This window comes from Streptomyces xylophagus, assembly GCF_000716435.1.
GTDB classification, from domain to species: domain Bacteria; phylum Actinomycetota; class Actinomycetes; order Streptomycetales; family Streptomycetaceae; genus Streptomyces; species Streptomyces xylophagus.
In genome coordinates, this window is record NZ_JNWO01000023.1 from 1 (window position 1) to 56123 (window position 56123).

The 56123-nt window shown below is 68.7% G+C and carries 59 protein-coding genes and 1 pseudogene (1 of these 60 running past the window's edge); 46 read left to right on the top strand and 14 right to left on the bottom strand.

What is annotated here, in order from left to right; translation table 11 throughout:
- The first annotated feature begins 780 nt into the window (after positions 1-780).
- On the top strand, positions 781-1269 hold the full coding sequence (locus tag OO70_RS55550; RefSeq protein ID WP_063749770.1) for a sigma-70 family RNA polymerase sigma factor: 489 nt from the start codon (positions 781-783) through the stop codon (positions 1267-1269).
- Entirely contained in the window at positions 1266-1946 is a 681-nt protein-coding gene (locus tag OO70_RS38640) for a hypothetical protein (protein ID WP_043682444.1), read from the top strand. The genes OO70_RS55550 and OO70_RS38640 overlap by 4 nt, the downstream gene beginning before the upstream one ends.
- A gap of 65 nt (positions 1947-2011) precedes the next feature.
- Here the strand turns inward: OO70_RS38640 and OO70_RS56925 are convergent, their stop codons facing one another.
- Positions 2012-2644 (bottom strand): DUF7848 domain-containing protein, encoded by a 633-nt coding sequence (locus OO70_RS56925; protein ID WP_043682448.1) that lies wholly within the window; start codon positions 2642-2644, stop codon positions 2012-2014.
- A gap of 117 nt (positions 2645-2761) precedes the next feature.
- On the opposite strand from OO70_RS56925, the gene OO70_RS38650 reads away from it, so the two are divergent.
- Together OO70_RS38650 and OO70_RS56930 are read left to right on the top strand one after the other, a co-directional pair.
- Entirely contained in the window at positions 2762-3706 is a 945-nt protein-coding gene (locus OO70_RS38650) for a helix-turn-helix domain-containing protein (protein WP_043682451.1), read from the top strand.
- Positions 3669-3782: a DUF397 domain-containing protein gene (locus OO70_RS56930; RefSeq protein ID WP_324604899.1), complete on the top strand. Its 114-nt coding sequence runs from the start codon at positions 3669-3671 to the stop codon at positions 3780-3782. Before OO70_RS38650 ends, OO70_RS56930 begins: the two co-directional genes overlap by 38 nt.
- 81 nt (positions 3783-3863) lie before the next feature.
- On the opposite strand, the gene OO70_RS38655 is transcribed toward OO70_RS56930, so the two are convergent.
- Positions 3864-4838, bottom strand: a complete 975-nt coding sequence (locus tag OO70_RS38655; RefSeq protein ID WP_043682453.1) for a quinone oxidoreductase family protein — start codon at positions 4836-4838, stop codon at positions 3864-3866.
- Positions 4839-4934: 96 nt separating this feature from the next.
- Here OO70_RS38655 and OO70_RS38660 point away from each other — a divergent pair, with 96 nt between their 5' ends.
- Positions 4935-5297 carry an ArsR/SmtB family transcription factor gene (locus tag OO70_RS38660; protein ID WP_043682456.1) on the top strand — a complete coding sequence of 121 codons (363 nt, stop codon included), beginning with the start codon at positions 4935-4937 and terminating at the stop codon, positions 5295-5297.
- 52 nt (positions 5298-5349) lie between these two features.
- Positions 5350-6006 (top strand): hypothetical protein, encoded by a 657-nt coding sequence (locus tag OO70_RS38665; protein ID WP_043682460.1) that lies wholly within the window; start codon positions 5350-5352, stop codon positions 6004-6006.
- On the opposite strand, the gene OO70_RS38670 is transcribed toward OO70_RS38665, so the two are convergent.
- Complete coding sequence (locus OO70_RS38670) at positions 5982-7415, bottom strand: purine-cytosine permease family protein (protein WP_043682463.1); 1434 nt, start codon at positions 7413-7415, stop codon at positions 5982-5984. The genes OO70_RS38665 and OO70_RS38670 overlap by 25 nt on opposite strands.
- A gap of 202 nt (positions 7416-7617) precedes the next feature.
- Here OO70_RS38670 and OO70_RS38675 point away from each other — a divergent pair, with 202 nt between their 5' ends.
- A complete protein-coding gene (locus tag OO70_RS38675) occupies positions 7618-8565 on the top strand; it encodes a DMT family transporter (protein ID WP_043682467.1) in 948 nt (315 codons plus the stop codon).
- Here OO70_RS38675 and OO70_RS38680 read toward each other — a convergent pair.
- Positions 8462-9346, bottom strand: a complete 885-nt coding sequence (locus OO70_RS38680) for a LysR family transcriptional regulator (protein ID WP_043682469.1) — start codon at positions 9344-9346, stop codon at positions 8462-8464. The genes OO70_RS38675 and OO70_RS38680 overlap by 104 nt on opposite strands.
- Positions 9346-9645 carry a PLD nuclease N-terminal domain-containing protein gene (locus OO70_RS38685; RefSeq protein ID WP_043682472.1) on the bottom strand — a complete coding sequence of 100 codons (300 nt, stop codon included), beginning with the start codon at positions 9643-9645 and terminating at the stop codon, positions 9346-9348. Before OO70_RS38685 ends, OO70_RS38680 begins: the two co-directional genes overlap by 1 nt.
- 76 nt (positions 9646-9721) lie before the next feature.
- Here OO70_RS38685 and OO70_RS38690 point away from each other — a divergent pair, with 76 nt between their 5' ends.
- Positions 9722-11176 (top strand): menaquinone biosynthesis decarboxylase, encoded by a 1455-nt coding sequence (locus tag OO70_RS38690; protein WP_043682475.1) that lies wholly within the window; start codon positions 9722-9724, stop codon positions 11174-11176.
- Positions 11173-12075 (top strand): menaquinone biosynthesis prenyltransferase MqnP, encoded by a 903-nt coding sequence (mqnP, locus tag OO70_RS38695; RefSeq protein ID WP_043682478.1) that lies wholly within the window; start codon positions 11173-11175, stop codon positions 12073-12075. The genes OO70_RS38690 and mqnP overlap by 4 nt, the downstream gene beginning before the upstream one ends.
- Positions 12076-12104: 29 nt before the next feature.
- Here the strand turns inward: mqnP and OO70_RS38700 are convergent, their stop codons facing one another.
- Positions 12105-12716: a rhomboid family intramembrane serine protease gene (locus OO70_RS38700; protein ID WP_043682480.1), complete on the bottom strand. Its 612-nt coding sequence runs from the start codon at positions 12714-12716 to the stop codon at positions 12105-12107.
- A 90-nt stretch (positions 12717-12806) separates the two neighbouring features.
- Here OO70_RS38700 and OO70_RS38705 point away from each other — a divergent pair, with 90 nt between their 5' ends.
- The 8 genes from OO70_RS38705 to OO70_RS38740 all read left to right on the top strand — a co-directional run bounded on the left by OO70_RS38705 (position 12807) and on the right by OO70_RS38740 (position 19343).
- Positions 12807-13493: a UbiX family flavin prenyltransferase gene (locus OO70_RS38705; RefSeq protein WP_078651726.1), complete on the top strand. Its 687-nt coding sequence runs from the start codon at positions 12807-12809 to the stop codon at positions 13491-13493.
- A 77-nt stretch (positions 13494-13570) separates the two neighbouring features.
- Positions 13571-14026, top strand: a complete 456-nt coding sequence (locus tag OO70_RS38710) for an Lrp/AsnC family transcriptional regulator (protein WP_043682487.1) — start codon at positions 13571-13573, stop codon at positions 14024-14026.
- A 48-nt stretch (positions 14027-14074) separates the two neighbouring features.
- Complete coding sequence (mqnE, locus tag OO70_RS38715; protein ID WP_043682846.1) at positions 14075-15238, top strand: aminofutalosine synthase MqnE; 1164 nt, start codon at positions 14075-14077, stop codon at positions 15236-15238.
- Positions 15239-15272: 34 nt separating this feature from the next.
- Complete coding sequence (locus OO70_RS38720) at positions 15273-15797, top strand: GNAT family N-acetyltransferase (RefSeq protein WP_043682490.1); 525 nt, start codon at positions 15273-15275, stop codon at positions 15795-15797.
- 120 nt (positions 15798-15917) lie between these two features.
- Positions 15918-16217, top strand: a complete 300-nt coding sequence (locus OO70_RS38725) for a DUF4229 domain-containing protein (protein ID WP_043682493.1) — start codon at positions 15918-15920, stop codon at positions 16215-16217.
- Positions 16218-16275: 58 nt separating this feature from the next.
- Positions 16276-16932, top strand: coding sequence for a TetR/AcrR family transcriptional regulator (locus OO70_RS38730; RefSeq protein ID WP_043682495.1), 657 nt, complete (start codon positions 16276-16278; stop codon positions 16930-16932).
- A gap of 463 nt (positions 16933-17395) precedes the next feature.
- Complete coding sequence (locus OO70_RS38735) at positions 17396-18148, top strand: C39 family peptidase (protein ID WP_043682498.1); 753 nt, start codon at positions 17396-17398, stop codon at positions 18146-18148.
- 127 nt (positions 18149-18275) lie between these two features.
- The gene (locus OO70_RS38740; protein ID WP_158711574.1) at positions 18276-19343 is read left to right on the top strand and encodes a hypothetical protein; all 1068 of its coding nucleotides are present in this window, start codon (positions 18276-18278) and stop codon (positions 19341-19343) included.
- Between the two features lie 37 nt (positions 19344-19380).
- Here OO70_RS38740 and OO70_RS38745 read toward each other — a convergent pair whose 3' ends face one another.
- Positions 19381-20235, bottom strand: coding sequence for a MaoC family dehydratase (locus tag OO70_RS38745; protein ID WP_043682502.1), 855 nt, complete (start codon positions 20233-20235; stop codon positions 19381-19383).
- Positions 20236-20586: 351 nt separating this feature from the next.
- On the opposite strand from OO70_RS38745, the gene OO70_RS38750 reads away from it, so the two are divergent.
- The 7 genes from OO70_RS38750 to OO70_RS56300 all read left to right on the top strand — a co-directional run bounded on the left by OO70_RS38750 (position 20587) and on the right by OO70_RS56300 (position 27763).
- Positions 20587-22500 carry an AMP-dependent synthetase/ligase gene (locus tag OO70_RS38750; protein WP_043682504.1) on the top strand — a complete coding sequence of 638 codons (1914 nt, stop codon included), beginning with the start codon at positions 20587-20589 and terminating at the stop codon, positions 22498-22500.
- Positions 22501-22667: 167 nt separating this feature from the next.
- Entirely contained in the window at positions 22668-24443 is a 1776-nt protein-coding gene (kstD, locus tag OO70_RS38755; RefSeq protein WP_051742021.1) for a 3-oxosteroid 1-dehydrogenase, read from the top strand.
- Positions 24444-24644: 201 nt separating this feature from the next.
- A complete protein-coding gene (locus OO70_RS56295; protein WP_234337037.1) occupies positions 24645-25139 on the top strand; it encodes an SAV_915 family protein in 495 nt (164 codons plus the stop codon).
- The gene (locus tag OO70_RS38765) at positions 25139-25441 is read left to right on the top strand and encodes a DUF6317 family protein (protein ID WP_043682507.1); all 303 of its coding nucleotides are present in this window, start codon (positions 25139-25141) and stop codon (positions 25439-25441) included. The genes OO70_RS56295 and OO70_RS38765 overlap by 1 nt, the downstream gene beginning before the upstream one ends.
- Entirely contained in the window at positions 25441-26715 is a 1275-nt protein-coding gene (locus OO70_RS38770) for a WXG100 family type VII secretion target (protein ID WP_043682510.1), read from the top strand. Before OO70_RS38765 ends, OO70_RS38770 begins: the two co-directional genes overlap by 1 nt.
- Positions 26696-27238: a hypothetical protein gene (locus OO70_RS38775; protein ID WP_043682512.1), complete on the top strand. Its 543-nt coding sequence runs from the start codon at positions 26696-26698 to the stop codon at positions 27236-27238. The genes OO70_RS38770 and OO70_RS38775 overlap by 20 nt, the downstream gene beginning before the upstream one ends.
- A 300-nt stretch (positions 27239-27538) precedes the next feature.
- Positions 27539-27763 (top strand): hypothetical protein, encoded by a 225-nt coding sequence (locus OO70_RS56300; protein ID WP_234337042.1) that lies wholly within the window; start codon positions 27539-27541, stop codon positions 27761-27763.
- Here the strand turns inward: OO70_RS56300 and OO70_RS56305 are convergent.
- A pseudogene (locus OO70_RS56305) lies at positions 27710-28197 on the bottom strand (class I SAM-dependent methyltransferase). The gene OO70_RS56300 and the pseudogene OO70_RS56305 sit on opposite strands and share 54 nt — an antisense overlap.
- A 126-nt stretch (positions 28198-28323) precedes the next feature.
- Positions 28324-28527: a cold-shock protein gene (locus tag OO70_RS38790; protein WP_003992177.1), complete on the bottom strand. Its 204-nt coding sequence runs from the start codon at positions 28525-28527 to the stop codon at positions 28324-28326.
- Positions 28528-28813: 286 nt separating this feature from the next.
- On the opposite strand from OO70_RS38790, the gene OO70_RS38795 reads away from it, so the two are divergent.
- The 5 genes from OO70_RS38795 to OO70_RS38815 all read left to right on the top strand — a co-directional run bounded on the left by OO70_RS38795 (position 28814) and on the right by OO70_RS38815 (position 33762).
- Positions 28814-29662: a menaquinone biosynthetic enzyme MqnA/MqnD family protein gene (locus tag OO70_RS38795; RefSeq protein ID WP_043682521.1), complete on the top strand. Its 849-nt coding sequence runs from the start codon at positions 28814-28816 to the stop codon at positions 29660-29662.
- Between the two features lie 59 nt (positions 29663-29721).
- Complete coding sequence (locus OO70_RS38800; RefSeq protein WP_043682857.1) at positions 29722-31482, top strand: serine/threonine-protein kinase; 1761 nt, start codon at positions 29722-29724, stop codon at positions 31480-31482.
- A 7-nt stretch (positions 31483-31489) separates the two neighbouring features.
- Positions 31490-32068, top strand: coding sequence for a hypothetical protein (locus OO70_RS38805; protein ID WP_043682523.1), 579 nt, complete (start codon positions 31490-31492; stop codon positions 32066-32068).
- A gap of 73 nt (positions 32069-32141) precedes the next feature.
- Complete coding sequence (gene mqnC, locus OO70_RS38810; RefSeq protein ID WP_043682526.1) at positions 32142-33341, top strand: cyclic dehypoxanthinyl futalosine synthase; 1200 nt, start codon at positions 32142-32144, stop codon at positions 33339-33341.
- Positions 33342-33348: 7 nt separating this feature from the next.
- A complete protein-coding gene (locus tag OO70_RS38815) occupies positions 33349-33762 on the top strand; it encodes an imidazolonepropionase-like domain-containing protein (RefSeq protein WP_043682528.1) in 414 nt (137 codons plus the stop codon).
- Between the two features lie 71 nt (positions 33763-33833).
- On the opposite strand, the gene OO70_RS38820 is transcribed toward OO70_RS38815, so the two are convergent.
- A complete protein-coding gene (locus tag OO70_RS38820) occupies positions 33834-34880 on the bottom strand; it encodes a chitinase (RefSeq protein WP_043682531.1) in 1047 nt (348 codons plus the stop codon).
- Between the two features lie 401 nt (positions 34881-35281).
- Between OO70_RS38820 and OO70_RS38825 the strand changes: the two genes are divergently transcribed.
- The 4 genes from OO70_RS38825 (at position 35282) to OO70_RS38840 (ending at position 40184) form a co-directional block, all read left to right on the top strand.
- A complete protein-coding gene (locus OO70_RS38825; protein WP_106971836.1) occupies positions 35282-35590 on the top strand; it encodes a hypothetical protein in 309 nt (102 codons plus the stop codon).
- Positions 35591-35609: 19 nt separating this feature from the next.
- Complete coding sequence (locus OO70_RS38830; protein ID WP_043682536.1) at positions 35610-38045, top strand: bifunctional polysaccharide deacetylase/glycosyltransferase family 2 protein; 2436 nt, start codon at positions 35610-35612, stop codon at positions 38043-38045.
- Entirely contained in the window at positions 38045-39409 is a 1365-nt protein-coding gene (locus OO70_RS38835; protein WP_043682539.1) for an acyltransferase family protein, read from the top strand. The genes OO70_RS38830 and OO70_RS38835 overlap by 1 nt, the downstream gene beginning before the upstream one ends.
- A gap of 70 nt (positions 39410-39479) precedes the next feature.
- On the top strand, positions 39480-40184 hold the full coding sequence (locus OO70_RS38840; RefSeq protein WP_043682542.1) for a demethylmenaquinone methyltransferase: 705 nt from the start codon (positions 39480-39482) through the stop codon (positions 40182-40184).
- 28 nt (positions 40185-40212) lie between these two features.
- On the opposite strand, the gene OO70_RS38845 is transcribed toward OO70_RS38840, so the two are convergent.
- Complete coding sequence (locus OO70_RS38845; protein WP_078651727.1) at positions 40213-40527, bottom strand: PASTA domain-containing protein; 315 nt, start codon at positions 40525-40527, stop codon at positions 40213-40215.
- A gap of 120 nt (positions 40528-40647) precedes the next feature.
- Positions 40648-41154, bottom strand: a complete 507-nt coding sequence (locus tag OO70_RS38850; protein ID WP_043682544.1) for a GNAT family N-acetyltransferase — start codon at positions 41152-41154, stop codon at positions 40648-40650.
- A gap of 97 nt (positions 41155-41251) precedes the next feature.
- On the opposite strand from OO70_RS38850, the gene OO70_RS38855 reads away from it, so the two are divergent.
- Positions 41252-42535: a geranylgeranyl reductase family protein gene (locus OO70_RS38855; protein WP_043682547.1), complete on the top strand. Its 1284-nt coding sequence runs from the start codon at positions 41252-41254 to the stop codon at positions 42533-42535.
- Positions 42536-42559: 24 nt separating this feature from the next.
- Here the strand turns inward: OO70_RS38855 and OO70_RS38860 are convergent, their stop codons facing one another.
- The gene (locus OO70_RS38860) at positions 42560-43027 is read right to left on the bottom strand and encodes a peptide deformylase (protein ID WP_043682550.1); all 468 of its coding nucleotides are present in this window, start codon (positions 43025-43027) and stop codon (positions 42560-42562) included.
- A gap of 186 nt (positions 43028-43213) precedes the next feature.
- Positions 43214-44023 carry a C40 family peptidase gene (locus tag OO70_RS38865; protein ID WP_043682553.1) on the bottom strand — a complete coding sequence of 270 codons (810 nt, stop codon included), beginning with the start codon at positions 44021-44023 and terminating at the stop codon, positions 43214-43216.
- Between the two features lie 745 nt (positions 44024-44768).
- Here OO70_RS38865 and OO70_RS38870 point away from each other — a divergent pair.
- The 12 genes in view from OO70_RS38870 to nuoL are tightly spaced (at most 14 nt apart) and all read left to right on the top strand, a layout consistent with a single transcriptional unit that may run on beyond the window.
- Positions 44769-45128, top strand: a complete 360-nt coding sequence (locus OO70_RS38870) for an NADH-quinone oxidoreductase subunit A (protein ID WP_043682555.1) — start codon at positions 44769-44771, stop codon at positions 45126-45128.
- Positions 45129-45142: 14 nt separating this feature from the next.
- Complete coding sequence (locus OO70_RS38875) at positions 45143-45697, top strand: NuoB/complex I 20 kDa subunit family protein (RefSeq protein ID WP_023547484.1); 555 nt, start codon at positions 45143-45145, stop codon at positions 45695-45697.
- A complete protein-coding gene (locus tag OO70_RS38880) occupies positions 45694-46434 on the top strand; it encodes an NADH-quinone oxidoreductase subunit C (RefSeq protein WP_043682559.1) in 741 nt (246 codons plus the stop codon). Before OO70_RS38875 ends, OO70_RS38880 begins: the two co-directional genes overlap by 4 nt.
- Positions 46431-47753, top strand: coding sequence for an NADH-quinone oxidoreductase subunit D (locus tag OO70_RS38885; protein WP_043682562.1), 1323 nt, complete (start codon positions 46431-46433; stop codon positions 47751-47753). Before OO70_RS38880 ends, OO70_RS38885 begins: the two co-directional genes overlap by 4 nt.
- Positions 47750-48598, top strand: coding sequence for an NADH-quinone oxidoreductase subunit NuoE (nuoE, locus tag OO70_RS38890; RefSeq protein WP_043682565.1), 849 nt, complete (start codon positions 47750-47752; stop codon positions 48596-48598). Before OO70_RS38885 ends, nuoE begins: the two co-directional genes overlap by 4 nt.
- Positions 48598-49944, top strand: a complete 1347-nt coding sequence (gene nuoF, locus OO70_RS38895; RefSeq protein WP_043682568.1) for an NADH-quinone oxidoreductase subunit NuoF — start codon at positions 48598-48600, stop codon at positions 49942-49944. The genes nuoE and nuoF overlap by 1 nt, the downstream gene beginning before the upstream one ends.
- On the top strand, positions 49941-52445 hold the full coding sequence (locus OO70_RS38900) for an NADH-quinone oxidoreductase subunit G (protein WP_043682570.1): 2505 nt from the start codon (positions 49941-49943) through the stop codon (positions 52443-52445). The genes nuoF and OO70_RS38900 overlap by 4 nt, the downstream gene beginning before the upstream one ends.
- Positions 52442-53812, top strand: coding sequence for an NADH-quinone oxidoreductase subunit NuoH (gene nuoH, locus OO70_RS38905; RefSeq protein ID WP_043682572.1), 1371 nt, complete (start codon positions 52442-52444; stop codon positions 53810-53812). The genes OO70_RS38900 and nuoH overlap by 4 nt, the downstream gene beginning before the upstream one ends.
- Positions 53805-54416 carry an NADH-quinone oxidoreductase subunit NuoI gene (gene nuoI, locus OO70_RS38910; RefSeq protein WP_043682575.1) on the top strand — a complete coding sequence of 204 codons (612 nt, stop codon included), beginning with the start codon at positions 53805-53807 and terminating at the stop codon, positions 54414-54416. Before nuoH ends, nuoI begins: the two co-directional genes overlap by 8 nt.
- Positions 54413-55258 carry an NADH-quinone oxidoreductase subunit J gene (locus tag OO70_RS38915; RefSeq protein ID WP_043682578.1) on the top strand — a complete coding sequence of 282 codons (846 nt, stop codon included), beginning with the start codon at positions 54413-54415 and terminating at the stop codon, positions 55256-55258. Before nuoI ends, OO70_RS38915 begins: the two co-directional genes overlap by 4 nt.
- The gene (nuoK, locus tag OO70_RS38920; RefSeq protein WP_016437642.1) at positions 55255-55554 is read left to right on the top strand and encodes an NADH-quinone oxidoreductase subunit NuoK; all 300 of its coding nucleotides are present in this window, start codon (positions 55255-55257) and stop codon (positions 55552-55554) included. Before OO70_RS38915 ends, nuoK begins: the two co-directional genes overlap by 4 nt.
- A 14-nt stretch (positions 55555-55568) precedes the next feature.
- On the top strand, positions 55569-56123 hold the 5' end (the start) of the coding sequence (gene nuoL, locus OO70_RS38925) for an NADH-quinone oxidoreductase subunit L (RefSeq protein ID WP_043682582.1). The gene runs 1341 nt beyond the window's last position; only the first 555 of its 1896 coding nucleotides appear in the window; it begins with the start codon at positions 55569-55571; the stop codon falls past the right edge of the window.

The following is a 56123-nucleotide window of genomic DNA, read 5'->3' on the forward strand; positions in this document are numbered from 1 at the left end:
CGTTGGGCCACTCGCTTCTTTGTCAGTGTCGGGTTTCCGTGTCCCGAGTAAAGGGCGCTCCCTGCGGTCGCGTCGGCTGCGCCGATTCCGCTGCGCTCCACCCTTGACTCGGGCCGCGGAAACCCGTTTCAGAAGCGAGCGAGCGGCCCGGAAGGACGGGTGGCCAGGTAGGAAGCCCGTTGCCTGAACTGCCTTGCGGGCCGGTGCGGTGGGGGCGCGTCAGCGCCTCGCCGGCACGCCGCGTCGGCTCAGCGGCCAACCGTGAGTGGGTGGGTGGGTGGGTGGGGGCAGCCGCATCGGGGGATGGGGGTTGCTGGAAGCCGGGTCCCGGACTAGCCACTCACATACCCCATGACAGGTTAGAAATTACCCCAGCCTGCAGACCCCCCGGCCACCCGATGCCGGTGTCCTCACCAGCCCACCGGCCGTTGGCCGCTGAGCCTGCCCGGCGTGCCGGCGAGACGCGATCGCGCCCCCACCACACCGGCCCGCGACGCAGCTCAGGCAAGGGGAGGCATGCCTGGGCCACCCGTTCCCCGGGGCCGCCCGCTCGCTTCTCAACCAGGCTGGAGTGCACCGAGTCAAGGGTGGAGCGAAGCGGAATCGGCGCAGCCGACGCGACCGCAGGGAGCGCCCTTTACTCGGGGCACGGAAGCACGACACTGGCAAAGAAGCGGGCGGCCCAACGTTCACGTATCGACGCGCGCCCACCCCACTGACCCCCGGCCGCCCGCGACACCCCCAGGTAAGCGAATCCCACCCCCGACGCGTATAGGGAGTGTGAAGGAGCTGGAGTTCGCGGAGTTCTACAGCAGCAGCCGGGACGTGTGCCTCAGGGCCGTGCTCGCCGGTGTGGGGGAGCGGCAGCTCGCCGAGGATCTGGTGGCTGAGGCGTTCACCCGGGCGTGGGTGGCCTGGCCGAAAGTCGGGCGGCATCCGGCGCCCCGGGCATGGGTCGTGCGTACGGCGTTCAACACGCGTGTCTCGTGGTGGCGGCGGAGACGGCGCGAGGTGGCCCTCGATGACGCCGGGCAGGACCAAGCCGCACCCGCGGTCGCCGACGTCGGCCTCGACCCCGCGCTGCTCGTCCTGCTGCGCCAACTGCCGCGCCGGCAGCGGGAGGTGATCGCCTTCCGGGTCTTCCTCGACCTCGACACCGAGGCGACGGCAAAGGCCCTGGGGATCGCGCCCGGCACCGTCACCGCCCACCTGTCACGGGCCGTCGCGACCCTGCGCGGCCATCTCGTCACCCCGGAGGCCGGACCATGACCGAACACGACACGAACGTAGACACGGACGTAACCGACGTACTCGACGTGCTGCGGACGTCGTTTGCCGACGTCACTCTCGACACCCCCGTCGAGCGAATCGCCGCCGCCGGACGCGCGCGGCGGAGCAGGCGGCGCGTAGTCGCCCTGGTGGGCGCGGTGGCCGTGACCGGGCTGGCGCTGGGCGTATCCACCTACGGCAACCCGTCCACGGCACCCCCGTCGGACGAACTCGCCACCGGCGCGGGCACCGTGCACATCCACACCGCCGCCTACGCCGTCGACAGCCTCAAGAACGGTTCCATCAGGGTGAGTTGGGACAAGCAGGCCTACTTCGACGATCACGCGGGGCTGGAGAAGGCGCTGGACGCGGCAGGGTTCCCGGTGCTCATGAAGGTGGGCGAGTTCTGCAGGGGGATCGATGACCCGGCGACACTGGACCGGCACGGCTCCGGTCCCGGCGTCGAAAAGGTGCGCACGGCCCATCGGGAGGGTGACGACCGAGTCGTCTTCGACTTCCATCCCGCCGCCGTGCCCACCGGGAAGCAGTTGTTCATCGGTTACCTGTCGGCAGCTCAGCTGAAGATCACCGACGGACGGCCCGGTTCTGTCGAGCGCATCGTCCCTGCCGACACAAGCCAGTTGACCTGCTCCAGCGACCTGCCGAAGTTCGGCTGACCCGAGGAGAGGGCCAAAGAGAGGGGCCAAAGAGGGAGGCCAAAGAGGGGGCTCCGCAGCCAGGTCTACGGCTGCGGAGCCAGCACCGCGTAGTCCGCGAAGCTGCGGCGGTAGCGGGTGTGCCGGGTCTCCTGGGTGTGCTTGCGCTGCCATTCCTCTACGGTCGCCGGGTCGCCGCACGGTCCGGACGCGGCGCCGCAGTCGTCCTCGTCGCCGGAGACGCAACGGGCCTCGTACTCCGGTTCCGCGCCCGGGTCCTGCACGATCGCGTACGGCACGAACCGGAAGATGCGTCGGTGCCGCCGCGCGTCGTGGTCGCGGTGCTGGTGCCGGCGCAGCAGGACGTTCGCGTCGGTCTCGGCGGTGCCGTCACCGCGGGCGCGGGCGTCGTGCCGGAGTGCGGCGAGGTCGGCGCAGGACGGGCAGTCGGGGACGGGGGAGGGCGGCGTACTGATGTCGTAGGGCACCGAATTCCCTTCCCCCGAGCGGGAGTTGGCTGCCTTCACGCTCGCACTCAGCCGTTCCTCCGGCGTCGCGGGGCGTACGGACCCCGGGTTGGCCTCCCACTCCCGGCCGCCGCCGACGGGGCGCAACATCGCGTAGGGGCCTGCTTTGCCTAGGTACTCACCCACCTTGTTCGTACTGGCGTCGTAAACGAGCGTTCCTTGTTCGATCTGATTCGCGATCGGCTCAACCATGTTCACTCCGGGGCCACTTCATCACTCTGGGTGTATTGAGAGTCGCGTAGGGGAACGGTGCGTATCAATGCTTGACGCGTGCCACTGGGCCATTGCCACGGAGGGGAGGCCGGTTCTGTGACCCAGCGAAATGCGGAGGCCACGGGCGGGGTCAGTAACGCGGTGCTGTTCGGCGACCTGTTACGCCACTATCGCGAGGCCGCGTTGCTCACCCAGGAGGCGTTGGGGAGAGAGATCCCGTGCGACCGTTCGCATGTGGCCAAGGTGGAGGCCGGGACGCGGGTTCCGCAGGAGTCGTTCGCCAAGAAGTGCGATGAAGTCCTGGGTACGGGTGGGGTGTTGCTGCGCATGTGGCGGCACATCGACTGGTATCCGGAAGTGCAGCACCCTGATTGGTTCGAGCGGCGGGCTGAGATGGATGCGCGGGCCATGGCGCTGCGGGAGTATCAAGACCAGGTCATCCCGGGCCTGTTGCAGACTCCGGGCTATGCGCACGCGCTGTTCAGCCGTAGCCGCACGGACGTTGACGAGATCGAGTCGCGTGTCCGGGCCTGGTTGAGCCGTCAGCCGCGCTTCCTGACCGACGAAGGCCCGCTGTATGTCGCCGTCCTGGACGAGAGCTGTCTGCGCAACGCGGTGGGCAGCCCGGAGGTCATGCGGGACCAGTGCGCCCATCTACTGAGTGTCGGTCGGCGTCCCAACGTCCGTATCCAGGTGGCTCCAGCAGGTCTCTTCGGACTCATTCGCCCCCGCAACTCGATGTCGTTGATCGAGCTGCCGGATGGGCGGTGGGTGTATTCGGAATCCCTGGACCGTGGCCACTTCAACAACGATCCGACCACCTTCGCGCGCCACAGCCAGACCTATGATGTGCTCAGGGCGGACATTCCGTCGGCCCGCGAATCCGCCGCTCTGATCAGCGACGTGATGGAGGGGTACGAGCACCATGGACAGGCACGACCTCAACGCGGCGACCTGGATCAAGAGCAGCTACAGCGGCGACAACGGCGGCAACTGCGTAGAAATCGCCCCCGCTTTCCCCGCCGCGGTGCCGGTGCGTGACAGCAAGGTGGTTGAGGGCCCGGTGCTGATGATCACCCGTTCAGCGTGGTCGGCATTCACGACGGCACTGCGATAACAAGCGGTCAGTGAGGCGCCCCTTCAGGGGCGCGGGGAACTGCGCGCCCAGCCCCCACGGGCCCGCAGCGAACAACCCTCATCAGCCCACCCTGAGCAGCAACTTCCCCACACTCGTCCGCGCCCCCATCACCCGATGCGCCTCCGCCGCCTCCTCCAACCCGAACTCCCCAGTCACGGGCAAAGACACCACACCGGCGACCACCGTCGCGAACGCCCGCTCGGTCAGGGCTCGTAGCGCCGCCGGGTCCGTCTGCGCCAGGGTCAGGATCGAGAAGCCGGAGACGGACAGGGCGCCGGGATACAGCTCGGGTTGGCCCACCTGCCACGGTGCCGCCGAGCTCGCGTTGCCGAAGGAGACCAGGCGGCCGTAGGTCGCGAGGGACGCCAGGCCGGCGCGCAATGTGTCGCCGCCTACAGGGTCCAGCGCGAGATCGACTCCACGCCCGCCCGTCGCCACCCGCACCGGCGCCTCGAACTCGCCCACGAACACCTCGTCGTAGCCGTACCCCCGCGCGAACTCCGCCTTCGCCGCGCCCGATACGACCCCGTAAACCGCCCCGGCCCCCGCCGCCCGCGCCAACTGCCCCACCACCGTGCCGATTCCGCCCGCCGCGCCCTGCACGAGGATCGTCTCGCCGGGTTGCAGTCGGCCCACCGTGTGGACGAGGGCGTACGCGGTCGGAAGGACGGTGGGGAGGGTGGCGGCCGTGCGGAGGTCGATGCCTTCGGGGAGCGGGAAGACGGTCACCGCGTCGGCGACGGCCACGTCCGCGTAGGCGCCGCCCGCCGTGAGGGCGACGACCTCCTGGCCCACGGTCAGGCCGTCGGAGACGCCCGCGCCGATCTCCCGTACCCGCCCCGAGACCTCAAGTCCCGGTACGAACGGGAGACTTGGCACCCGGTACCCCTCGGACCGCGCCTTCAGGTCGGCGAAGTTCACCCCGGTGTACGCCACGTCGACGCTCACCTGGCCGGGGCCGGGCCGCGGGACCTCCGTCTCGACGACCTTCAGAACCTCGGGACCGCCGTACTCCTGGACCTCGACCGCGCGCATGCCACACACCCCTCGCTCGACTGTTCAATGAAAAGCGAACACTCGCGAGTGTATGGTTTTCATCGAACAGTCGGCAAGGGGGAGCAGGAGGCGGGCATGGCGCAGCGAACCGGCACCACCGGAAGTCATAGGGCCGCCCCCGAACACACCCACCCCGGCGACGTCCCCGTACAGACCGCCCTCGCCGCCCTCGCCGACCCCGTACGCCTCACCCTCGTAAGGGAGTTGGCGGGTTCGGCGGAGTGGTCGCGGGCCTGCGGCAGCTTCGACGTGCCCGTCGGCAAGGCCGCGCTGAGTCATCACTTCGCCGTGTTGCGGGGGGCGGGGATCGTGGAGCAGCGGGACGAGGGGCCCAAGCGGGTCAACCGGCTGCGGAGGGACGAGTTCGAGGCCCGTTTCCCGGGGCTGCTGGAACTCGTCCTGCGGGAGGACCGACGGCAGGACCGGCGGGAGGACTGAACGCCTCCGGCCCCTCCGCCGTCACAGTGCCGAGCGAACCGATGGAGGGGGCATGAAGAAGTACGTGAAGCACTGCCTGTGGGCCTTCGTGGCCGTCACGGTCGTCGCCGTGGCCGTCCTGGTGGCACTGACCGTGCACGGGCTCCGCAATCTGGGCGCCGAATCCGGCTCCGGCTCCGGCTCCGACTCCGTGGCCGGCGCCCGGCCGAAGTCCGACACCGGGTCCGTGCGGAAATGCGTCGGCACCCGCCCCCTCGGCAGCCTCCCCGCCGGCGAGGACGGCTCCCCGATGGAGCGCGTCGTCGCCCGCATGGACAAGCTGGCGGAGGCCAAGCGCTACAGCGCCGTCTACACCGGCCTCTCCGTCGACGAGGACACCCAGTCCGTCGACGTGTGGCGCGTCCCCTCAGCCGCCTTCGACGCCGAGGTGTGCGGATCCGCCGTGAAGGGCGCGACCGTGCGGCTCCACGACGCCGACGTCGGCCGTAAGACCCTCGACGCGCTGTCCGACCGGATCGGCGACGACATGAAGCGCTGGGACGGCACCTTCGAGATGCGCGAAGTCGGCGTGGACGAACGGGGGTTCGTCCAGGTCGGGGTCGACGACCCCGACCAGGCCGAGCCGATCATCAAGAAGGCTTACGGGGCGAAGAACGCCCGGTACATCAAGGTCGAGCACGTGGATCAGGCGTCGGCCTTGCTCGGCTGAGACTGTGGCTCGACCGGTGCCTTCTTCCCCAGCACCGAACGCAGCACCACATACAGCACCGCACTCAGGATGAAGCCCACGATCGGCGTGCTGTCCCCGAACGACGGCCAGTGCTTCGGGACGTAGCCGACGTAGTCCTCCTGGTTGGAGAACAGCGGGACCGACACCGCGACGCCGATCAACAGGGCTGCCAGGCCGGGCCAGTTGGTGAACTTGGGGTCGGTCAGGCGGGGAGCCAGTTCCTCGGTGGGGATGCGGGACTGGAACCAGCGCTCCACCAGGACCACGCCCAGCCAGGGCGCCACCCAGTACGCGATGACCAGCAGGAACGCCTCGTACGCCGAACCCGCGTCGGACAGTGACGCCCACGCCGCCGCTGTACCGGCCACGCCCGACACCACGACCAGGACGCTGCGGTTCAGCCAGGCGGGGAGCTTCAGGCCGAGCGCGGTGAGGGAGATCGCGCCGGAGTAGACGTTGAGGGCGTTCGCCGAGATCGCGCCGAGGATGATCGCGATCAGCACCAAGTCGCCCAGCCAGCCCGGGAGATGGCCCGTGAAGGCTGCGGTGGGAGTCGCGTCCTTCGGGGCGACGAGGGTTGCCGACGCCGCGCCCATGACGGCGACGAGCGTGACCGACACGAACAGGCCGACCGCCGGGTAGAGGATCGTCTTGAACCTGTTCGCCGTCCGGGGGAGGTAGCGCGAGTAGTCCGTCGCGTACGGGTTCCAGCCCGCCGCGTAGCCCCAGGACGCGCTGAGCGCCAGCAGGAAGCCGCCGATGCCGCCGCCCGCGCCGCTCCCGCCGAGGTGCGCGTCCTTGAAGGTCCACACGCCGGCCAGCAGGAAGATCACCGCGAGCGCCGGGAACGCGTACTTCTCGAAGGTGTGCACGAAGTTGTGGCCGATGAAGCCGATCAGGATCTCCGCCACGACCACCAGGAGCAGGGAGGGCAGGGGGCGTAGGCCTGTGAGGGTGTTCAGCGCGAACGCCGCGCTCACGCTGTTCACCGCGAACCAACCGACGCCCGCCACAAGGCCGTTGGCCGCCGACGGGATGATGTTGCCGCGGAAGCCGAAGGAGAAGCGGCCGATCACCATCTGCGGGACGCCGAAGCGCGGGCCGTCCAGGGAGAGGAAGCCCTGCGTGATCGCGCCGAGGCCCGTGCCCAGCACGATCGCGGCGGTCGCCTGCCAGAAGCTCAGGCCGAAGAAGAGGACCGAGATCACGCCGATGTAGACGGTCGCGAACTCGATGTTCGGGGAGGCCCAGGTCCACAGGAGCTGGAGCGGGCTGCCGTGCCGTTCGGCGTCGGGGATCGGTTCGGCACCCGCCGTCTCGACGGCGATGACCTTGTCACCGTATTCGGGGGCGAGGGTGCCGGTTGAGTCGGCGGGAGCAGTCGTCATGCGAGGTAAGTGTCCGGTTCCTGCCGGTCCGGGCCCAGAGGCGCATTGTCCGCATCGGGAGCCTCGGCGGCGTACAACCTGCACGTATGCCTGTGCGTACACCTGTGTGACCTGCCGCCATCGCCTCGGTCGATGGGGGCATCGGAAGGACGCCTCGCTGGCCCGTCGCCCCGCCCCGGTACCCGCTCGTAGCTTCGTCCCCATGACCCCAGAGAACAAGGGCACGGCCCAGCTGACGGCGGCGATGATGCTCTCCGGCACCCTCGGCGTCTTCGTCGTCGAGTCCGGCGCCTCGCCCTTCGACGTGGTGTTCTTCCGTGTCGTGTTCGGCGCCCTGGCCCTCGGCGGCTACGTCCTCTCCCGCGGCTGGCTGCGCGACCACGGCTTCACCCCGCGCACCCTCGGACTCGCCGTCCTGGGCGGGGTGTTCATCGTCTTCAACTGGGTCCTGCTGTTCTCGGCGTACGAGAACACGTCGATCTCGGTCGCGACGGTCGTCTATCACACGCAGCCCTTCTACGTGGTGCTGCTCGGCGCGCTCCTGTTCCGCGAGCGGCTCACGGCCGCCAAGGTCGGCTGGGTCGTCGTGGCCTTCGCCGGGCTGATCCTGGTCTCGGGCGTCACCCCGGCGGACTTCACCAGCGGCGGCAGCTATCTGACGGGCGTCGGGCAGGCCCTCCTCGCCGCGCTGCTCTACGGCCTGTCCACCCTGGTCACCAAGCGCATCACCGGCGTACGGCCGCACCTCATCGCCCTCGTCCAGGTCGTCGTGGGCATCCCGCTTCTGCTGCCCTTCGCCGACTTCGGCGCGATGAGCGGGGAGGGCGCCGACTGGGGGTGGCTGGTCGGGCTCGGGGTCATTCACACCGGCGTGATGTACGTCCTGCTGTACGCCGCCTACGCCAAGCTCCCCACCTCGAAGATCGCCGTCCTCGCCTTCGTCTACCCCGCCGTCGCGATGGTCATGGACTGGGCGGTCTACGGCCACCACATCGGGCTCGTCCAGGCGCTGGGCGTCCCGCTGATCGTCCTCGCGAGCCTCAAGGTCACCCTTGCTCGGACACCAGCTTCCGCGCCTGCTCCACAAACAGCCGCACATGCGCCGGAAGCCGCTTCCCCGCCCGCCACGCAAGCTGCGTGCGAAGCGTGAACGGCGGCTCCCAGAGCAGCCGTTGGAGCGAACCCTCCGCGAGTTCGGCGGCGACCGTCACCTCGGGCAGCAACGAGATCCCGAGGCCGGCCGCCGCGGCGCGCTTGGTCGCCTCGATGGTCCCGAACTCCATGAACTCCACCGGTTCACCGAGGGACTTGAGCTCCTGCTCGAACAAGTCCCGGTAGGCGCAGCCCGGTTCGAGGGCGAGCAGGGGCTGTCGTACGAGATCGGCCTTCTCGGGATGCCTCCCGGCGAGTGGATGGCCGGGGGCCGCCACCAGCGCCAGGGGTTCCACCGTCAGGACCTCGGTCTCCAGGCCGGTGTGCTCGGTCTCCCGCTCCATGAGGAAGCCGACGTCGTACGTGCCCTGCCGCAGCGCCTGCCGGGTCTCGTCGCCGATCGTCGTGCGGAGGGAGAGGCGGACCTTCGGGTAGCGGTGGTGGAAGTACTCCAGGAGCGGCGAGAGGCGGTACGAGGTCAGTGACTCCATCGTGCCGACCGTCAGTGAACCGGCCGGTTCCGCCGTGCCGGTGACCGCCGCCCTGGCCTCGTCGGTCAGTTCGATGATCTGGCGGGCGTAGGGGAGGAGTCGTTCGCCGGCCTCCGTGAGGCGGATACGGCTGCCCAGGCGGTCGAAGAGTTCGGTGCCGAGCGAGGACTCCAGGGCGCGGATCTGGCTGGTCACGCTGGACTGCGCGTACCGCAGGTCGGCCGCCGCCCGGGTGAAGCTCAGGACGGTGGCGACCTTCTCGAAGGTGACGAGGAGCCGGAGTTCCATCAGTCGGTCTTGGGGTCGGCCTTGGGATCGTCCTTGTTCAGGGACTTCAGGAACTCGGGGTTGTCGTCCGGCGCGATCCACTGGTCCGCCGCAGCGGTCGCATCGGCCGGATTGCGCCGTGCGCGGCCCGCGATCAGCCAGGCGATCGGGCCGACCAGGACCCCGCCGAAGAGCAGGATGACGAACACCCACGCCAGTTTCGGCATGCCGCGTACCTCCTCCTCGGGAGTGTTCAGGCAGTCCACGAAGGCGTAGATCCACAGGGCCAGGACCAGCAGGGTGGGCAGATACCTGAGCATGGTGGCGAGATTCTCCTGAGAGGTGAGAGGGGCCCGGTGACGGGGTCAGGTTAGCGGGTGACCGATACTTGGACACATGGCTTACGACGATCTTCGCTCCCTGCTCAGGGCACTGGAGCGCGAGGGAGACCTCAAGCGCATCAAGGCCGAGGTGGACCCGTATCTGGAGGTCGGGGAGATCGTCGACCGGGTCCAGAAGTCCGGCGGGCCCGCGCTGCTCTTCGAGAACGTGAAGGGGTCCTCGATGCCCCTCGCCATGAATGTGTTCGGGACCGACCGGCGGCTGCTGAAGGCGCTGGGGCTGAAGTCGTACGGCGACATCTCCGAGAAGATCGGCGGGCTGCTGCGGCCCGAGCTGCCGCAGGGGTTCGTGGGGGTGCGGGACGCGTTCGGGAAGCTGGGGTCGATGACCCATGTGCCGCCGAAGAAGGTCAAGGACGCGCCGGTGCAGGAGGTCGTACTGCACGGTGACGACGTCGATCTCGACGCGCTGCCGGCCCTCTTCACCTGGCCGCAGGACGGCGGGTCCTTCTTCAACCTGGGGCTGACGCACACGAAGGACCCCGAGAGCGGTGTCCGGAATCTCGGGCTCTACCGGCTTCAGCGGCACGACAAGCGCACCATCGGCATGCACTGGCAGATCCACAAGGACAGCCGGAACCACTACCAGGTCGCGGCCAGGAAGGGTGAGCGGCTGCCGGTCGCGATCGCCTTCGGGTGTCCGCCGGCCGTGACGTACGCCTCCACCGCACCGCTCCCCGGTGACATCGACGAGTACCTGTTCGCCGGGTTCATCGCGGGCAAGCGGATCGAGATGGTCGACTGCAAGACCGTGCCGTTGCAGGTGCCGGCGCAGGCCGAGGTCGTCATCGAGGGGTGGCTGGAGCCCGGCGAGATGCTGCCGGAGGGTCCGTTCGGCGACCACACGGGGTTCTACACCCCGCAGGAGCCGTTCCCGGCGCTGACCATCGACTGCGTCACGATGCGGAAGAGGCCGTTGCTTCAGTCGATCGTCGTAGGGCGGCCTCCGACGGAGGACGGACCGCTGGGACGGGCGACGGAGCGTTTCTTCCTCCCCCTTCTGAAGATCATCGTGCCGGACATCGTGGACTACCACCTGCCCGAAGCGGGCGGATTCCACAACTGCGCGATCGTCTCGATCGACAAGAAGTACCCGAAGCACGCCCAGAAGGTGATGCACGCGGTCTGGGGTGCGCACATGATGTCCCTGACCAAGCTGATCGTGGTCGTCGACGCCGACTGTGACGTCCACGATCTGCACGAGGTCGCGTGGCGGGCCCTCGGCAACACGGACTACGCCCGGGACCTCTCGGTCGTGGAAGGACCCGTCGATCATCTCGACCATGCCTCCTACCAGCAGTTCTGGGGCGGCAAGGCGGGCATCGACGCGACGAGGAAGTGGCCCGAGGAGGGCTACACGCGGGACGGCGGCTGGCCCGAGATGGTGCTGTCCGACCCGGAGACGGCGGCGAAGGTCGACCGCCGGTGGAAGGAGTACGGACTTTCGTGAGCAGCGCATCAGCCGCGATCCCGCAGCCGGGGCGCACCAAGGCGTTCCTACGCCTCGTCATGATCGAGCACTCCGTCTTCGCCCTGCCCTTCGCCTACATCGCCGCGCTGACCGCGATGTTCCGGCTGGACGGGAACATCCACTGGGGGCGGCTGTTGCTGGTCACCATCTGCATGGTGGGTCTGCGCACGTTCGCGATGGCGGTGAACCGGATCATCGACCGGGAGATCGACGCCCGTAACCCGCGCACGGCACACCGTGAGTTGGTCACCGGCGCGATGACGGTGAAGCACGCGTGGACGGGCGCGCTCGTCGCACTGGTCGTGTTCCTCGGCTCGGCCGCGCTCCTCAACCCCCTCTGTCTGGCGCTGGCCCCCATCGCGGTGATCCCGATGGTGGTCTACCCGTACGGCAAGCGGTTCACGAACTTCCCGCAGGCCATCCTCGGTCTCGCCCAGGCGATGGGCCCGGTCGGCGGCTGGCTGGCGATCACCGGCGAGTGGTCCTGGGACGCGGTCATCCTCGGGCTCGCCGTCGGCATCTGGATCGGCGGCTTCGACCTGATCTACGCCTGCCAGGACATCGAGACCGACCGCGAGATCGGCGTCATGTCGGTCCCGGCCCGCTTCGGCATCCCGGCGTCCATCTGGGGCGCGCGCGTCTGCCACGCCATCACCACGGCCCTCCTCGCCTGGTACGGCGCGGCGACCGGCGCGGGTGCCTTCTTCTGGTTCGGCCTGCTGATCGTCGCGGGCGCGTTCGTGTACGAGCACTCGATCGTGCGGCCGCACGATCTGTCCCGCCTCAACCGGGCGTTCTTCAGCGTCAACGGGTTCATCGGGATCGCGTTGTTCGTGTGCGCGCTGCTGGATCTGCTGGTGCGGGGGCTGACGGTGTGAGTGAGGGAATCACCGGGTGAGTGACGGGCTCACGGTGTAAGTGCGGTCCGCGGGGTGGGTCGGCGCCGGAACACGAACGCCGCCCCCACCCCCACCCCCGCCACCAGCCCGACCAGATGCGCCTGCCAGCTGACCCCCGACTGCGTGGGTGCGAGGCCGAGCAGGATCGAGGTGCCCCAGACCGCGCCGACGATCAGCCCGACGGCGATGCCCAGCGGGTGGCGCTCGACGAAGCCGGTGATCAGCAGGAAGCCGAAGAGGCCGAAGATCAGGCCGGAGGCGCCCGCCGTGTTGGTGTGCGCGGGGGATATGAGCCAGACGCCGAGGCCGTCCGCGACGATGATCAGCGCGCAGACGGCGGCGAAGCGGCGGATGCCGCCCAGCGCGGCGAGGAAACCGAACACCAGCAGCGGCACGCTGTTCGCGGCCACGTGGGCGAAGCCGAAGTGGATGAACGCGGCCGGCACGATGTCGATCAGCTGGGACGGCTCGCGCGGGACGATCCCGAGGCTGTCCAGGGCGTGGCCGCTGATCACGTCGACCACTTCGAGCAGCCACAACAGCGCGACCCAGCCCACCATCAGCTTCGCCGCGGCCTTCGCACGGTCGCCCCGCGACCACTCCAACTCCGTACCGGACATGGCACCCCCACCACTCACTTGTCCCCAGAGAAGAACGCCCCGGCACCCTTGGCCGGTTCCCGCCCCGCCACGCCAGCTAGGCTCGGTGTCGTGAACCCAGTCAAGCCAGGAGAGACGCCGCGTACGCCTTGGATCGTAGGGGTGTCCGGCGCCTCCGGCACCCCATACGCGGCTGCGGTACTGCGCGCGCTCCTCGACGCCGGCGAGAGTGTCGACCTCGTCGTGTCGCGGGCGTCCCGGCTGACCCTCCTCGACGAGACGGGGATCGCCTTCAGGGACGCGCACTGGCAGGACGACCTGCGCGAATGGCTGGCCCGCGGCGCCGACGGCAAGCCCGGCACCTTCGCGCCCGACATCGACGCCGTACGGCACTGGAGCGCCGGAGACCTCGCGGCGGGGCCGTCCTCGGGGTCGTACCCCGCGAAGGGCATGCTGATCGTGCCCGCGTCGACCGCCTGTGTCGCCGGGGTCGCCCTCGGACTGAGCAAGGACCTGTTGCAGCGGGCGGCGAGCGTGACCCTCAAGGAGGGGCGCAAGTTGGTGGTCTCCGTACGCGAGACCCCGTTGAACGGACAGACGCTGCGGCACCTCGTGACCCTGGACGACCTGGGCGCGGCCGTGGTGCCGGCCTCGCCCGGTTTCTACGCCGGCGCCACCCACATCCAGGACCTGGTGGACTTCGTCGCCGGGCGGGTCCTGGACGCGGCGGGCGTCGAACACGATCTGTACCGGCGGTGGAAGGGCGACCTCGGCGCCGGCTTCGACACCACCAACTGACATACGGCACCCACTCATTCATCTTCGTCGTCATTCATCTTCATCTTCATCGTCATCACCGGAAGGCAACCGATCGCATGGACGCGGTGGACAGGCAGCTCATCCAGGCCCTGAGAGAGAACGGCCGGGCTTCCTACGCGGAGCTGGGGCGCCTCGTCGGCCTGTCGGGACCCAGCGTCACCGACCGCATCAACCGGCTGGAGGCGGCCGGTGTCATCACCGGCTACCGCGCGACCGTCGACTCGGCCTCCCTCGGCCTCGGCGTCATCGCCCTGATCGGCATCTCGCTCTCCGACGCCGCCGACCACGAGGACGTGGCACGCCGGCTGAAGGACCTCAGCGAGATCGAGGACTGCTGGTTCATCGCGGGCGAGGACTCGTTCATGCTGAAGGTGCGGGCACCGGACGTGGACGGGCTGGAGAAGACCATCCGGCGGCTCAGTGGGACGAAGGGCGTCTCCAGGACCCGTACCACGATCGTGCTCTCCACGAAGTGGGAGAACCGGGTCGGAGAGCTGCCCGAAGAGTCGTAGAGGCCTAGGCGTACCGTTGAGCAAGCTGTCTTAGGAAGAGGTATGGGCATGGATGTCGGGCTCAAGCGCGAGCTGGAGCAGAAGGTCCGCTCCGGTGAGCGGCTGTCCCGCGAGGACGGCGTCGCGCTGTACGAGTCGGACGACCTGGCCTGGCTGGGCGGACTCGCGCACGAGGTGCGGACGCGGAAGAACGGCGATGTCGTCCACTTCAACGTCAACCGCCACCTCAACATGACCAACGTGTGCACCGCGTCCTGCGCCTACTGCTCGTTCCAGCGCAAGCCGGGCGAGAAGGACGCGTACACGATGCGCATCGAGGAGGCCGTCCGGCTCGCCAAGGCGATGCAGGGCGAGAACCTCACCGAGCTGCACATCGTCAACGGGCTGCACCCGAACCTCCCCTGGCGGTACTACCCGCGGTCGCTGAGCGAGCTGAAGAAGGCCCTCCCGGAGGTCTCCCTCAAGGCCTTCACCGCCACGGAGATCCACCACTTCGAGACGATCTCGGGGCTCAGTGCCTCCGAGATCCTCGACGAGCTGATCGACGCCGGCCTCGAGTCCCTCACCGGCGGCGGCGCGGAGATCTTCGACTGGGAGGTCCGCCAGCACATCGTGGACCACCGCACGCACTGGGAGGACTGGTCGCGCATCCACCGGCTGGCGCACGAGAAGGGTCTCAAGACCCCGTGCACCATGCTCTACGGCCACATCGAGGAGCCGCGCCACCGCGTGGACCACGTGCTGCGGCTGCGCGAACTCCAGGACGAGACCGGCGGTTTCCAGGTCTTCATCCCGCTGCGCTACCAGCACGACTTCGTGGACATGAAGGACGGCAAGGTCCGCAACCGGCTCCAGGCGCGCACGCAGATGGCCACCGGCGCCGAGGCCCTCAAGACCTTCGCGGTCTCGCGCCTCCTCTTCGACAACGTCCCGCACGTCAAGGTCTTCTGGGTCATGCACGGCGTCCAGACCGCCCAACTCGCCCTGCAGCACGGCGCGGACGACATGGACGGCTCGGTCGTCGAGTACAAGATCACGCACGACGCCGACAACTACGGCACCCCGAACAAGCTCACCCGCGACGACCTCCTCGACCTGATCCGCGACGCCGGTTTCCAGCCGGTCGAGCGGAACACGCGGTACGAGATCATCCGCGAGTACGACGGCCCGGACCCGGCGCGGCGGGAGTCGCCGCAGCCGATGCGGGTGTGACGACGACCTTCTGAAACGATCACGGCTTTCCGACATGACGCTGACTTTTGAACTGGACCCCCCGATAACCCGTGCCCTGCGCGAGGAGATCCTCACCCTCTGGGCGGACGTCTCGAACGCGGGCGGCTCCGTGGGCTTCGTCGCACCGGTGACGGTGGACGAGATACGGCCCGAACTGGTCCGGCACTTCGTCGCCATGGCGGAGGGCCGGACCCGGCTGCTGGTCGGCCGGGACGAGACGGGCACGGTCGCCGCGACCGTGTTCCTCGCGTTCAACACGCACCGCCTGATGCGCCACTGGATCTGGCTCTACACGGTGATGGTCCACCCCCGCCACCAGGGCAAGGGCTACGGCCGCGACCTGCTCGCCGCCGCCGAGGAGGCCGCCCGCGGTCTCGACGGCATCGACGCGATCCGCCTCACCTGCCGGGGCGGCCACGGCCTGGAGCGGTTCTACGGCTCCTGCGGCTACAAGGAGGTCGGCCGGGTGCCCGGCGCGATCCGCGTCGCACCGGGGGACGACCGGGACGACATCTTCATGCTGCTGCCGCTGATGTGAGCCGCTGCTGTGAGCCGCGCACCCCGCCCGAAGATCGGTGGGGCCGCGTGCTTCACTGAGTAGGACTGTTCGGTTGGGTCTGTTCGGTTGAGTCTGTTCGTTACGGAAGAGTGGATTGAGATGTTCCGCTACACGCTGATGCGCCTCGGGGTCTTCGCGGGCTGCCTCGGAGTCGTCTGGGGCCTCGTCTATCTCGGCGTCTTCCCGCGCGGCTTCGGCGAGTCCAACGGCATGTGGATCGTGCTGCTGGCGCTGGTGATCTCGGCGCCGATCAGCTTCGTGGTGCTGCGCGGGGTGCGGGACCGGGCCTCGCTGCAGATCGTCGAGCGGGTCGACCGGATGAAGGCCAACCTGGACGCCAACCGCAGCCAGGAGGACGAGACGGTGGACACCGCCCACCCGCAGGGCCAGGCTTCCTAGAACCCCTGCTGTAACTCCTGTCGGCAGCCGCGCGGTCCGGTCCAACTACCCTTGCCCCATGGGTGCCGTGAAGACCAAGCGGATGCCGCGGGCGGTCCGTGAGCAGCAGATGCTCGACGCCGCCGTGCGGACCTTCGGGCAGCGCGGCTACATGGCCGCGTCGATGGACGAGATCGCCGAACTCGCGGGCGTGTCCAAGCCGTTGGTGTATCTGTACCTGAACTCGAAGGAAGACCTCTTCACCGCGTGCATCCGGCGCGAGGGACAGGCGCTCACCGAGACGGTACGGGCCGGGGTGGACACCGCCTCGCCCGCCGACCACCAACTCCGGGACGGACTGCGGGCGTTCTTCACCCACACCGCCCAGCATCCGGACGGTTGGTCCGTCCTGCATCTCCAGGCCCGCACCCACGGGGAGCCCTTCGCGGCCGAGGTGGCCGCGATGCGCGCGGAACTCGTCGCGTTCGTCACCCAGTTGATAGCGGTCGCAGCCCGTGAGGCCCACCGCGACCCCGACCTCCCCGAGCACGAGGTGGCCGGCCTCGCGGAAGCCCTCGTCGGCGCCGCCGAGTCCCTCGCCGCCTGGGCCAACGCGACCCCCGGCGTCACCGCCAAGCAGGCGGCGGCGACCCTGATGAACTTCGCGTGGGCGGGGCTGGGCAACCTGATGGAGGGGCGGCCCTGGATGCCACCGCAGAATCAGGCTTCTGAATGAATCCCACCATTACCTTGCACAGCACTGTCACAGTGAATTGACATTCAAAAGAAAACTTTGAATTCGTTGTGCGATCCCCATGGTCATGTCAAGGTAATAATCTTCAGTGCGGCGTAAAGCTGTCGAGGTGAGGATTGACTTCCCCTGGCGGCCCGATGAGAATCTCCGTCGGAATGCTCATGATCCGCTGCATGACGGAAGTGGCAGGCTGTATCGAGCCTCAGGGGGGGCTGCGTCATGAACGTGCGTCGATTCGGGTTGTTCGGAGCAGGTGCGGGGATTTCTTCGGTCTAGGTTTCCGGTCCGGTCCAGCTGTGCACATTATTGATTGCGCACCCCGGGAATCCTCTTGACTGTCCTGGTTGATTACTCATAACGTCCCGGATCGACGGTGTGCGGATACCTCAAATGCCGTCCGACCTGTTTCACGTTGGGCAATTCTGCTCCCAGAAAAGGTGGTCTCATGTCAGAGCACGTAAACGCACCGGAGGCGGCGAGACGCGGGCGTCGGGGGAGGCTGACCGGCTCCGTCGCACTGGTACTGGCGCTGGCCTCGGCCCCCGTGCTGATGCCTGCCGCGGCTTTCGCCGACACGACTGTCAGTGGGGTGATAGGTGAGGACGCGACCGGCGCGACCTCGGATGTCGCGGCAAAGGACACGCAGGTCGACACCGCCGTCGCGGCCCTGGACGACGGCTCCGACGTGTCCGGAACGGTCAGCTACACCTCTGTCACCATCACCGGGCAGCAGCAGCAGACCAGCTACTGGTGTGTACCGGCCTCGTCGCGTGCCACGCTCACGGCATTCGGGGTGACCAAATACCAGTCGGAGCTCGCGCCGCTGCTCGGAACCACCAGCAGTGGGACCAAGATGTCAAAGGTCCCGGCAGTCCTGAACAGCCTCGAATCGTCGAACAAGTATGTCCTCAACAGCAATACCGACAGCGCGAAGCTGCTTTTTGCGCGGGTCCAGGTGAACGTCAAGAACTGGGGTGCGCCGCTCATTGCGGCAATTCAGGGAAACGATCTGCCGCTGTGGAGCGCGGAAGGCTATTACGGCTACCATGCGGTCGTGCTCTATGGTTATGCGAGCAACAATGCCTGGATTCAGTACGACGACCCGATAGACGTGGACGCGCTGTACGGGCGTCACGTCACGAACAGGTCGTACCTGTACGCGGGCCTCAAGGATGAGCAGGATTATCTTGTCTGGTAGGCACCCTTTTCGGCTCTTGCTCAGCCTGGCCGCCCTGGCCGGGCTGAGCGCCTGCGGGATGTCCGCGGCCGAAGCCCGATCGTCGGCGTCCCCTGCGGCGACGGGGTCGACCATCACCCTGGGAAGGGTGACTTCGCTGCCCGCCGGTCTCAAGACGCTCAAGGCCGATGGTGCTCTGCGGATGCCCAGCGGCTGGACCGTGGCCGGCTACGGCGTGCACAGGTCGACCGACTACGTGGTGTTCGGTGCGGTCTCCACGGCCGGCACCTCCTCCACGGGGTCGGTCGGTTCGGCGGCGTCCACCCGCCCCACGGAAACGTGGGTGGTGGACACCAGGACCGGTGTGACGCACCGCTACGCGCAGATCAACTCCGGTTGGTACGCGGGCGTCGTCCTGGCGGCGAACGGCTGGGCGATTCGTAAGGAGGTCCAGCAGGTCTCGGACAGTGAGTGCGGCGGCAAGGCCTCGTACGACTGTTTCAACTGGCGCCTGTATGTCCAGCAACTCCCGTCGGGCAAGCCGCGTCTGCTGGCCCGGTCCGCCAAGGCGGGCAGCCAGTCGCTCAGCCCGTCGCTGGTCACTGACGGCAAGCGAATCGCCTGGGAGCAGGGCGACGGCTCGGGCAAGTACACCGTCGAGGAGTGGACTCCCGGAGCGGCGAAGGCGGAGCGGGCAGCCGTCCGCTCCACCGCGGGGAGCCTGGCCTTCACCGGTGGAAGCCTCTATGTGAACGAGGCTTCCGACGTGGCGTCGAACGGTGTGGCGCTGCACACCGTCACACCTGTGGCGTTGCCCGGTGACTCCGTCGGTGTGGTCGTGCCGACCACCACCTATCGGGGGAGCGGAACCGCGGCGATCAGGGGAAGCGATGTTCTCTACTTCCCGAAGGCGGCTGACGGCGACGGCCAGTGGGCGGTGACGACTCTCGGCACCCGGGCGGGTCACGGTCAGGTGAGCAAGCTCCTCAAGCCCGCCCTGTCCGGTCCTTACTCGGCCGAATGGCTGACCAGCGGCCGGTTCATCAGCTGGTCGGTCAGCGGACTCACGGTCTACAGCACCACGAGCAACAGCGGGCTCACCTTCAGTTCGGACTCGGGCGGCTTCACGACCCCTCGCGCGAACTCCGGCTACCTGGACCTGGGTTACAACCCCGGCGGGAGCAAGAACTCGCTGATCGCCTGGAAGAAGTACTGAGTGCTGTCAGTGTTCTGAGTGCTCCATCAGGGCCGGGTCAACCCTCCAGGGGGTGGATCCGGCCCTCCACGTGTACCCGGTCCCGGTCTTCGCCCCGCAGCTGAAACCGTCCGCCCTCCGCCGCGTACTCCACCACCCCCGGCAGCAGCACCGGCGCCCTGAACTCGGCCCGCACCCGGGTGCGTTCGGGTGTGCCGTGCGCCGCGAGGCATCGGGCCGCCGTCCACATGCCGTGCGCGATGGCGCGGGGGAAGCCGAACAGGCGGGCGGTGAGCGGGTAGAGGTGGATGGGGTTGCGGTCGCCGGACGCGGCGCCGTAGCGGCGGCCCACGTCCTCGCCGAGCCGCCACTCGGCGACGGTGGGCAACGGGGCCTGCGCTTCAGGGACTTCGGGCGTACGCGCGTCGGGGCGGTGGTGCCGGGCGAGGTACGTGCTCCGCGACTCCCAGAGGACCTTGTCCCCGGCCCGCATCTCGGTGCTGACCGTCGCCTCGGTGCCGCGTCGGTGCGGGGCCAACTCGTCGACGTAGACGCTGAGTTCGTACTCCCCGGTGGCCGGTACCGCCGTGTGCCGGGTGATCTCCACCGAGGTGTGGACCAGGCCGAGCAGCGGGAGCGGGAAGGCGCGGCAGCTCATCAGGCGCATGGCGAGGGGGAAGCCGAGGACGTGCGGATAGGTGAGGGGGAGGGCGTCTTCTCCGGTGGCGAAGCCGCAGACCCGTTCGTAGGCGGCCAGTTTGGCCAGGTCGACGCGTACGCCGGGCAGGACGAGGCGGGTGCGGGGGAACGCGGCGTCCGAGCGGGGTCTTTTGAAGGGAGAGAGGAGGGCGCCGCGGAGGAGGAGCGGGGTGAGTGCGGGGGTGTCGGTGAGGGTCGGATAGGGGTTGGCCATGTCCCACTCCCGGGTGCGTCCTGGGCGGCTCTTTTCGGCTTACTTCGCAGTAAGGTTACCGCAGGTAAGGCCAAGTGGGACGAGCTGGACGCGCCATGGCGGGCGCATGGGTGACGCAGAGGCAACGCAAGGCGGACGTATAGCCGACAAAGCCGCGTGAACCCGCCGAGGATGCACAGGCCCGGCTCCGTACCACCCCCGAACCCGCACCAAGTCCCCACGCGGGACCCGTACGATCTTCGACCTGACCCGCGGTAACACCCCGGCCCCGGCCGAGGATGAACACCTCGGTACGCACCATGCGTACCTAATGCAGCAGAGCGGTACAAGCTGCACGCCTCAGGAGCTGCCATGTCCCTCGCGTACCCGTCCGGCCACGACTACGACGGCGCGCCCGTACTCGTCGAGCCCGAGATCCGGCGGCTCGACGGAGTGGTGCGGGAGGTGTCCGTACCGCCGCTGGTGCCGCCGGCGACGCACGGCTCGCTCGCCGACGTGCCGTTCGAGAACGCGGCGATCGCGCCCGACCACCGGGTCCTCAGCAGGCAGGCCGAGGACGGGAGTTGGGTGGACGTGACGGCGGCGGAGTTCGCCGAGCAGGTGCAGGCCGTCGCCAAGGGGCTGATCGCGGAGGGCCTCCAGCCGGGCGACCGGATCGCGGTCATGGCGCGGACGTCGTACGAGTGGACGCTCCTCGACTTCGCCGCGTGGGCGGCCGGTCTTGTCACCGTGCCCGTCTACCCGACCTCCTCCCTCTTCCAGATCCGGTGGATCCTCCAGGACACGGGCGCGGTCGCGATGGCCGCCGAGACGGTCGCGCAGGCGGCGGCGCTCGGCCCGGAAACGCCCCGGCTCCCCGACCTGCGCCACATGTGGGTGTTCGAGAAGGGGCACCTGGAGCGGCTGGCCGAGCTGGGCCGGACCGTCCCGGACCAGGAAGTCGCCGTACGGCGGGGGGTGTTGCTGCCCGACACGCTCGCCACCGTCATCTACACCTCGGGCACCACCGGCCGCCCCAAGGGCTGCGCGATCACGCACGGCAACTTCCTCGCGGAGATCGACAACGCGATCGAACTCCTCTACCCCGTCTTCAAGAACAAGCCGAACGAAGAGCCCTCCACACTCCTCTTCCTCCCCTACTCCCATGTGTTCGGCCGCATGGTCGCGATCGCCTGCGTCCGCGCCCGGGTCCGGCTCGGCCACGCCGCGAGCCTCAAGTCCGAAGACCTGCTGGCCGACCTGGCGAGCTTCCAGCCGACCTTCCTGCTGGCCATCCCGTACATGCTCGAGAAGGTCTTCAACAACGCGCGGGCCAAGGCGGAGAAGGGCGGCCGGGGCAAGGTCTTCGACCGCGCGACGAACGTGGCCCGCCGCTACGGCGAGGCGATGGAGGCCCGCCAGTCCGGCAAGAGCTCGGGCCCGAGCCGCCCGCTGAAGACGGCCCGCACCTTCTACGACCCGCTGGTCTACCGCAGAATCCGCAACGCCCTCGGCGGCAAGCTCCGTTACATCATCTGCGGCGGCTCCCCGCTGGGCCGCCGCCTCGCCGCGTTCTACGCCGGCGCGGGCATCGAGATCTTCGAGGGCTACGGCCTGACCGAGACGACCGCGGCGGCCACCTGCACGCCCCCGCTCAAACCCCGCCTGGGGACGGTGGGTTGGCCGATGCCCGGCACCCGGGTGCGGATCGCGCAGGACGGCGAGATCCTGCTCTACGGCGGCCAGGTCTTCCGCGGCTACTGGGACCCGCACAACGACGGGGTGATCCCCGCGTCCCAGGACGGCTGGCTCGCCACCGGCGACATCGGCCGCCTGGACGACGAGGGCTACCTCACCATCACCGGCCGCAAGAAGGAGATCCTGATCACCGCGGGCGGCAAGAACGTGGCCCCGGCCCCGCTGGAGAACTGGCTGCGCTCCCACCCCCTGATCGCCCAGTGCATGGTCGTCGGCGACCGCCGCCCCTACGTCGCCGCCCTCATCACCCTCGACCTCGAAGGCATCACCCACTGGCGCCAGATGAACGGCAAACACCCCGTCCCTGCCGAACTCCTCATCGACGACGAGGAGTTGAGAGACGTCCTGCAACGCGCGGTGGACGACGCCAACAAGTTGGTCTCCCGCCCCGAGTCCATCCGCCGCTTCAGCGTCCTCCCGGGCGACTTCACCGAGGCGGCCGGCCACCTCACCCCGTCGATGAAACTCCGCCGCGAGGTCCTCATGCGGGACTTCGCGGCGGACATCGAGGCCTTGTACGCGAACTAGCGGATATTGAGGGCTTGTTGTACGCGAACTAGCGGACGATCCGGGTCCTGTACGCGAACTAAGCGCCGTTCAGGGCGATTTGGTGAGATGGTGCGGACCTGGTTATTGACTTCACAAGACCCCCGCGCGACATTCCCAGCCCATTTCCTCGTCGGGCTGGAGCGGCCATGACCCCGAGCACGGACGCACATGCGGAACTCCCGGGCAGAAGACGCGTGTTGGCCGGTGGTGCGGTCGCCGCACTCGCCGTGGCAGCCGGAGTCCCGCACTCCGCCCATGCCGCCGACCTCCCCCTCCTCGGCACCTACGACGTCGTCGTGATCGGCGCGGGAGCGGCCGGGATGACGGCCGCGCTGACCGCCGCCAAACAAGGCCTGAGCTGCGTGGTGGTCGAGAAGGCGCCGACGTTCGGGGGCTCGGCGGCCCGCTCGGGCGCGGGAATCTGGATCCCCAACAACCCGGTGATCCTGGCGGCGGGAGTCCCCGACACGCCCGCGAAGGCGGCCGCCTACCTGGCCGCGGTCGTAGGCTCCGACGTCTCGGCGGACCGCCAGCAGTCCTTCCTCTCCCACGGCCCCGCCATGATCTCCTTCGTCATGGCGAACAGCCCGCTGCGCTTCCGCTGGATGGAGGGATACAGCGACTACTACCCGGAGTTGGCGGGCGGCCTCCCCAACGGCCGTTCCATAGAACCCGATCAGCTCGACGGCAACATCCTCGGCACCGAACTCGCCCACCTCAACCCGCCGTACATGGCCGTCCCGAGCGGCATGGTCGTCTTCAGCGCCGACTACAAGTGGCTCGCCCTGTCCGCGGTCAGCGTCAAGGGCGCGGCCGTCGCCACCGAGTGCCTGGCCCGCGGCACCAAGGCGGCCCTGCTCGGCCAGAAGCCGCTCACCATGGGCCAGTCCCTCGCCGCCGGCCTGCGCGCCGGACTCCAGTCCGCGGGGGTGCCGGTGTGGCTCAACACCCCGCTCACCGACCTGTACTTGGAGGGCGGTGCCGTCACCGGAGCCGTCGTCACGAGCGGCGGAACCGCCGGACTGGTCCGCGCCCGGCGCGGGGTCGTGGTCGGCTCCGGCGGCTTCGAGCACAACGCGGCCATGCGCGCCCAGTACCAGCGCCAGCCCATCGGCACGGACTGGACCGTCGGCGCGAAGGAGAACACCGGCGACGGCATCCAGGCGGGCCAACGGGCGGGCGCCGCACTGGCGTTGATGGACGACGCCTGGTGGGGCCCCACCATCCCCCTCCCCGACCAGCCGTACTTCTGCCTCGCCGAACGCACCCTCCCCGGCGGCCTGTTGATCAACCAGGCCGGTTCCCGCTTCGTCAACGAGGCCGCGCCGTACAGCGACGTCGTCCACATCATGTACGACCGCAACGCCGCCGCCCCCGACATCCCGGCCTGGCTGATCGTCGACCAGAACTACCGCAACCGCTACCTCTTCAAGGACGTGGCGCCGACGTTCACGTTCCCTGACAACTGGTACAGCTCGGGCGCGGCGTACAAGCAGTGGACCCTGGACGCCCTGGCCACCTCCATCGGCGTCCCGGCGGCGGCCCTCCGCTCCACCGTGAGCCGCTTCAACTCCCTTGCGGCGAGCGGCACGGACACGGACTTCGGGCGCGGCGACAGCGCGTACGACCACTACTACACGGACCCGTCGATCCTCCCCAACTCCTGCCTGGCCCCGCTCTGGCTCCCCCCGTACTACGCCTTCCGCATCGTCCCCGGCGACCTCGGCACCAAGGGCGGCATGCGCACGGACGCACGGGCACGGGTACTGCGGGCGGACGGTTCGGTGATCCCCGGCCTGTACGCGGCCGGGAACGCGAGTGCGGCGGTGATGGGACACAGTTACGCGGGCGCGGGCTCGACGATCGGTCCGGCGATGACGTTCGGGTATGTGGCGGCGCTGGATCTGGCGGGGGCGCTGTAGCGGTCGTAGCGCCGGTGTCGTGGTCTGGTCATCACCGGGTCAAGGGATGACCAGGCCGGGGCCAAGCGGCCGTATGCATTGCGCATGCAACGGGTTCGTAGGGCTGACATAGCCGGATTTGGGCCCTCGGTCGGTGGCTACTGTGATGGCGCGAACACGTTCACAGTGGCCACGCTGACTTTAAGGGAAGAGGAGACGGCGGTGGGGGAGCCGAACCGTTCACGCCTTCTTGATTACGCGCAGGAGGCGGTGGCGGGGACACCCGGACCGCCGGAACCGCGTCGCTCCAGCCTGCTCGACTATGCGGAGGCGGAGACGCCTGAGCGCCCCGCAGCGGAGGCGCGACCGGGTCCCAAGCCCGGGGTGCCGCCCTACGAGACGGCCGTGTTCGTGCCCGCGCATCCGCGGTATGTCGACGCAGTGGACGAGGACGGGCGGCCGGTGCGCGTGCCGTTCGTCGTCTACGAACTCTTCGAGCACCCGGCGCAGCGGACGGCGGCCTACGCCTTCACCACGGTGGAGAAACTGGTGGACGCGTTCGGCGAGGCCCAGCCGTGGGTCGTCACCTCGATCGGGCCGCTCGCCGAGGCGCTCGGCGAGCGGGGAGCCACCGTCCTGCTCGACCCGAGGGTCGCCCCGGGGCGGCACAACTGGCAGCCGGCCGACGTGGCCGCCTACGCGCGGGAGGTGCGCTGATGTCGGCCGACTTCAAGGCGGTACTGAGCGACCTCACGTCGATGGCCACGACCTTCCACGACCAGGCCACCGACTACCGGAAGCTGCAACCCCAGGTCTCCCCGCCCGTGGTGAGCGGCGGGGACGCCGGGCTCGACGACGCCATCAAGGAGGTCGCCCACCTCATCCTCGGCCTGCACATCGGCTTCGCCGACCGGCTGGACGACCACGGCGACAAGGTCGCGTACGCGCGTGACTCCTTCCACCGGCACGACGTCGACGTCCACGGCGTGTTCGAGGACCTGATGGTGGGGGAGGGCTGATGGGCGACAGCTGGGTCGGCGGCGACATCGGCGGGCTGCACACGATGGCGACGACGTACAAGAACGCCAAGGACCAACTCGACGACGTCGTACGCCCGGTGACCAACGCCGTCGAGTCGCTCGTCGACGATGCCGGGTGGAAGGGCGACGCGGCGGAGGAGTTCCGCGCGAAGTGGAGCGAGGACGCGCTGACGGCCGGCGCCTTCGCCAGCATGGTGTTCGAGGTCGGGGACATCCTCGGCACCCTCGCCGACGCGCTGTCCACATGCGAGACGGCACTGCAGAACGCGGAGCACGTCGCCACGGGCAAGGGCGTGCCCATGGGCGACAAGGGCGTCCCCCTGCCCATGCTCACGGCGAACCCGCCCAGCGCGGCCGACCAGAAGACGATCTCCGCGATGACCGAGTACGACACGGTCCGCAAACAGGTCACGCACACCGCCCAGCACGCCCGGCTCGTCGCCGCGGACAAGCTGCGCGGGCTGTACGCCCAGGTCACGGACCCGGTGTCGACGGGCGACAAGATCACCATCGCCGACGCGCTGCGCGGTCTGTACGCCTACGACGCGGAGGACGCGCGGGCCGGGGGCAAGAAGGCGCGCACCGAACTCGACGACGCGAAGGCCGCGGAGCAGACGGCGAAGAAGGAACTCCGCGCGGAACGCAAGGCGTACCAGAAAGCGGGCCGCTCACTCCCCAAGGACCTCCCCGCCAAGGGCGCCTACCGCGACGCGGTCATGCAGGTCGACTCCCTGGAGGAGGCCATCGCCCGCGCCGACGTCGGCAGCAGCAAGCTCCCGTACGACCGGCTCCTGAACGTCAAACTCGCCGACGCGGCGGACGCGTTGCGCCTGGGCAAGGGCCTTGAGGCACTCCCCGAGTTCCTCAAGGAGATACCGGTCATCGACGTGGCCGCGGCCGCCGCGTGCGGGCTGGTGGAGGCGAAGGACGACCATGACAAGGGGTGGTCGTGGCAGCACTCGGTGACGGTGGATGTGGGGGTGGCTGTGGGGGGTGTGGCGGTGGGGGCGTTGGCGGTGCTGGCGGCGCCCGTCGAAGGGGCGGCTGCGGTGGCGGTGGTGGGGGTCGGGGCGACGATCCTCGCGACCAGCGTCCTTGACCACGCCGTCCACGAGCACTGGAGCGAGGACATCCATGACCACGGCGTGGTCGGCGGTGTGCTCACCGGTGCCGGCCATGTCGGCACGGAGACCTGGGACGACGCGAAACGACTGACGAAGGACGTGTGGCACGGTGTCGAAAGCATCTTCTGAGGTCGCCGCCGGGGCTCCCGTGGACATCCCGAAACTGCCGAAGCTTGGCAGGACCTGGTACAAGCGCGGCGCGCTCTACTGGTTGTGCCGGACCCGCACGACGCTGTTCCTTCTCATCCTGATGACGGGGATCTCCTTCTTCTCCCTGGCCCTCTACTCTGGGTTCCGCGACGAGATGCCGCACACCGTACGCACGGTGTGTGACTGCGTGCAGGCGGTCGCAGCCTGCGCAGCCCTGGTCTGGGGCTGGATCAAGCAGCGCCGGAGTCATCGGCAGGCCCTCCTGGACCCGCCCAGCCCGAAGCAGACGTGGATCGCCAAGCGCGACCACAACAGGCAGGCCGGCAAGTCGGCCGGCTTCGGCGCCGCGGGCGGACGGGTGCTCATCGCCCTGGCGGCACCCGTCATGCCGGCCTTCGCCGCGTACATCGTCGGCTGGCTGGCCGCCTGGACCACCGTTCGCGAATACCCCAGCGAAGTCGGCGCCCGCCGCTGGCTGCAGGAGCACCCGTCCGGAACATGATCCCCTCCGACATCCCGAAGCTCCCCGGGCTCGGCAGAACCTGGTACAAGCGCGGCGCACGCTACTGGCTGCGCCGCTCTTCCGGTGCCCTCCTCTGGTTCGTACTGATGGCAATGATGTGCGGCGTCGTCTTCGGGCTCTATCAGTCGTTCCGCGTCCACCTGCCCCCGATCCCACGAATGCTGTGGGACTGGACGCAGGTGGTCGCGTCCTGCGGGGCCTTCGTCTGGGGCTGGGTGAAGCAAGCGCCGGGACATCCGCAAGAAGCTGCTGAACCCGCCGACTCCTGCCGAAGCCTGGGTGGAGAAGCGGTACGCGACGCAACGCGGGCAAGGGCTGGGCCGTGCCGCTGTTCTCCCCGCGCTGCTCGTGCTCCCGGTCGTACCGGCGCTCTTCGCATGGTGCGTCAGCACGATCGCCGCCCTGTTCACCGTCCGCGAGTACCCCAGCGAGGTCGGCGCCCGCCGAGCCCTAGAACACAGCCGCAGCCAACGCCTTCCGAGCGAGCAGAAACGCCTGCGGTGACGACTCCCTGAGTTCCTGGTCCGCCTCCCGGAGCGTGCGCCAGGCATACCGGGTGGCCGAAGGGCTGGTCGAGGGTGAGGGACCGGTCGCCCGCTTGGAAGGCGACGAGCGGATACCCGCCCGGGGCCAGTACGCGGTGGAACTCCGCGAAGAGGAACGGGAGTCGGTCCACAGGGGTGTGGATGGACGAGTACCAGGAGACGGCCCCCGCGAGCGTCCCGTCGGCGATGTCCATGGCCAGCATCGAGATGTGCGGTCGTCCGTCCGGGGCCGCAGCCGAGGTCGGCCACCTGCCCGCCCCCGCCACGGGTCACCAACTCGGCGAAGGCGGCCTGGTCGCGAAGGCGGCTTCGGCGGAAGTCATGGCCGGGAACACTACCGACGGCCCGGAACCCTACCGACGGCCGGGAACCTCTACCGACCCCCACCGACATCCCGCCCAACCGCCGGAGGCAAAGGCAGGAGCCCCGGCACCTTGCGGCGCGGGGCTCCTTGGGTACTGCTATCTGTTCCGGATCAAAGCACCAGGCTCCGAGACCGAATAACTACGATCGGGTGACTCAGACGGGGGTGACGTTCTCCGCCTGCGGGCCCTTCGGACCCTGGGTCACGTCGAAGGAGACCTGCTGGTTCTCCTCCAGCGAACGGAAGCCGCTCGCGTTGATCGCGGAGTAGTGAACGAAGACGTCGGGGCCGCCGCCTTCTTGGGCGATGAAGCCAAAGCCCTTTTCGGCGTTGAACCACTTCACGGTTCCGGTAGCCATAAGCCCTCCTTGGGCCCAAAGGGTTGCCCTGCTCCAGAACCCTGCAAGTGTGAAAACAAGTCCCGCACTACTGCATACGTCTGAAAACGACTAGAGCCTGCGGTTACATGCTCCGCAGGCTCTGTACTGCAAGGGAAACCAAACTGCAACTTGCGGCGAGCCTAGCACGCAGGCAGCCGAAAGCAATAGAGGCCAAGATCACATCACTCGGACGTTTGAAGATCGCCAAACGCTTGACTGTGGGGCCGAAGTATGGAGCGTACCTCATGAGGTCTAGCCTCACGTTGTGGACAATTCTCGCACCCGGCCGCGCGTCGGCCACATCCAGTTCCTGAACTGCCTGCCCCTGTACTGGGGGCTCGCGAGGACAGGCACCCTCCTCGACATCGAGCTGACGAAGGACACCCCGGACCAGCTCAACGAGAAGCTGGTGCGGGGCGACCTCGACATTGGGCCCATCGCCACCGCCGAGTTCCTCAAGAACGCGGACGACCTGGTCGTCTTCCCCGACATCGCCGTCGGCTGCGACGGCCCGGTGATGTCCTGCGTGATCGTCTCGCAGGTCCCGCTGGACCAGCTGGACGGCCGCCGGGTCGCCCTGGGCTCGACCTCGCGGTCCTCCGTCCGGCTCGCCCGGCTGCTCCTGGCCGACCGCTACGGCGTCCAGCCCGACTACTACACATGCCCGCCGGACCTGAGCCTGATGATGCAGGAGGCCGACGCCGCCGTACTCATCGGTGATGCCGCGCTGCGCGCCTACCTGCTCGACGGACCCCGCTTCGGGCTCGAAGTGCACGACCTCGGCTCGCTCTGGAAGGAGTGGACCGGGCTGCCGTTCGTCTTCGCCGTGTGGGCCGCCCGCCGCGATTACCTGGAGCGCGAGCCGGTCATCACCCGCAAGGTCCACGAGGCGTTCCTCGAATCCCGCAACCTCTCCCTGGAGGAGGTGGGCAAGGTCGCCGAACAGGCCGCCCGCTGGGAGGACTTCGACAAGGAGGTCCTGGAGCGGTACTTCACCACCCTCGACTTCAGCTTCGGCGCACCCCAGCTGGCCGCGGTCAGGGAGTTCTCCCGCCGGCTGGGACCGGCGAACGGTTTCCCGGCCGACGTGAACGTGGATCTGCTCCAGCCGTAAGTAGCGGAGGGGGACGCGCACTACCCTGCTGGAAGTCGTACGGGGGAGGGGTGGACGGCATGCAGCCGCTCGGCAGCGACGAACCCACGGTCGTGGGGCCCTACCGGCTGCTCGGGCGGCTCGGTTCCGGTGGGATGGGCCGGGTCTATCTCGGGCGCAGCGCGGGCGGTCGTACGGTCGCGGTCAAGATCGTGCATCCGCACTTCGCGCTCGACGAGGAGTTCCGCGCCCGTTTCCGCCGCGAGGTCGACGCCGCGCGCCGGGTGGGCGGCGCCTGGACCGCCCCCGTGCTGGACGCGGACCCCGAGGCTTCCGTGCCCTGGGTCGCCACCGCGTACGCGGCCGGGCCCTCCCTCTCCGCCGCCGTCGCGGACCGCGGGCCGCTGCCCACGGCCACCGTACGGGCGCTGGGCGCGGGGCTCGCGGAAGCGCTGACGGCCGTCCATGAACTGGGGCTCGTGCACCGGGACGTGAAGCCGTCCAACGTGCTCCTCACCCTCGACGGGCCGTTGCTCATCGACTTCGGGATCGCCCGCGCCACGGACGGCACGGCCTCCCTCACCTCCACCGGCGTCTCCGTCGGCTCGCCCGGCTACATGGCCCCCGAGCAGATCCTCGGGAAGGGCGCGACGGGCGCGTCGGACGTCTTCTCGCTGGGCGCGGTCCTGGTCTACGCGGCCACCGGCGAGTCGCCCTTCCGCGGTGACTCCTCGGCCGCCCTCCTCTACAAGGTGGTGCACGAAGAGCCCGAACTCGGCGAGATGGACGGCGAGTTGTGGGAGCTGGCCCTCGCCTGTCTCGCCAAGGACCCTGCCGCCAGGCCCACTCCGGGCGAGGTGGCCCGGCGGCTCGCTCCCGACGGGGCGGCCCGGCTGGTGGCCGGTGGATGGCTGCCGGGGGCGTTGGTGGAGCAGGTCAGCCGAAGTGCCGTACAGCTGCTGAATCTTGAGGCGGCGGGGGTGGCCGAGGGGGTGCCTTCGGGACCGGTGGGGTTCAGTAGTCCCTCGGTGGGCGGGGGCGGTGCCGGGGCGTTTGGGCCGCCGCCGGTGATGGGTGGCTCGGTGGACTGGGCGAAGACGCCGGCGCCGACCGTGCCGCCGTTCCTCGCGCCCGTGCCGGAGTTGCGGGACGCGCCGCCGCACGACACCGTTCCGCCGCAGGCGGGTCGCCGTCCCGGGAAGATGTCCGTCTCCGTCGCCGCCACGGCGGCTCCGGACGGCAACCGGCGCGGGCGCAGGGTCAGTTGCACGCTGGTGCTCGTCGTCGCCGGGTTCGCCGCGGTGGTCCTGGTGCCGCTCGCCCTGTACTCGATGCTGCCGGGCGGGAAGGGCACGGACACCTCCGCGGGCTCCGCCGCCAAGCAGACGCCGAGCAATACGGCGAGCAGTACGACGAGCAGCGCGCCGAGCGGTACGACGACCAGCGTGCCGACCAGCGCGCCGAGCCCGACCGCGGGCACCCCGCTCCCGTCCATCCCCGACGCCTACCTCGGCACCTGGCAGGGCGAAGGCACCGCCCTCGGCGGCACGCTCCCCGACGGGACCTTCCGGATCACGATCGCCAAGGTGGGCGTGGGGCAGCGGTTGGGCATCCTCCGCCAGACCGACCAGCTCGGCGGCGTCTGCGACGACGTACTGACGCTGAAGCAGGTCACGAAGACCCAGCTCCTCGCGACGGCCGCGGGCGCGACGTCGAACCGCGACGTGTGCAACCAGGCCGCCCACACCGTCACCCTCACCCCCGCCGGCGACGACCTCAAGTACGCGTCGGACAGCTCCGCCGAGGGCTCCCCGAGCGCGCGGTTGTCCAAGGTCAAGTAGCCGCCCGATGGACTACGACCATCTGCTGATCGCCCTCGCGGGGGTGTGGGGCGCCGGTGCGGGAGCGGTGGTGGCGCGGGTCGGCCGGCGCGGTGCCGGTACCGCGCTCCTGTGCGTGCTGGTGTGCGTCGCCCTCGCCGTCGCCACCGGGATCCGGCCCGAGGTGGGGGTCTGGCTGCTGCTCGCGCCCGTCGCCGTACTGTTCGCGGCCGACCTGGCGCTGCCCACCGCGGGTGTCGCCCTCGCCCTCCTCGGTGTCGTGACCCTCCTACCCGAGCACGCCGGGCACTGGACGACCGCGTTGCTCGGGGCCCTCGCGCTCGGTGCCGGGTACTTCGGGCTGTCGCGCCTCGACCCCGGCGGAGGCGGGCTGGGCGTCGGGGAGGTGAAGCTCGCGGTCGGGGCCGGGGTCGTGCTCGGGTGGTACGGCTGGCCGACGGTGATGCTGGGGGCCTTCGCGGGGTTTCTGCTCAGGGCGCTGTACGGGGGTGTCCTTGCACGCAAAGGTAGGGGTGACGTCCCCTTTGGCCCGTTTCTGCTCGCGGGTGCCTTCCTCGGGCTGCTGGTCGGCGCGTACACGGCCTGAGGTCGGGGCAGGAAATCCGCTGGCGTAGGCTGGCTGAGTCCGTCCACAACCCTTGACGAAAGGGAATTCCCCGGTGACCGAGAAGGCCGAGCTTCAGTCCGTCCTCGACCGTGCCGCCGAGGGCGGGCGCATCACCCCCGAAGAGGCCCTCGACCTCTACCGCGACGCCCCGCTGCACGCGCTCGGCGCCGCCGCCGACGCCGTACGCAAGCGTCGGTACGCGGGTACGGAGCACATCGCGACGTACATCATCGAGCGGAACATCAACTACACGAACGTGTGCGTCACGGCGTGCAAGTTCTGTGCCTTCTACGCCGCGCCCAAGGACACCGCCAAGGGCTGGACGCGGGACCTGGACGACATCCTGCGCCGGTGCGCGGAAACCGTCGAGCTCGGCGGCACGCAGATCATGTTCCAGGGCGGACACCACCCGGACTTCGGCGTCGAGTACTACGAGAAGCACTTCGCCGCGATCAAGGCCGCGTACCCCCAGCTGGTCATCCACTCCCTCGGCGCGTCCGAGGTCGAGCACATGGCCCGCATCTCGAAGGTCTCCGTCGAGGAGGCGATCTCGCGCATCCACGCGGCAGGCCTCGACTCCTTCGCGGGCGCCGGCGCGGAACTCCTCCCCGCCCGCCCCCGCAAGGCGATCGCGCCCCTCAAGGAGTCCGGCGAACGCTGGCTGGAGATCATGGAGACCGCGCACGGGCTGGGCGTCGAGTCGACGTCGACCATGCTCATGGGCACCGGCGAGACCAACGCCGAGCGCATCGAGCACCTGCGGATGATCCGTGACGTCCAGGACCGCACCGGTGGTTTCCGGGCCTTCATCCCGTACACCTACCAGCCCGAGAACAACCACCTGAAGGGCCGCACGCAGGCCACGCTCTTCGAGTACCTGCGCATGATCGCCATCGCGCGCCTCTTCATGGACAACGTCGCCCACATCCAGGGCAGTTGGCTCACCACCGGCAAGGAGGTCGGCCAACTCTCCCTGCACTACGGCGCGGACGACCTCGGCTCGATCATGCTGGAGGAGAACGTCGTCTCCTCGGCCGGCGCCAAGCACCGCTCCAACCGCATGGAGATCATCGACCTGATCCGCAAGGCGGGCCGGGTCCCGGCCCAACGCACCACCACCTACGAGCACATCGTCGTCCACGACGACCCGGCGAACGACCCCGTCGACGAGCGCGTCATGTCGCACATCTCGTCCACGGCGATCGAAGGCGGCACGGCCCACCCGGAGTTGAAGCTCCTGTCGGCCAACTGACCTGCCCGTGCTGACGATTCACACGGCGGACGAGGGCGGGGCCGTCGCCGTCGAGGGTGCCAGGGTGGTGGGTGTCGGGACACTGGCGGAGATCCAGGACCGCTTTCCCGGTGCGAGGGTGCGGAGTTGGCCGGGCGTCCTGGGGCCCGCCCGCGTCCACGAAGGACCGCTCCCGGACGCGCCGAGCCCGCGTGAGCGGATCCACGCCGTGCTGAAGTCAGGTGCTACGGCTGTCCTGGCGGAACACGTCGACTCACCCGAACTTCGGGCGGCGGCGGAGCGGAACGGGGTCGAGATCCTCGCCCGCCCACGCCCCATGGCCCTTGTGGACCGTGGCCGTGCCGACCTGGCCGTATTCGATGAGGCCGGCACCTGCATCGCAACGGTGTGCGCAGGGCGGCTACTTCACAGACTCCGCTGAGGGCAGTTTCCCTAGGGGCGCGGGGAACTGCGCGCCCAGCCACAACGCACCGTCACTCGGCAACGCACCCGTCACCCGGCAAACGCTTCCCCGAACGCCCCCGCCGTCTGAGTCACCCCACTGCAATCAGTAGCCGCATCGTCATCGGACGACCCACTCTCACACTGCTGATCCCGAAACGTCGACCACATAGACACCCACGCGATCTTCTTCTCCTCGGCAAACGCCCGTACTTGACCCGCGTCCGAGAGGGAGAACGTCTCACCGGAGACGTCATTCACCCCGATCATCGAAGTGAGCGCCATCCCCTGCCAGGCCCCCGCATCCGACAACCCGAACACCTTCTTCAACTGGGTGTGCGTGGCCGTAGCAGACGTGATCGCGTAGTCGCCCATGTCACCGGTGTACGACTCGCCGTAGTTCATCGTCATGATGTTGACCGTGGAGACGGCGACCGCGTTGTCGTTGGCGGACTCCAGCAGCGCGAGACTGTCGGAGTCGAGACCGGACGGCATCACGGGCAGGGTGAAGGAGACCTTGAGGTCGGTGCGTTCCTTCTGGAGGAGGGCTATCGCCTTGGAACGCCGGGCGACCGACGTGGAGTCGGTGAGGGTGTCGCCCTCGATGTCGAAGTCGGCCTGTGTCGAACCCGCCGCGTCCAGCGCCTCGCCGTAGGCCTTCGCGAGCGCCGACGCGCTGGTACAGGTCTCCGCCAGCTCCTTCCCGGACGCCCCGCCGAAGGAGACCCGGACGGTGGCGCCGGACGTCTTGAGCGCCGAGATCCGGGATTTCACGGCCGAGTTGTCGATCGCCGTCGTACCGTTCCACTTCGGCGTACAGGTGCTGCCGCTGGAGATCGCGAACGCGAGGTTGTACGTCGTCGGGGACCCGGTGCTGTCCATGTCGGCGGCGGTCGTGACGCTGACGTACGGGGCGTAGGACGTGGTCGACGACGATGCCGAAGGCGTCGAAGAGGCGCTTTCGGAGGGAGTCGTACTCTCCTTCTGTGGCCCTGGTGAGGCCGCGTCCGACGATCCGTCGGAGCTCGAGGAGCATCCGGTGACCGCAAGGGCAAACAAGCAGGTGAGCCCGGCCGCCGGTTTCAGGAAACTCCTCATTGAGCATGCACCCTTTCCGTCTCGGGACGGTGATTTCTGTCTCAGGATGGAAACAGAGTCGGATTCCGAAGGCTAAATGAAGCACATGGGGCTGTGTCTCACGAAGACAGAAAAAACATAGGAAACCCACGGGTATCGATGCTCGAAACGGTCAAGTCGGGCGACGGATCGGAATAATGAGGACACTACCGACACCGGCCGCTCATAAGGCAATTCCTGGGTTCTCTAAGGAAAGGCACAGGTTGCGGCGTTTCTCTTGGCGGGCTCACAAGGGAATCAGAGTTTTGGTCACATAAAGGCGGCCTAATGTCTGGGGAATGCAATCCGAGTCCGCCATCGAAAACCGCGCCTCTGATCGGGGTCGCCGCCGCAAACGCGGCAACGGGTCGGCAGAAGGCCCCGTGTTCGTTGACAACTCCGGCCGCCGGTCAAAGGTGCTGCGCCGGATCGGCCTCCTCATGGGCACCGTCTGCCTGGGGTACGCATTCGTACTCGGCATGGCGTTCATGGGCTGGGGCATCTCCATCAACCCCTCCTCGCTGCTGCCGTTCGGCGGCGGTCAGGCGGGTTCGGCTCCCGGGGGCGGCTACGCCCCCGACGGAGGCAGAGGCGGCGTAGCGCCCTCCGGTGTTCCGACCGGCGCTCCGACCGACATCCCCTCGGGCGCCCCCACGGGTGCGGCCCCCTCCTCCTCAGCCACCGCACACTGACCGGAGCCCACCCGCAGCCATGACTACGACGACTCCCTCGCGTGGGCGCCGACGCGCCCCCACTCGGATGCAGCGCGCGGCCGGCAAGGCCGCCGCCCTCCAACGGCCCCGAGTGATCCTCGCCCTGTTGCTTCTGCTCGGTCTCACCTGTGTGATGCTGCTCGACGGCTACCTGCGCGCGGAAGTCGGCGGCGACCAGCGCGTCCGGGACGGCGCGAGCGCCAGCAAGGTCCCCGACAAGGTCCTCAACGGCGGCCCGATCCTGACCTTCCGCAACGGCTCGCCGGTCACGCAGACCATCCCGAAGAAGACCATCGTCCTCACCTTCGACGACGGCCCGAACCCCACCTACACGCCCACGGTCCTGAAGATCCTCAAGAAGTACGACGTGCCGGGCACGTTCTTCCTGGTGGGCTCGATGGTCTCGCGCTACCCGAGCATCGTGAAGCAGATGGTCGAGGAGGGCAACGAGGTGGGCATCCACACCTTCACCCACGTCGACCTCTCCTACCAGAGCGACGCCCGCATCACCCGCGAGATGCAGCAGACGCAGCTCGCGCTGGCGGGCGCGGCCGGCATCACGACGACGCTGTTCCGCGCGCCGTACTCCTCGGAGACGGACGCCATCGACAACTACAGCTACCCCGTCTACAAGAAGCTCGGCGCCGACGGCTACACCAGCGTCTTCGTCGACACCGACAGCGACGACTGGAAGCAGCCCGGCGTCGCGAAGATCATCAAGTGGGCGACGCCGTCCGGGACTTCGGGCTCCTCGGTGCTCTTCCACGACGCCGGCGGGGTGCGCTCGCAGACCATGAAGGCGCTGCCCACGTACATCGAGAAGATGAAGGCGAAGGGCTACACGTTCACCACGGTGAGCGGCGCCATCGCCAAGAACACCTCCGCCGAGCGGGCGAGCGGGACCGGTGCGGGCGCCGGCGCGGGTGCCGCCGCTGGGACGAGCACCGGCACGGTCGAGGCCGGCGCCCAGCCGTCCGCGGCACCTTCCGCCGCACCCGGCGGCACCAACGCCGGTACGGGCAACGGCCAGACGCCGGTCGACTCGGCCGTCGGCGGCGCGGGCACGGCAGGCGGCGGCACCGGGGGAGCGGGCGGCAACGGCTCGGGCAACCGGCAGACCGCGATCCTCCAGGGCGCCCACCGCGAGGCCACCGGCATGACCCTCTACGAGGGCAAGGCACTCATCTACGCCGTCACGGTCGCCGAGTGGGTGGTGCCGGGACTTGCGGCGGGCCTCACCGTCGTCGGCGTCGCCGTGATGAGCCGCTTCGGGATGATGCTGATCCTCGCCCGGCGCCACTACAGACAGCGCAACAAACGCCGGTTCAGCTGGGGACCGACCGTCACCCGCCCGGTGACCGTGATCGTCCCGGCGTACAACGAGAAGGAGTGCATCGCCAACACCCTTGAGTCGCTGGCGAAGAGCACGCACCCGATCGAGGTCATCGTCGTCGACGACGGCTCCTCGGACGGCACCTCCGAGATCGCCCGCGAGGCGGCCCGCTCCTTCGGCATGACGAACGTCCGGGTCATCCGCCAGGAGAACGCGGGCAAGCCGGCCGCCCTCAACAACGGTGTACGCAGCGCGAGTTACGACATCGTCGTGATGATGGACGGCGACACCGTCTTCGAACCCGACACCGTACGGCAGTTGGTGCAGCCCTTCGCCGATCCCGAGGTCGGCGCGGTCGCGGGCAACGCCAAGGTCGGCAACCGCAACACGGTCATCGGCGCCTGGCAGCACATCGAGTACGTGATGGGCTTCAACCTCGACCGCCGCATGTACGACCTGCTGCGCTGCATGCCCACCATCCCGGGCGCGATCGGCGCGTTCCGCCGCGAGGCGGTCCTCCAGGTCGGCGGCATGAGCGAGGACACCCTCGCCGAGGACACGGACATCACCATCGCCATGCACCGCGAGGGCTGGCGGGTCGTCTACCAGGAGCACGCCAGGGCCTGGACCGAGGCCCCGGCCTCCCTCAAGCAGCTCTGGTCGCAGCGCTACCGCTGGTCCTACGGCACCATGCAGGCCCTGTGGAAGCACCGTAAGTCCCTTACTGACAAGGGTCCTTCGGGCCGCTTCGGCCGGGTCGGCATGCCCCTGGTGGTCATCTTCCAGATCATCACGCCGGTCTTCGCCCCCCTGATCGACGTCTTCACCGTCTACTCGATGATCTTCGTCGACTTCTGGGCGTCCCTCGCGATGTGGTTCGCGGTCCTCGGCATCCAACTCCTGTGCGCGGCCTACGCGTTCAGACTGGACCGGGAGAAGTACCGCTACCTGCTGATGATGCCGCTCCAGCAACTGGCCTACCGCCAGATGATGTACCTGGTCCTCATCCACTCCAGCATCACCGCCCTGACCGGCGGCCGGCTGCGCTGGCAGAAACTCAAGCGCACCGGCGAGGTCGGCACACCGGCGGGGGCGAGCTGATGACCTGGGAACAGCAGCAGGGGTACGGCGGCGGCTACGGCCAGCCTCAACAGCCGTACGGCTACGACGGGTACGGCCAGCCTCAGCCCTACGGCCAACCGCAACAGCCGTACCCGTATCAACAGCAGCCGTACCAGCAACAGCAGCCGTATCCGCAGCAGTACGCGGCGGTGGACTACGGGCAGGGCGCGGGGACGGGTGTCGTAGAAGAGGATGTCGTAGGAGGGACGGCGACGCTGCCCTCGGTGGAGCCGGAGCCGGAGACCGATCCGGAGCCGGTGGTCGAGGAGCCCGTCGAGGAGGTTGCGGAGCAGCCCGCGCGCCAACCGGCGGGCCGGGACCGGTACTTCGACACTCTGCGGGCCGTCGCGCTGATCCGGGTCGTGACCTATCACACCTTCGGGTGGGCCTGGTGCGGGATGGTGTTCCCCTCGATGGGGATCATGTTCGGGCTGGCCGGGACGCTGATGGCGAAGTCGCTGGAGCGGCCGGCGTTCAAGGTGGTCAAGAGCCGGATGCGGAGGCTGCTGCCGCCGTTCTGGTTCTGGGGCTTCTTCGTGCTGCTGGCGATGATGATCCACGACTGGATGCCGGGCTGGCAGATCGTCTTCTGGATCGTGCCCGTCGGTGATCCGCCGGGCAACGCCTGGGGCACGCAGGCCTGGGAGATCCTCTGGTATCTGCGGACGTACCTCTGGTTCGTGATGCTGTCGCCGGTCCTGCTGTGGATCTTCCGCAAGGCACCGATCCCGGTGCTGCTGCTGACCCTCGTGCCGATCGTCGTCCTCAAGTACGTGTGGGCGGGGCCGGACAACCGCTTCGGCAACGCGCTCTGGGACCTGTCGACGTACCTCTTCTGCTGGATCCTCGGCTTCGCCCACCGCGACGGTGTCCTCCAGAAGCTGAAGCCCTTCCTGGTGGTCACGCTGTCGGTCGCCGCGATCGTCTTCGGCGGCTGGTACGCCTTCACGCACCAGGCCGAGGCCGGGACGTACGACCTGGACGAGAACCCGCTCGCCCAGACCTACTGGTCGGCCGGCTACGTCATGCTGCTGATGTGGGCCAAGGCCTACTTCAACATCGACTTCGCCTGGCTGACCCGCTTCAAGAAGCTCGACCGGATTGTCACGATCTTCAACTCGCGGGCCGTGACCATCTATCTCTGGCACGAGATCGCGCTGGTGCTCGCCGTGCCGCTGACCGACCAGTTCTGGAAGGTGCCCGCCTTCGAGAAGTGGCTGCCGCTGGAGAGCCAGTGGTTCATGTTCGGCATCGGCTGGATCCTCATCGCCGTCTTCATCCTGCTCTGCGGCTGGGTGGAGGACGTGGCGGCGAAGAAGAAACCGAGACTGCTGCCGTCGTGAGCTTTTTTAAAGGTGGCCGTACGGGCCGGGTGCCTTCGGGGTGCCCGGCCCGTACTGCCACAATGGGCCCGTGACCCGCGCATCCCTGGACAAGCAGCCGCACGAAGTCGCCTCGATGTTCGACGACGTGGCGGAACGGTACGACCTCACCAACGACGTGCTGTCGCTCGGCCAGGACCGCCGATGGCGCAAGGAGGTCACCAAGGCGGTCGACGCCCGCCCCGCGCAGAAGATCCTGGACCTGGCCGCCGGTACGGCCACGTCCTCGCTGCCCTTTGCCCAGAGCGGCGCCTATGTCGTCCCCTGCGACTTCTCGCTCGGCATGCTCCAGGTCGGCAAGAAGCGCCACCCCTGGCTGCCGCTCACGGCCGGCGACGCCACCAAGTTGCCGTTCAAGGACGACACGTTCGACGCCGTGACCATCTCCTTCGGGCTGCGCAACGTCCAGGACACGGACACCGCGCTGCGCGAGCTGTACCGGGTGACCAAGCCCGGCGGCCGGGTGGTGATCTGCGAGTTCTCGCACCCGACCTGGGCGCCCTTCCGCACGGTCTACACCGAGTACCTGATGCGCGCCCTGCCGCCGGTCGCCCGCGCGGTCTCCTCGAACCCGGACGCGTACGTCTACCTCGCCGAGTCCATCCGCGCCTGGCCCGACCAGCCCGCCCTCGCGGAGCGACTGCGCAAGGCCGGCTGGTCGAAGGTCGCCTACCGCAACCTGAGCGGCGGAATCGTGGCCCTGCACCGGGGCTTCAAGGGCGCCGAAGAACTCTGACGGACTACGAGGGCCGGGCGTCCGGCTTCTAGCTGATCACCGTCGCGAAGAACGCGTCTCCCGGCGGCTCGTCCAGTTCGCGCTGCATCCCGCCGCTCGGCGGCCGGGGGACGCGCGGCTCGCGCATACCGCCCCCGCCGTCCCCGTCACCGAAGTCGAACCACACGTAGACGACGGAGTCCCGCGGCACTTCGGCATCGGGCTGCGGATACTGCCGTACGACGTAGTCGACGACGGCGAGATGGAAGTCGGGCCGGTCCGGCGAGTTGATGAACAGCCCGCGCGACTGGGCCGTCTCGCGCGCGTCCACGGCCATCAGGCCGACGAGCCGCGGCACGCGCACTTCGGGTGTTTTGGGTGTTAAGCGCACAGATGTCACCCCCAGCGGTACCGGAAGGGTAACCCCGGTCCGGTCCCGACCGGAAGCGTCAAGTGTCGTTCTGTAGCGGACAGTTACTCTGAGTTACAGTACGAGCCGGTAGCAGTGGCCCTCCTCCTCGCGCGAGGGCGTGGTGAAGACCTCGGCGAGGCTCATGCCCAGCCGCCGGGTCACCGCGATCGACCGGGTGTTGCGGGCCAGCACCATCGCCACCACGCTCGGCACCCCGGCCGCCCGCACCCGCTCCAGGGTCAGCCCGGCCGCCGCCGTGACGTACCCCTGGCCCCAGAACTCCCGTCCCAGCCGCCAGCCGATCTCGATCTCGCCCTTGGGTCCCCAGTCCTGCGGCCAGGGCTGGGCGCCGGTGAAACCGATGACCCGGTCCGATGCGTCGAGCATCGTCCACAGACAGAATCCGCGCTCCGCGTCGTGCCGGCGCTGGCGTGCGGTGAGCTCCTCGTAGACGGACAGCTCCGCGGACCGGCCGCCGTGGAACTCCATGACGTCCGGGTGGTCGAAGGTCCGGTGCCAGGCGACGGCGTCCTCGTCGGTCGGGACACGCAGCCGTACTGCGGGGAGAGCTCGGTTCACGGGGCAGCCCTTCAGCCTGGTGATCAGTGGCGCTGAATAGACTGCCCATGTCCAGTGCCGGTCGGCACGCAGATTCCGAACTTGGGGAGATCCCGCCGTGACCGAGCCCCTCTCCGAAAACACCGCCGATGTCATCGTCGTCGGCGCGGGGCCAGCCGGCTCCGCCACCGCCTACCACCTCGCCAAGTCCGGACTCGACGTACTCCTGCTGGAGAAGACCGAGTTCCCGCGCGAGAAGGTGTGCGGCGACGGACTCACCCCGCGCGCCACCAAGCAGCTCGTGGCCATGGGCATCGACATCTCCGAGGAGGCCGGCTGGCTGCGCAACAAGGGCCTGCGCATCATCGGCGGCGGCGTCCGCCTCCAGCTGGACTGGCCGGATCTCGCCTCCTTCCCGGACTACGGCCTCGTCCGCAAGCGCGACGACTTCGACGAACAGCTCGCCCGCAACGCCCAGAAGGCCGGCGCCCGCCTCTACGAGCGCTGCAACGTCGGCGCCCCGATCATCGACGAGCGCACCGGTCGTATCACCGGCGTCAACGCCAAGCTCGGCGAGGAGAAACGCGAAGTCACCTTCCACGCGCCCCTGGTGGTCGCCGCCGACGGCAACTCCACCCGCCTCTCCCTCGCGATGGGCCTGCACCGCCGCGAGGACCGCCCGATGGGTGTGGCCGTGCGGACCTACTTCGAAAGCCCCCGCCACGAGGACGACTACCTCGAGTCCTGGCTGGAACTGTGGGACCGCCGCGGCGCCGAGGACCGTCTGCTGCCCGGCTACGGCTGGATCTTCGGCATGGGCGACGGCACCTCGAACGTCGGCCTCGGTGTCCTCAACACCTCCGACTCCTTCAAGGAGTTGGACTGGCGCGAGGTCCTGAAGGCCTGGTGCGCGTCCATGCCCGAGGACTGGGGCTACACCCCCGAAAACATGACCGGCCCGATCCGCGGCGCCGCCCTCCCGATGGCCTTCAACCGCCAACCCCACTACACGAAGGGCCTGTTGCTGGTCGGCGACGCCGGCGGCCTGGTGAACCCCTTCAACGGCGAGGGCATCGCCTACGCCATGGAGTCCGGCCAGCTCGCCGCCGACGTCATCGTCCAGGCCCACGCCCGCCCGACCCCCGCGAGCCGTGAACTGGCCCTCCAGCGCTACCCGCAGGTCCTCAAGGACACCTACGGCGGCTACTACACGCTGGGCCGGGCCTTCGTGAAGCTCATCGGCAACCCGAAGGTCATGAAGATCGCGGCCCAGCGCGGCCTGACGCACCCCCTGCTGATGAAGTTCACCCTGAAGATGCTGGCCAACCTCACCGACCCCACGGGCGGCGACGCGATGGACCGCATCATCAACGGGCTGAGCAAGGTGGCGCCTAAGGCGTAGCGGTGGTCCCGGGCCCGGTGGTGATCAGGCGGTCAGGGCCTTCGTCCTGGCGGCCCGGCGGGGGGACACCTCGTCCCCCCGGTCCGCCACCTGCCGCCGCGCCTCCTTGCGGTCCCGCTTGGAGAGCCGGTCCAGGTCCTCGCCCTCGTCGAGCAGCCGGCGCCCGGCCGGGTCGAGCGGGTCCAGCACCGGATTGACGATGTGTCCGACATGCCGGACTCCGTCGTCGTCGAGGCAGTCGTACACGAACAGGCGCAGATCGACGCCCACTTGGTTGGCCGCGAGGCCGGCTCCGTCGGCGATGTACATGGTGAGGAACATGTCGTCGATGAGCGCGGCGAGGTCGGGCCCGAACTCGGTGACGTCCCGGCTCGGCCGGTGCAGGACCTCTTCGCCGACCTCGGTGACGCGCCGCACGGAACCGCGTCCGGCCTCGGGTGCGGGGCGGGGGTAGGAGTCGACGGGGCTTCCCTGGACGAAGACACGTGGCATGAGTTGCTCTCCTCGGGTTTGGCGTCCGGCGTATCGGTCAGCCGAACTTGAGGAGAGAGCCTTTCAGGGAATCCGCGAACTCCGGTAGTGGGAAAGCCCCGTGGGTCCGGGGCGACCGGAGGGAACGCCGAGGGGACCGCTGCCCCCGAGGCAACGGTCCCATGCTCACGGCGTCGTGCGCTGGTGTCAGAGCACCCGCACCGCGCCGGTCGGCGGGTCGTACGACAGCGGCCGCTCCACGATTCCGGTGGAGGGGTTCTGCGCGCCGACGAACATGCCGCCGCCCACGTACACCGCCACGTGGTAGGCGCTGCCCGCGCTTCCCCAGTAAAGGATGTCGCCGGGCTGCAGGTTGCTCAGGGACACCTGAGTACCGGCGGTCGACTGGTCCTGGGAGACGCGCGGCAGGCTGATGCCGACCTGCTTGAAGGCGGCACCGACGAGACCCGAGCAGTCGTAGGCGCTGGGGCCGGTGGCGCCCAGGACGTAGGACTTGCCGATCTGCGCCTTCACGAAGGCCACGACGGCCGCGGCCGAACCGGTCGCCGTCGACGAGCTGGTGCTCGTGGAGGCGCTCGTGGTCGCCGTGGAGGCCAGGGTGGTCCTCTCGGTGCTGCGCGACGCGGCGCGGGCCGCAGCGTCCTTACGAGCGGCTTCCTGGGCCTTCTTCTTGGCCTCCGCCTTCTTCTTGGCGTCCGCGAGGTCCGCCTTGGCCTGCTTCGCGGCGTTTGCGGCTGCCGTGTCGCGCTCGGCCTGCAGCTGGTAGTTCGCCGCGGCCTGCTGCGTGGCCTCGGCGGACTGGGCGACCTGCGTGGACAGGTCGGCGGTCAGGGTGGGCAGTTGCAGGGTCTGCGTCGTCTCGGCAGCGTTGGCCGAGGCTGCACCAGCCGCCGCCATGCTGAGAACGCCACCGGCAACTCCGGCACGCACGGCGATGTTCGTCGTCGCGCTGCGGCGGGGTTTCCGGTGGCTGCGTATGTGAGCGGTGTGGGACATGAGACCAACCGGTATCAGGGGCTCCTCCATACCTTCAAGAAACGTGTGCTGCGCCACAATTGTTCAACGGGCCCCATCAACCCCGGGTGTGTCGTTCCTTATTGACGCCGTAACGGACATTGCGGACCTGGGTGATCCAGCCCGTGATCACGGCCTTTCGTCGGTACGCCCGAATTGCCCGGCGCCTACCACCTGTTGGGACAGGTGGCCAAGCCCGGTTCTCATGCGCCTCTCATGAGTGTGGTGCAGGTCACGGAACGGTTACCGGAATGCTCGCGTCTCGCGTGGGTACCGCCGACGGGTGACTTCGTGAACGCGTGCACGCGTCCACACCGTGCCGCGCGCTTCCCTCTGATGTGTGAACGGGCTTCCACTATCAAGCTGTCGCGTCCAACTCCAATTTGCATGCAAGGGAAGCCTCTTGATATTGAGACGCCGCCCTCCGTCTGCGGTGACGAGCGGAAATGTCACCTCCGGTGATCGCTCGGGCGCTTCACGTGCGAAGATCGCCACCCCTCTGGCGTGGTGATCCTTCGTCGGGTGGTGGAGATCACAAGGCTTGTGCAATACCCCGTGTCGCAGATCACAGAGCGGCGGGCATAAGATGCGGAGCGGTTGGGCTTGTGACCTGCTTCACATGTTCGCGATCTTCGCCGGGACGGGCGGGAGTTGCGGAGTGTGTGAGGTGGGTGTGAGTCCGACGCCATCGCCAGCAGTCAGTGCCGACTGAGAGGAGCGAGGAGCGGTGAACGCGTATGCGCCCATCCTCGTACTGGGAGCCCTCGGGGCAGGCTTTGCGATCTTCTCCGTGGTCATGGCCACGCTGATCGGTCCGAAGCGGTCCAACCGGGCCAAGCTCGAAGCGTACGAGTGCGGCATCGAGCCGACCCCCACGCCGGCCGGCGGCGGGCGCTTCCCCATCAAGTACTACCTGACGGCGATGCTCTTCATCGTCTTCGACATCGAGATCGTCTTCCTCTACCCCTGGGCCGTCACCTTCGACGCCCTGGGTGTTTTCGGGCTCGTGGAGATGCTGCTCTTCGTGCTCACCGTCTTCGTCGCGTACGCGTACGTATGGCGGCGCGGCGGCCTGGAATGGGACTGAGGGGCCTTTAACTCATGGGACTCGAAGAAAAGCTGCCGAGCGGCTTCCTGCTGACCACCGTCGAGCAGGCCGCGGGGTGGGTGCGCAAGGCGTCCGTCTTCCCGGCCACGTTCGGACTCGCCTGCTGCGCCATCGAGATGATGACGACCGGCGCCGGACGGTACGACCTGGCGCGCTTCGGCATGGAGGTCTTCCGCGGATCACCCCGCCAGGCGGACCTGATGATCGTCGCGGGCCGGGTCAGCCAGAAGATGGCGCCGGTCCTGAGGCAGGTCTACGACCAGATGCCGAACCCCAAGTGGGTCATCTCCATGGGCGTCTGCGCCTCGTCGGGCGGCATGTTCAACAACTACGCGATCGTGCAGGGCGTCGACCACATCGTCCCGGTCGACATCTATCTCCCGGGCTGCCCGCCACGGCCCGAGATGCTGATGGACGCGATCCTCAAGCTCCACCACAAGATCCAGACCTCCAAGCTCGGTGTGAACGCCGAGGAGGCTGCCCGCGAGGCGGAGGAGGCGGCGCTCAAGGCACTGCCCACCATCGAGATGAAGGGCCTGCTGCGGTGAGTGACGCGAACGGCACCAACGGAGCCGACCCGGAGCAGGATCCGGGCGCCTCCAACCTCCCCGGCCAGCGCGGCGAGGGCGAGGAGATCCGCGTCCAGCGCGGCATGTTCGGCGCCAACAACGGTGGCGACACGTCCGGTTACGGCGGCCTGGTCCGCTCGGTCCGCCTGCCGGGAGCGACGAACCGGCCCTACGGCGGCTGGTTCGACGAGGTCGCCGACGAGCTGGAGGGCGCCCTGGAGGAACAGGGTCTGCTGCCCGACAACGCGATCGAAAAAACGATCGTCGACCGCGGTGAACTCACCTTCCACATCGAACGCGAGCACCTGCTCCGCGTCGCCCGCACCCTGCGCGACGACCCGGCCCTGCGCTTCGAACTCTGCACCGGCGTCAGCGCGGTGCACTACCTGCACGACAAGGGCCGCGAGCTGCACGCCGTCTACCACCTGCGCTCGATCACCCACAACCGGCTGATCCGCCTCGAAGTCAGCGCCCCGGACAGCGATCCGCACATCCCGTCACTGGTCCCGGTCTATCCGACCAACGACTGGCACGAGCGCGAGACCTACGACTTCTTCGGCATCGTCTTCGACGGTCACCCGGCCCTGACGCGGATCATGATGCCGGACGACTGGCAGGGCCACCCGCAGCGCAAGGACTACCCCCTCGGCGGCATCGCCGTCGAGTACAAGGGCGCCCAGATCCCGGCTCCGGACCAGCGGAGGTCGTACTCGTGAGCACTTCCCAGGCATCCCCTCGCGAGACCACAGAGGGCACCGTATATACGGTCACCGGTGGCGACTGGGACGAGGTCGTCCAGTCCGCGGCCAAGGCCGACGACGAGCGCATCATCGTCAACATGGGGCCCCAGCACCCCTCCACGCACGGTGTGCTCCGCCTCATCCTGGAGATCGACGGCGAGACGGTCACCGAAGCCCGCTGCGGCATCGGCTACCTCCACACCGGTATCGAGAAGAACCTCGAATACCGCACGTGGACGCAGGGCACCACGTTCGTGACGCGCATGGACTACCTGACGTCCTTCTTCAACGAGACGGCCTACTGTCTCGCCGTCGAGAAACTCCTCGGCGTCGAGGACCAGATCACCGAGCGGGCGAAGATCATCCGGGTGCTCCTGATGGAGCTGAACCGGATGTCCTCCCACCTGGTGTGCATCGCCACCGGCGGTATGGAACTCGGCGCCACCACGATCATGATCTACGGATTCCGTGATCGTGAAATGATTCTCGACATCTACGAGCTCATCACGGGCCTGCGGATGAACCACGCGTACATCCGCCCCGGCGGACTCGCCCAGGATCTGCCGCCCGGCGCGGTGGACCAGATCCGCGAGTTCGTGAAGAAGATGAAGAAGAACCTCCCGGAGTACGACAAGCTCGCCACCGGGAACCCCATCTTCAAGGCCCGTATGCAGGACGTCGGTTACCTCGACCTGGCCGGCTGCATGGCCCTCGGCGCCACCGGCCCGATCCTGCGCTCCACCGGCCTCCCGCACGACCTGCGCAAGTCGCAGCCGTACTGCGACTACGAGACGTACGACTTCGACATCCCGACCGCCGACACCTGCGACTCCTACGGCCGCTTCCTCATCCGCCTGGAGGAGATGCGCCAGTCGCTGAGGATCGTCGAGCAGTGCCTGGACCGGCTGCAGCCCGGCCCGGTCATGGTCGCCGACAAGAAGATCGCCTGGCCCGCCCAACTCGCCCTCGGGCCGGACGGGTTGGGCAACTCGCTCGACCACATCAAGCAGATCATGGGCACCTCCATGGAGGCCCTGATCCACCACTTCAAGCTGGTGACCGAAGGCTTCCGCGTCCCGCCGGGACAGGCGTACGCGGCGGTCGAGTCGCCCAAGGGCGAACTCGGGGTGCACGCCGTGTCCGACGGAGGCACCCGCCCCTACCGGGTCCACTTCAGGGACCCGTCCTTCACCAACCTTCAGGCCATGGCGGCGATGTGCGAGGGCGGCCAGGTCGCCGACGTCATCGTCGCCGTCGCGTCCATCGACCCCGTGATGGGAGGCGTCGACCGGTGACCACCAGTTCTTCGGAGCAGGGCGTCAGTCTGGGCATGCCCCAACTGCCCGCGCCCGCCTACCCGGACGACGTCCGGGCCCGGCTGGAGGCCGACGGGCGGGAGATCATCGCCCGCTACCCGGACTCCCGCTCGGCCCTCCTGCCGTTGCTGCATCTCGTGCAGGCGGAGGAGGGTCATGTCACGCGCACAGGACAGCAGTTCTGCGCGACCCTGCTGGGCCTGACGACGGCCGAGGTCGCCGCCGTGGCGACCTTCTACTCCATGTACCGGCGCCGCCCGAGCGGCGACTACCAGGTCGGCGTCTGCACCAACACGCTGTGCGCGGTGATGGGCGGCGACGCCATCTTCGAGTCCCTCCAGGAGCACCTGGGCATCGGCAACGGTGAGACCACCGGCGACGGCAAGGTCACCCTGGAGCACATCGAGTGCAACGCGGCCTGCGACTTCGCGCCGGTGGTGATGGTCAACTGGGAGTTCTTCGACAACCAGACCCCCGCCAGCGCCCGGCGCCTCGTCGACGACCTGCGCTCGGGCGCACCCGTGGAGCCCACGCGCGGGGCGCCGATGTGCACCTTCAAGGAGACCGCGCGGATCCTCGCCGGCTTCCCCGACGAGCGGCCCGGGGCCGTCGAGGCGAGCGGCGGTGCGGGACCCGCGTCGCTGGTGGGCCTCCGCCTGGCCAGGGGAGAGACCGCACCCGCGCGCGTGGTCCATCCGCGCGGCTCCACAGCGCCGCAGGATCAGTCGCCGGCCGAGCACCTCAGTTCGCACGATGCGCCGCAGGACACGTCGGCCTCCGACCCCGCCCACCCGGCGGGGCCTGTCGCCGAGGAGGGGGAGTGATGACCTTGGCACCCGAACTGAAAGACCACAGCCCCGAGAAGCTGCTCGCACCCGTGCTGTCGGCCTTCTGGGACGAGGACGAGTCCTGGACTCTGGACACGTACCGAAGGCACGAGGGATACGAGGGGCTCCGCAAGGCGCTCGCCATGTCGCCGGACGACCTCATCGCGTATGTGAAGGACTCCGGTCTGCGCGGTCGCGGTGGCGCCGGCTTTCCCACCGGAATGAAATGGCAATTCATTCCCCAAGGGGATGGAAAACCGCACTATCTAGTTGTCAACGCCGACGAGTCGGAGCCTGGGACCTGTAAGGACATCCCGCTCCTCTTCGCGAACCCGCACAGCCTCATCGAGGGCATTGTCATCGCGTGTTATGCCATCAGGTCTTCGCATGCCTTCATCTATCTGCGTGGTGAAGTCGTCCCCGTATTGCGGCGGTTGCACGAGGCCGTGCGTGAGGCCTACGCGGCGGGCTACCTCGGCGAGAACGTCCTGGGCAGTGGCCTGGACCTGCAGCTCACCGTGCACGCGGGTGCGGGCGCGTACATCTGCGGTGAGGAGACCGCACTGCTCGACTCGCTCGAAGGCCGCCGTGGTCAACCGCGGCTCCGTCCCCCTTTCCCTGCCGTCGCGGGCCTCTATGCGTGCCCGACTGTGGTGAATAACGTCGAGTCGATCGCGTCAGTTCCCGCGATTCTGCAAAAAGGCAAGGAATGGTTCAGGTCGATGGGCAGCGAGAAGTCCCCGGGCTTCACGCTCTACTCGCTCAGCGGCCATGTCACCAGTCCCGGTCAGTACGAGGCGCCGCTCGGCATCACACTCCGTCAACTGCTCGACATGAGCGGCGGGATGCGTGCCGGACATCGCCTCAAGTTCTGGACGCCGGGCGGGTCCTCCACGCCGATGTTCACCGACGAGCACCTCGACGTCCCTCTTGATTACGAAGGAGTGGGTGCCGCGGGTTCCATGCTCGGCACAAAAGCTCTGCAGTGTTTCGACGAGACGACCTGCGTCGTGCGTGCCGTCACCCGCTGGACCGAGTTCTACGCCCACGAGTCCTGCGGCAAGTGCACACCGTGCCGCGAAGGGACGTACTGGCTCGTGCAGTTGCTGCGCGACATCGAGGCCGGCAAGGGCGCGATGTCCGACCTCGACAAGCTGAACGACATCGCCGACAACATCAACGGCAAGTCCTTCTGCGCCCTCGGCGACGGCGCCGCCTCGCCGATCTTCTCCTCGCTCAAGTACTTCCGCGAGGAGTACGAGCAGCACATCACGGGCCGGGGCTGCCCCTTCGACCCGGCCAAGTCCACGGCCTGGGCCGACCGCACGGAGGTGAACGCATGACGGTGACCACGAGCGCTCCCTCGGGTGGGGGAGAGGCGGCGGTCCCGCCGGAGGATCTCGTCTCGCTGACCATCGACGGCGCCGAGATCAGTGTGCCCAAGGGCACTCTGGTCATCCGCGCCGCCGAGCAACTCGGCATCGAGATCCCCCGGTTCTGCGACCACCCTCTCCTCGACCCGGTCGGCGCCTGCCGTCAGTGCATCGTCGAGGTCGAGGGTCAGCGCAAACCGATGGCGTCCTGCACGATCACGTGCACGGACGGCATGGTCGTCAAGACCCAACTCAGCTCGCCCGTGGCCGAGAAGGCCCAGCACGGTGTGATGGAACTGCTCCTCATCAACCACCCGCTGGACTGCCCGGTCTGCGACAAGGGCGGCGAGTGCCCCCTGCAGAACCAGGCGATGTCCCACGGCAACGCCGAGTCCCGCTTCGAAGGCAAGAAGCGGACCTACGAGAAGCCCGTCCCGATCTCCACCCAGGTGCTGCTCGACCGCGAGCGGTGCGTGCTGTGCGCCCGCTGCACCCGCTTCTCCAACCAGATCGCGGGCGACCCGATGATCGAGCTGCTGGAGCGGGGCTCGCTGCAACAGGTCGGCACCGGTGAGGGCGACCCCTTCGAGTCGTACTTCTCCGGGAACACCATCCAGATCTGCCCGGTGGGCGCGCTCACCTCGGCGGCGTACCGATTCCGCTCCCGCCCCTTCGACCTGGTCTCCACGCCCTCCGTGTGCGAACACTGCTCCGGCGGCTGCGCGACCCGCACCGATCACCGGCGCGGCAAGGTCATGCGGCGCCTGGCGGCCGTGGACCCCGAGGTCAACGAGGAGTGGATCTGCGACAAGGGGCGCTTCGCCTTCCGGTACGCGCAGCAGCGCGACCGGCTGGAGACGCCGCTGATCCGCAACCCCGAGGGCGAACTCGTCCCGGCCTCCTGGCCGGAGGCGCTGCAGATCGCCGCGCAGGGACTGCTCGCCTCGCGCGGCCGGACCGGTGTCCTGACCGGCGGCCGCCTCACCATCGAGGACGCCTACGCGTACAGCAAGTTCGCGCGCGTGGCGCTCGACACGAACGACATCGACTTCCGCGCGCGCGTGCACAGCAGCGAGGAGGCCGACTTCCTGGCCGCCCGGGTGGCCGGCCGCGGCCGGGACCTCGACGGCAAGGGCGTCACGTACACCTCCCTGGAGAAGGCGCCCGCCGTTCTGCTGGTCGGGTTCGAGTCCGAGGAGGAGGCGCCCGGCGTCTTCCTGCGGCTGCGCAAGGCCTCGCGCACGCACGGGCAGCGGGTGTTCTCGCTCGCCACGCACGCCACACGCGGACTGGAGAAAGCGGGCGGCGTCCTGCTGCCGGCCGCTCCCGGCACCGAGACCGAGTGGCTGGACGCGCTCGCCAGCGGGGTCGGCCTGGAGGACGACGGAGCGCGTGCCTCCGAGGCGCTGCGCACCGAGGGCGCGGTGATCGTCGTCGGCGAGCGGCTGGCCGCCGTCGCCGGGGGCCTCACGGCCGCCGTACGGGCCGCGTCCGCGACCGGTGCCGAACTGGTGTGGATTCCGCGCCGGGCCGGGGAGCGCGGGGCGATCGAGGCGGGTGCGCTGCCGTCGCTGCTGCCGGGCGGGCGTCCGGCCACCGATCCCCGCGCGCGTGAGGAGGTCGCCGTCGCCTGGGGCGTCGCCGAACTCCCGCACCGCTACGGCCGCGACGCCGGCCAGATCGTCGAGGCTGCCGCCGGCGGTGAACTGCGGGCGCTGCTCGTCGCCGGTGTGGAGGCGGGTGACCTGCCCGATCCGGCACGCACGCGTGCGGCACTCGACGAAGTGGGCTTCCTGGTGTCGCTCGAACTGCGGCCCAGCGAGATCACCGAGCACGCCGATGTCGTCCTGCCGGTCGCGGCGGTCCCGGAGAAGGCGGGCGCCTTCCTCAACTGGGAAGGCAGGGTCCGCTTCTTCGACGCCGCGCTCAAGCCCGACCAGATGACCAGGCACCTCGCCCCGACCGACGCGCGTGTCCTGCAGATGCTGGCCGACGCCATGGACGTACACCTGGGTCTGCCCGATCTGCGCACCACGCGCGCGGAGTTGGACCGGCTCGGTGCCTGGGACGGGCCGCGGGCCACCGAACCGCTGGAGACCGCGGGCGTGCTGCCCCGGCCGGCCGCCGGGGAGGCCGTGCTCGCCGGGCACCGGCTGCTGCTCGACCAGGGTGTGCTCCAGGAGGGCGACGAAGCGCTCGCCGGTACCCGGCACGCTGCCCACGCGCGCGTGTCGGCCGCCACGGCCGCCGAGGCGGGCGTGAAGAACGGCGACACCCTCGCCGTGACCGGCAGCTCCGGAACCGTCGAACTCCCGCTGCGGATCACCGAGATGCCCGACCGGGTGGTCTGGCTCCCGCTGAACTCCACCGGCGGGGGCGTCGCCTCCGACACCGGGGCGCTGCCCGGCGCACTCGTCCGCATCGGCCCGGCCACGCTCGCGGGCGATGCCCCCAAGGAGGTGGAGGCATGAGCCCGTACCCGTACCTCGCTGCCGAAGACCTCTCGATGTTTGGCCGCGACCCCTGGTGGCTGGTCGTCGTCAAGGCGGTGTTCTGCTTCGCGTTCCTGATGATCACCGTGCTGTTCTCGATCGTCTGGGAACGCAAGGTCGTCGCCTGGATGCAGCTGCGCATCGGCCCCAACCGGCACGGCCCCTGGGGCATGCTCCAGTCGCTCGCCGACGGCGTGAAGCTGATGCTCAAGGAAGACCTGATCGTCAAGCGCGCGGACAAGGTGATCTACATCCTCGCGCCGATCGTCGCGGCCGTCCCGGCCTTCATGGCGATCGCGGTCATCCCCTTCGGGCCCGCCGACAACGAGGTCTCGATCTTCGGCCACCGCACCACGATGCAGCTCACCGACCTGCCGATCGCGATGCTCTACATCCTCGCGGTCGCCTCGGTCGGCATCTACGGCATCGTCCTGGCGGGCTGGAGCTCCGGCTCCACCTACCCGCTCCTCGGCGGCCTGCGCTCCTGCGCCCAGATGATCTCCTACGAGATCGCCATGGGCGCCGCGTTCGCCTCGGTGTTCCTCTACTCCGGGTCGATGTCCACGTCGACGATCGTTGAACAACAGCACGACCGCTGGTACATCATCCTGCTGCCGGTCTCCTTCATCATCTACGTCATCACGATGGTCGGCGAGACCAACCGCGCCCCCTTCGACATGCCGGAGTCCGAGGGCGACCTGGTCGGCGGCTTCAACACCGAGTACTCGTCCATCAAGTTCGCGCTGTTCATGCTCGCCGAGTACGTGAACATGGTGACGGTCTCCGCGGTGTCGACCACGCTCTTCCTGGGCGGCTGGCGGGCCCCGTGGCCGATCAGCTCCTTCTGGGAGGGCGCGAACCACGGCTGGTGGCCGATGCTCTGGTTCGTCGTCAAGGTCCAGCTGCTGCTGTTCTTCTTCATCTGGCTGCGCGGCACCCTCCCGCGCGTGCGCTACGACCAGTTGATGAAGCTCGGCTGGAAGGTTCTCATCCCGGTCTCCGTGGTCTGGCTGATGCTCGTCGCGACCGTACGGACCCTCAAGAACGAGAACTACGACTTCGCCGACATCGCCCTCTACATCGGCGGCGGTGTGCTCGTCCTGCTGTTGCTGTCCTTCATCGCGGACATGTTCCGCCAGAAGGCGAACGAGGACGCGCGGGCCGCCGAGGAACCCGCCGGGTTCGACGCGATGGCGGGCGGATTCCCCGTACCGCCGCTGCCGGGACAGGAGTTGCCACCGGTGCCGCGGCGCCCCTCGCGACGCGAGCGGGAGCTGATTGTCAGTGGTGGCTCGGATACTGGCAGTGACGGATCTCTGGATGGAAAGGAGGCGTCCGATGGCTGAGGAGCCCAAGGAGACCAAACCCGGTTTCCAGAACCCCGTGGCCGGCTTCGGCGTGACCTTCAAGGCCATGTTCAAGAAGCGGCTGACCGAGCAGTACCCGGAGCAGGAGAAGACCACCGCCCCCCGGTTCCACGGACGGCACCAGCTCAACCGCCATCCGGACGGCCTGGAGAAGTGCATCGGCTGCGAGCTGTGCGCCTGGGCCTGCCCCGCCGACGCCATCTATGTGGAGGGCGCCGACAACACCGACGAGGAGCGCTACTCGCCGGGCGAGCGGTACGGCCGCGTCTACCAGATCAACTACGCCCGCTGCATCCTGTGCGGCCTGTGCATCGAGGCGTGCCCCACGCGCGCGTTGACGATGACCAACGAGTTCGAGCTGGCCGACACCAGCCGCGCCAACCTCATCTACACCAAGGAACAGCTGCTGGCCGGCCTCGACGACACCATGGTCGACAGCCCGCACGCCATCTACCCGGGGATGGACGAGCAGGACTACTACCGGGGCCTGGTGACGGAGGCCGCACCCGGCACGGTGCCCCAAGTAGCCGTCTCCAAGGGCGAGAAGCCCAAGGAAGAGAAGGAAGAGGGGGTGGGCGCATGAGTCCGCAGTTCGCCGCCGCCTACTCCACCTCCACCGGCGAGGCCTTCCAGTTCTGGGTCCTCGGCACGGTCGCGGTGATCGGCGCCCTGTCCACCGTCCTCATGAGGAGGGCCGTGCACAGTGCCCTCTCCCTCGCCGGGACCATGATCGTCCTGGCGGTCTTCTACCTCGCCAACGGCGCCTACTTCCTGGGCATCGTGCAGATCGTCGTCTACACCGGCGCGATCATGATGCTGTTCCTGTTCGTGGTGATGCTGGTCGGCGTCACGGCGGCGGACTCCCTGACGGAGACCATCAAGGGCCAGCGCTGGCTGGCCCTTCTCTGTGGGCTCGGCTTCGGCATCCTGCTGTTCGCGGGCATCGGCAACGCCTCCCTCAGCCAGTTCGACGGCCTGGCCACGGCCAACGCGAACGGCAACGTGGAGGGCCTGGCCACCCTCATCTTCACCAAGTACGTCTTCGCCTTCGAGATCACCGGCGCCCTGCTGATCACGGCCGCCGTCGGCGCCATGGTGCTCACCCACCGCGAGCGCACCGAGCGGCCCAAGACCCAGCGCGAGCTGTCCGAACAGCGCGTCCGCGAGGGCAAGCACGTCCCGCCGCTCCCGGCGCCCGGTGTCTACGCCCGACACAACGCGGTGGACGTCCAGGGCCTGTTGCCCGACGGCACCCCGTCCGAGCTCACGGTGAGCAAGACGCTCCGCGACCGCGGCCAGATCCGTGACGTGTCCAGCGAGGCGCTCAACGACCTGCGGGCCCTGGAGCAGCGCGCCGAGGAGCGCCTGGAGCGGACCGAGATCGAGCCGGCGAACCTCCAGCGGACCGAGGAGGCGTCGAAGTGAACCCCGTCAACTACCTCTATCTCTCCGCCCTGTTGTTCACGATCGGCGCCACCGGCGTGCTGATCAGGCGGAACGCGATCGTCGTCTTCATGTGCATCGAGCTGATGCTCAACGCCTGCAACCTCGCGTTCGTCACCTTCTCCCGGATGCACGGCAATCTCGACGGCCAGGTCATCGCCTTCTTCACGATGGTCGTCGCCGCCGCGGAGGTCGTGGTCGGGCTCGCGATCATCGTGTCGCTGTTCCGTTCCCGCCACTCGGCCTCGGTCGACGACGCCAGCCTGATGAAGCTCTGAGGGGTCGCTGAATCGTGGAGAACCTGATTGCGCTGCTGGTAGCGGCGCCTCTGCTCGGAGCGGTCGTACTGCTGTGCGGCGGTCGGCGGCTCGATGCCGTCGGCCACTGGATCGGCACAGCGCTGTCGTCCGCCTCCTTCGTGATCGGTGTCGTGCTCTTCACCGACCTGCTGGGGAAGAACGCCGAGCACCGGACGCTCATGCAGCACCTGTGGACCTGGGTCCCCGTCGAGGGCTTCCAGGCGGACGTCACCTTCCGCCTCGACCAGCTGTCGATGACCTTCGTCCTGCTGATCACCGGTGTCGGCTCGCTGATCCACCTGTACTCGGTCGGGTACATGGAGCACGACGAGCGCCGCCGCCGCTTCTTCGGCTATCTGAACCTGTTCCTCGCGGCGATGCTGATCCTCGTCCTCGCCGACAACTACCTGCTGCTGTACGTCGGTTGGGAGGGCGTCGGTCTCGCCTCCTACCTGCTGATCGGCTTCTGGCAGCACAAGCCCAGCGCGGCGACCGCCGCGAAGAAGGCCTTCCTGGTCAACCGGGTCGGCGACATGGGCCTGTCGATC

What these genes read in the sequence shown, in the direction of transcription:
- OO70_RS38640 (WP_043682444.1), top strand. Translation starts at nt 1,266, where the DNA reads ATGACCGAACACGACACGAACGTAGACACGGACGTAACCGACGTACTC.
- OO70_RS56925 (WP_043682448.1), bottom strand. Translation starts at nt 2,644, where the DNA reads ATGGTTGAGCCGATCGCGAATCAGATCGAACAAGGAACGCTCGTTTAC.
- OO70_RS38655 (WP_043682453.1), bottom strand. Translation starts at nt 4,838, where the DNA reads ATGCGCGCGGTCGAGGTCCAGGAGTACGGCGGTCCCGAGGTTCTGAAG.
- OO70_RS38660 (WP_043682456.1), top strand. Translation starts at nt 4,935, where the DNA reads ATGGCGCAGCGAACCGGCACCACCGGAAGTCATAGGGCCGCCCCCGAA.
- OO70_RS38665 (WP_043682460.1), top strand. Translation starts at nt 5,350, where the DNA reads ATGAAGAAGTACGTGAAGCACTGCCTGTGGGCCTTCGTGGCCGTCACG.
- OO70_RS38670 (WP_043682463.1), bottom strand. Translation starts at nt 7,415, where the DNA reads ATGACGACTGCTCCCGCCGACTCAACCGGCACCCTCGCCCCCGAATAC.
- OO70_RS38675 (WP_043682467.1), top strand. Translation starts at nt 7,618, where the DNA reads ATGACCCCAGAGAACAAGGGCACGGCCCAGCTGACGGCGGCGATGATG.
- OO70_RS38680 (WP_043682469.1), bottom strand. Translation starts at nt 9,346, where the DNA reads ATGGAACTCCGGCTCCTCGTCACCTTCGAGAAGGTCGCCACCGTCCTG.
- OO70_RS38685 (WP_043682472.1), bottom strand. Translation starts at nt 9,645, where the DNA reads ATGCTCAGGTATCTGCCCACCCTGCTGGTCCTGGCCCTGTGGATCTAC.
- OO70_RS38690 (WP_043682475.1), top strand. Translation starts at nt 9,722, where the DNA reads ATGGCTTACGACGATCTTCGCTCCCTGCTCAGGGCACTGGAGCGCGAG.
- OO70_RS38700 (WP_043682480.1), bottom strand. Translation starts at nt 12,716, where the DNA reads ATGTCCGGTACGGAGTTGGAGTGGTCGCGGGGCGACCGTGCGAAGGCC.
- OO70_RS38710 (WP_043682487.1), top strand. Translation starts at nt 13,571, where the DNA reads ATGGACGCGGTGGACAGGCAGCTCATCCAGGCCCTGAGAGAGAACGGC.
- mqnE (WP_043682846.1), top strand. Translation starts at nt 14,075, where the DNA reads ATGGATGTCGGGCTCAAGCGCGAGCTGGAGCAGAAGGTCCGCTCCGGT.
- OO70_RS38720 (WP_043682490.1), top strand. Translation starts at nt 15,273, where the DNA reads ATGACGCTGACTTTTGAACTGGACCCCCCGATAACCCGTGCCCTGCGC.
- OO70_RS38725 (WP_043682493.1), top strand. Translation starts at nt 15,918, where the DNA reads ATGTTCCGCTACACGCTGATGCGCCTCGGGGTCTTCGCGGGCTGCCTC.
- OO70_RS38730 (WP_043682495.1), top strand. Translation starts at nt 16,276, where the DNA reads ATGGGTGCCGTGAAGACCAAGCGGATGCCGCGGGCGGTCCGTGAGCAG.
- OO70_RS38735 (WP_043682498.1), top strand. Translation starts at nt 17,396, where the DNA reads ATGTCAGAGCACGTAAACGCACCGGAGGCGGCGAGACGCGGGCGTCGG.
- OO70_RS38745 (WP_043682502.1), bottom strand. Translation starts at nt 20,235, where the DNA reads ATGGCCAACCCCTATCCGACCCTCACCGACACCCCCGCACTCACCCCG.
- OO70_RS38750 (WP_043682504.1), top strand. Translation starts at nt 20,587, where the DNA reads ATGTCCCTCGCGTACCCGTCCGGCCACGACTACGACGGCGCGCCCGTA.
- kstD (WP_051742021.1), top strand. Translation starts at nt 22,668, where the DNA reads ATGACCCCGAGCACGGACGCACATGCGGAACTCCCGGGCAGAAGACGC.
- OO70_RS38765 (WP_043682507.1), top strand. Translation starts at nt 25,139, where the DNA reads ATGTCGGCCGACTTCAAGGCGGTACTGAGCGACCTCACGTCGATGGCC.
- OO70_RS38770 (WP_043682510.1), top strand. Translation starts at nt 25,441, where the DNA reads ATGGGCGACAGCTGGGTCGGCGGCGACATCGGCGGGCTGCACACGATG.
- OO70_RS38790 (WP_003992177.1), bottom strand. Translation starts at nt 28,527, where the DNA reads ATGGCTACCGGAACCGTGAAGTGGTTCAACGCCGAAAAGGGCTTTGGC.
- OO70_RS38800 (WP_043682857.1), top strand. Translation starts at nt 29,722, where the DNA reads ATGCAGCCGCTCGGCAGCGACGAACCCACGGTCGTGGGGCCCTACCGG.
- OO70_RS38805 (WP_043682523.1), top strand. Translation starts at nt 31,490, where the DNA reads ATGGACTACGACCATCTGCTGATCGCCCTCGCGGGGGTGTGGGGCGCC.
- OO70_RS38820 (WP_043682531.1), bottom strand. Translation starts at nt 34,880, where the DNA reads ATGAGGAGTTTCCTGAAACCGGCGGCCGGGCTCACCTGCTTGTTTGCC.
- OO70_RS38830 (WP_043682536.1), top strand. Translation starts at nt 35,610, where the DNA reads ATGACTACGACGACTCCCTCGCGTGGGCGCCGACGCGCCCCCACTCGG.
- OO70_RS38835 (WP_043682539.1), top strand. Translation starts at nt 38,045, where the DNA reads ATGACCTGGGAACAGCAGCAGGGGTACGGCGGCGGCTACGGCCAGCCT.
- OO70_RS38860 (WP_043682550.1), bottom strand. Translation starts at nt 43,027, where the DNA reads ATGCCACGTGTCTTCGTCCAGGGAAGCCCCGTCGACTCCTACCCCCGC.
- OO70_RS38865 (WP_043682553.1), bottom strand. Translation starts at nt 44,023, where the DNA reads ATGTCCCACACCGCTCACATACGCAGCCACCGGAAACCCCGCCGCAGC.
- OO70_RS38875 (WP_023547484.1), top strand. Translation starts at nt 45,143, where the DNA reads ATGGGACTCGAAGAAAAGCTGCCGAGCGGCTTCCTGCTGACCACCGTC.
- nuoF (WP_043682568.1), top strand. Translation starts at nt 48,598, where the DNA reads ATGACCTTGGCACCCGAACTGAAAGACCACAGCCCCGAGAAGCTGCTC.
- OO70_RS38900 (WP_043682570.1), top strand. Translation starts at nt 49,941, where the DNA reads ATGACGGTGACCACGAGCGCTCCCTCGGGTGGGGGAGAGGCGGCGGTC.
- nuoH (WP_043682572.1), top strand. Translation starts at nt 52,442, where the DNA reads ATGAGCCCGTACCCGTACCTCGCTGCCGAAGACCTCTCGATGTTTGGC.
- nuoI (WP_043682575.1), top strand. Translation starts at nt 53,805, where the DNA reads ATGGCTGAGGAGCCCAAGGAGACCAAACCCGGTTTCCAGAACCCCGTG.
- OO70_RS38915 (WP_043682578.1), top strand. Translation starts at nt 54,413, where the DNA reads ATGAGTCCGCAGTTCGCCGCCGCCTACTCCACCTCCACCGGCGAGGCC.